The organism is Grimontia indica (assembly GCF_000333895.2).
GTDB classification, from domain to species: domain Bacteria; phylum Pseudomonadota; class Gammaproteobacteria; order Enterobacterales; family Vibrionaceae; genus Enterovibrio; species Enterovibrio indicus.
Genome location: NZ_ANFM02000006.1, coordinates 57,672 through 114,307, shown reverse-complemented (window position 1 = coordinate 114,307; position 56,636 = coordinate 57,672). Strand labels below are relative to the sequence as shown.

General features: G+C 46.6%; 63 protein-coding genes (2 of these 63 cut by a window edge). 24 read left to right on the top strand and 39 right to left on the bottom strand.

What is annotated here, in order from left to right; genetic code table 11:
• Positions 1-215, bottom strand: the beginning of a protein-coding gene (locus D515_RS02885) for a glycoside hydrolase family 1 protein (protein WP_039849582.1). Its footprint begins 1,180 nt before the window's first position; 215 of the gene's 1,395 nt are visible here — the first part of the coding sequence; the start codon lies at positions 213-215; its stop codon lies beyond the left edge, outside the window.
• A 49-nt stretch (positions 216-264) separates the two neighbouring features.
• Between D515_RS02885 and D515_RS26410 the strand changes: the two genes are divergently transcribed.
• Positions 265-726 (top strand): GDCCVxC domain-containing (seleno)protein, encoded by a 462-nt coding sequence (locus D515_RS26410; protein ID WP_338035027.1) that lies wholly within the window; start codon positions 265-267, stop codon positions 724-726.
• Here D515_RS26410 and D515_RS02880 read toward each other — a convergent pair whose 3' ends face one another.
• Positions 727-1,080 carry a cupin domain-containing protein gene (locus D515_RS02880; protein WP_002535860.1) on the bottom strand — a complete coding sequence of 118 codons (354 nt, stop codon included), beginning with the start codon at positions 1,078-1,080 and terminating at the stop codon, positions 727-729.
• Positions 1,081-1,299: 219 nt separating this feature from the next.
• On the opposite strand from D515_RS02880, the gene D515_RS02875 reads away from it, so the two are divergent.
• From D515_RS02875 to D515_RS26140, 3 genes are all read left to right on the top strand, one after another.
• Positions 1,300-1,521 carry a hypothetical protein gene (locus D515_RS02875; RefSeq protein ID WP_002535858.1) on the top strand — a complete coding sequence of 74 codons (222 nt, stop codon included), beginning with the start codon at positions 1,300-1,302 and terminating at the stop codon, positions 1,519-1,521.
• Between the two features lie 373 nt (positions 1,522-1,894).
• Positions 1,895-2,521 (top strand): YiaD family glycine zipper/OmpA-like lipoprotein, encoded by a 627-nt coding sequence (locus tag D515_RS02870; RefSeq protein ID WP_002535857.1) that lies wholly within the window; start codon positions 1,895-1,897, stop codon positions 2,519-2,521.
• Between the two features lie 223 nt (positions 2,522-2,744).
• Positions 2,745-2,948, top strand: coding sequence for a hypothetical protein (locus D515_RS26140; RefSeq protein ID WP_083939820.1), 204 nt, complete (start codon positions 2,745-2,747; stop codon positions 2,946-2,948).
• A 69-nt stretch (positions 2,949-3,017) separates the two neighbouring features.
• Here D515_RS26140 and D515_RS02865 read toward each other — a convergent pair whose 3' ends face one another.
• A complete protein-coding gene (locus D515_RS02865; RefSeq protein WP_002535856.1) occupies positions 3,018-3,281 on the bottom strand; it encodes a hypothetical protein in 264 nt (87 codons plus the stop codon).
• Positions 3,282-3,583: 302 nt separating this feature from the next.
• Between D515_RS02865 and D515_RS02860 the strand changes: the two genes are divergently transcribed.
• From D515_RS02860 to D515_RS02850, 3 genes are all read left to right on the top strand, one after another.
• Positions 3,584-4,072, top strand: coding sequence for a hypothetical protein (locus tag D515_RS02860; protein WP_002535855.1), 489 nt, complete (start codon positions 3,584-3,586; stop codon positions 4,070-4,072).
• 175 nt (positions 4,073-4,247) lie between these two features.
• Positions 4,248-4,559 (top strand): hypothetical protein, encoded by a 312-nt coding sequence (locus D515_RS02855; protein WP_039849546.1) that lies wholly within the window; start codon positions 4,248-4,250, stop codon positions 4,557-4,559.
• Between the two features lie 151 nt (positions 4,560-4,710).
• Positions 4,711-5,532 carry a hypothetical protein gene (locus D515_RS02850; protein WP_002535853.1) on the top strand — a complete coding sequence of 274 codons (822 nt, stop codon included), beginning with the start codon at positions 4,711-4,713 and terminating at the stop codon, positions 5,530-5,532.
• A 52-nt stretch (positions 5,533-5,584) separates the two neighbouring features.
• Here D515_RS02850 and D515_RS02845 read toward each other — a convergent pair whose 3' ends face one another.
• Positions 5,585-5,980 (bottom strand): ACT domain-containing protein, encoded by a 396-nt coding sequence (locus D515_RS02845; protein WP_002535852.1) that lies wholly within the window; start codon positions 5,978-5,980, stop codon positions 5,585-5,587.
• Positions 5,981-6,407: 427 nt separating this feature from the next.
• On the opposite strand from D515_RS02845, the gene D515_RS02840 reads away from it, so the two are divergent.
• Positions 6,408-6,626 carry a DUF6500 family protein gene (locus D515_RS02840; RefSeq protein ID WP_002535851.1) on the top strand — a complete coding sequence of 73 codons (219 nt, stop codon included), beginning with the start codon at positions 6,408-6,410 and terminating at the stop codon, positions 6,624-6,626.
• A 44-nt stretch (positions 6,627-6,670) separates the two neighbouring features.
• Positions 6,671-7,057: a VOC family protein gene (locus D515_RS02835; protein ID WP_002535850.1), complete on the top strand. Its 387-nt coding sequence runs from the start codon at positions 6,671-6,673 to the stop codon at positions 7,055-7,057.
• A 103-nt stretch (positions 7,058-7,160) separates the two neighbouring features.
• Here D515_RS02835 and D515_RS02830 read toward each other — a convergent pair whose 3' ends face one another.
• From D515_RS02830 to parS, 3 genes are all read right to left on the bottom strand, one after another.
• Complete coding sequence (locus D515_RS02830) at positions 7,161-7,982, bottom strand: delta-class carbonic anhydrase (protein ID WP_369700089.1); 822 nt, start codon at positions 7,980-7,982, stop codon at positions 7,161-7,163.
• Between the two features lie 678 nt (positions 7,983-8,660).
• The gene (locus D515_RS02825; RefSeq protein ID WP_039849545.1) at positions 8,661-9,122 is read right to left on the bottom strand and encodes an RES family NAD+ phosphorylase; all 462 of its coding nucleotides are present in this window, start codon (positions 9,120-9,122) and stop codon (positions 8,661-8,663) included.
• Positions 9,122-9,544, bottom strand: a complete 423-nt coding sequence (gene parS, locus D515_RS02820; protein WP_002535846.1) for a type II RES/Xre toxin-antitoxin system antitoxin — start codon at positions 9,542-9,544, stop codon at positions 9,122-9,124. Before parS ends, D515_RS02825 begins: the two co-directional genes overlap by 1 nt.
• Before the next feature lie 424 nt (positions 9,545-9,968).
• Between parS and D515_RS02815 the strand changes: the two genes are divergently transcribed.
• Positions 9,969-10,868, top strand: coding sequence for a LysR family transcriptional regulator (locus D515_RS02815; protein WP_039849544.1), 900 nt, complete (start codon positions 9,969-9,971; stop codon positions 10,866-10,868).
• Here D515_RS02815 and D515_RS02810 read toward each other — a convergent pair.
• Positions 10,857-11,321 (bottom strand): Lrp/AsnC family transcriptional regulator, encoded by a 465-nt coding sequence (locus D515_RS02810; RefSeq protein WP_002535844.1) that lies wholly within the window; start codon positions 11,319-11,321, stop codon positions 10,857-10,859. The genes D515_RS02815 and D515_RS02810 overlap by 12 nt on opposite strands.
• 160 nt (positions 11,322-11,481) lie before the next feature.
• On the opposite strand from D515_RS02810, the gene D515_RS02805 reads away from it, so the two are divergent.
• Positions 11,482-13,293 (top strand): trans-sulfuration enzyme family protein, encoded by a 1,812-nt coding sequence (locus D515_RS02805; protein ID WP_002535843.1) that lies wholly within the window; start codon positions 11,482-11,484, stop codon positions 13,291-13,293.
• A 32-nt stretch (positions 13,294-13,325) separates the two neighbouring features.
• On the opposite strand, the gene D515_RS02800 is transcribed toward D515_RS02805, so the two are convergent.
• Positions 13,326-13,865, bottom strand: coding sequence for a hypothetical protein (locus D515_RS02800; RefSeq protein ID WP_002535842.1), 540 nt, complete (start codon positions 13,863-13,865; stop codon positions 13,326-13,328).
• Between the two features lie 675 nt (positions 13,866-14,540).
• On the opposite strand from D515_RS02800, the gene D515_RS02795 reads away from it, so the two are divergent.
• Positions 14,541-16,052, top strand: coding sequence for an alanine/glycine:cation symporter family protein (locus D515_RS02795; protein ID WP_002535841.1), 1,512 nt, complete (start codon positions 14,541-14,543; stop codon positions 16,050-16,052).
• Positions 16,053-16,128: 76 nt separating this feature from the next.
• Here D515_RS02795 and yciH read toward each other — a convergent pair whose 3' ends face one another.
• The 3 genes from yciH to D515_RS02780 form a co-directional block, all read right to left on the bottom strand.
• Positions 16,129-16,455 carry a stress response translation initiation inhibitor YciH gene (gene yciH, locus D515_RS02790; RefSeq protein WP_002535840.1) on the bottom strand — a complete coding sequence of 109 codons (327 nt, stop codon included), beginning with the start codon at positions 16,453-16,455 and terminating at the stop codon, positions 16,129-16,131.
• A gap of 75 nt (positions 16,456-16,530) precedes the next feature.
• On the bottom strand, positions 16,531-16,869 hold the full coding sequence (locus tag D515_RS26325; protein ID WP_039849543.1) for a DUF3319 domain-containing protein: 339 nt from the start codon (positions 16,867-16,869) through the stop codon (positions 16,531-16,533).
• Between the two features lie 194 nt (positions 16,870-17,063).
• Positions 17,064-17,417: a DUF3319 domain-containing protein gene (locus D515_RS02780; RefSeq protein WP_002535838.1), complete on the bottom strand. Its 354-nt coding sequence runs from the start codon at positions 17,415-17,417 to the stop codon at positions 17,064-17,066.
• Between the two features lie 264 nt (positions 17,418-17,681).
• On the opposite strand from D515_RS02780, the gene D515_RS02775 reads away from it, so the two are divergent.
• The gene (locus D515_RS02775; RefSeq protein ID WP_002535837.1) at positions 17,682-18,644 is read left to right on the top strand and encodes a tyrosine-type recombinase/integrase; all 963 of its coding nucleotides are present in this window, start codon (positions 17,682-17,684) and stop codon (positions 18,642-18,644) included.
• Between the two features lie 12 nt (positions 18,645-18,656).
• Here the strand turns inward: D515_RS02775 and D515_RS02770 are convergent, their stop codons facing one another.
• Positions 18,657-19,658, bottom strand: a complete 1,002-nt coding sequence (locus D515_RS02770) for a D-alanine--D-alanine ligase (protein WP_002535836.1) — start codon at positions 19,656-19,658, stop codon at positions 18,657-18,659.
• A 259-nt stretch (positions 19,659-19,917) separates the two neighbouring features.
• Entirely contained in the window at positions 19,918-20,466 is a 549-nt protein-coding gene (locus D515_RS26320; protein ID WP_002535834.1) for an SPOR domain-containing protein, read from the bottom strand.
• Here D515_RS26320 and D515_RS02760 point away from each other — a divergent pair.
• Both D515_RS02760 and D515_RS02755 read left to right on the top strand, forming a co-directional pair.
• Entirely contained in the window at positions 20,465-20,722 is a 258-nt protein-coding gene (locus D515_RS02760; protein WP_039849542.1) for a hypothetical protein, read from the top strand. The two genes, D515_RS26320 and D515_RS02760, sit on opposite strands and share 2 nt — an antisense overlap.
• Positions 20,697-23,378, top strand: coding sequence for a bifunctional acetate--CoA ligase family protein/GNAT family N-acetyltransferase (locus D515_RS02755; protein WP_002535833.1), 2,682 nt, complete (start codon positions 20,697-20,699; stop codon positions 23,376-23,378). The genes D515_RS02760 and D515_RS02755 overlap by 26 nt, the downstream gene beginning before the upstream one ends.
• A 73-nt stretch (positions 23,379-23,451) precedes the next feature.
• On the opposite strand, the gene D515_RS02750 is transcribed toward D515_RS02755, so the two are convergent.
• Together D515_RS02750 and D515_RS02745 are read right to left on the bottom strand one after the other, a co-directional pair.
• Complete coding sequence (locus D515_RS02750; RefSeq protein WP_002535832.1) at positions 23,452-23,754, bottom strand: Dabb family protein; 303 nt, start codon at positions 23,752-23,754, stop codon at positions 23,452-23,454.
• A gap of 65 nt (positions 23,755-23,819) precedes the next feature.
• Entirely contained in the window at positions 23,820-24,725 is a 906-nt protein-coding gene (locus D515_RS02745) for a LysR family transcriptional regulator (RefSeq protein WP_002535831.1), read from the bottom strand.
• A gap of 242 nt (positions 24,726-24,967) precedes the next feature.
• On the opposite strand from D515_RS02745, the gene D515_RS02740 reads away from it, so the two are divergent.
• The gene (locus D515_RS02740; RefSeq protein ID WP_002535830.1) at positions 24,968-26,599 is read left to right on the top strand and encodes a DUF2813 domain-containing protein; all 1,632 of its coding nucleotides are present in this window, start codon (positions 24,968-24,970) and stop codon (positions 26,597-26,599) included.
• Here D515_RS02740 and D515_RS02735 read toward each other — a convergent pair.
• From D515_RS02735 to D515_RS02675, 13 genes are all read right to left on the bottom strand, one after another.
• A complete protein-coding gene (locus D515_RS02735) occupies positions 26,596-27,120 on the bottom strand; it encodes a DUF3833 domain-containing protein (protein WP_002535829.1) in 525 nt (174 codons plus the stop codon). The two genes, D515_RS02740 and D515_RS02735, sit on opposite strands and share 4 nt — an antisense overlap.
• Entirely contained in the window at positions 27,117-27,713 is a 597-nt protein-coding gene (locus D515_RS02730) for a chalcone isomerase family protein (RefSeq protein WP_039849541.1), read from the bottom strand. Before D515_RS02730 ends, D515_RS02735 begins: the two co-directional genes overlap by 4 nt.
• The gene (locus D515_RS02725; protein WP_002535827.1) at positions 27,659-28,195 is read right to left on the bottom strand and encodes a DUF2878 domain-containing protein; all 537 of its coding nucleotides are present in this window, start codon (positions 28,193-28,195) and stop codon (positions 27,659-27,661) included. Before D515_RS02725 ends, D515_RS02730 begins: the two co-directional genes overlap by 55 nt.
• Positions 28,196-28,219: 24 nt before the next feature.
• Positions 28,220-29,458 carry an SAM-dependent methyltransferase gene (locus D515_RS02720; protein WP_002535826.1) on the bottom strand — a complete coding sequence of 413 codons (1,239 nt, stop codon included), beginning with the start codon at positions 29,456-29,458 and terminating at the stop codon, positions 28,220-28,222.
• 2 nt (positions 29,459-29,460) lie between these two features.
• Positions 29,461-30,198, bottom strand: a complete 738-nt coding sequence (locus D515_RS02715; RefSeq protein ID WP_002535825.1) for a DUF1365 domain-containing protein — start codon at positions 30,196-30,198, stop codon at positions 29,461-29,463.
• Positions 30,195-31,487: an NAD(P)/FAD-dependent oxidoreductase gene (locus tag D515_RS02710; protein WP_002535824.1), complete on the bottom strand. Its 1,293-nt coding sequence runs from the start codon at positions 31,485-31,487 to the stop codon at positions 30,195-30,197. Before D515_RS02710 ends, D515_RS02715 begins: the two co-directional genes overlap by 4 nt.
• Complete coding sequence (locus tag D515_RS02705; protein WP_002535822.1) at positions 31,487-32,215, bottom strand: SDR family NAD(P)-dependent oxidoreductase; 729 nt, start codon at positions 32,213-32,215, stop codon at positions 31,487-31,489. Before D515_RS02705 ends, D515_RS02710 begins: the two co-directional genes overlap by 1 nt.
• On the bottom strand, positions 32,212-32,661 hold the full coding sequence (locus D515_RS02700) for a nuclear transport factor 2 family protein (protein ID WP_002535821.1): 450 nt from the start codon (positions 32,659-32,661) through the stop codon (positions 32,212-32,214). Before D515_RS02700 ends, D515_RS02705 begins: the two co-directional genes overlap by 4 nt.
• Positions 32,658-34,109 (bottom strand): deoxyribodipyrimidine photo-lyase, encoded by a 1,452-nt coding sequence (gene phrB / locus D515_RS02695; RefSeq protein ID WP_002535820.1) that lies wholly within the window; start codon positions 34,107-34,109, stop codon positions 32,658-32,660. The genes D515_RS02700 and phrB overlap by 4 nt, the downstream gene beginning before the upstream one ends.
• Before the next feature lie 13 nt (positions 34,110-34,122).
• On the bottom strand, positions 34,123-34,962 hold the full coding sequence (locus D515_RS02690; protein WP_002535819.1) for a MerR family transcriptional regulator: 840 nt from the start codon (positions 34,960-34,962) through the stop codon (positions 34,123-34,125).
• Positions 34,952-35,911, bottom strand: a complete 960-nt coding sequence (locus tag D515_RS02685) for a YbgA family protein (RefSeq protein ID WP_002535818.1) — start codon at positions 35,909-35,911, stop codon at positions 34,952-34,954. Before D515_RS02685 ends, D515_RS02690 begins: the two co-directional genes overlap by 11 nt.
• Before the next feature lie 169 nt (positions 35,912-36,080).
• Entirely contained in the window at positions 36,081-37,085 is a 1,005-nt protein-coding gene (sbmA, locus tag D515_RS02680; RefSeq protein ID WP_002535816.1) for a peptide antibiotic transporter SbmA, read from the bottom strand.
• Between the two features lie 290 nt (positions 37,086-37,375).
• On the bottom strand, positions 37,376-38,899 hold the full coding sequence (locus tag D515_RS02675) for an EAL domain-containing protein (RefSeq protein ID WP_002535815.1): 1,524 nt from the start codon (positions 38,897-38,899) through the stop codon (positions 37,376-37,378).
• A gap of 680 nt (positions 38,900-39,579) precedes the next feature.
• Between D515_RS02675 and D515_RS02670 the strand changes: the two genes are divergently transcribed.
• On the top strand, positions 39,580-41,661 hold the full coding sequence (locus tag D515_RS02670; protein WP_002535814.1) for a putative bifunctional diguanylate cyclase/phosphodiesterase: 2,082 nt from the start codon (positions 39,580-39,582) through the stop codon (positions 41,659-41,661).
• A gap of 35 nt (positions 41,662-41,696) precedes the next feature.
• On the opposite strand, the gene D515_RS02665 is transcribed toward D515_RS02670, so the two are convergent.
• From D515_RS02665 to D515_RS02655, 3 genes are read right to left on the bottom strand one after another with little or no spacing between them, the layout of a single operon-like run.
• The gene (locus D515_RS02665; RefSeq protein ID WP_002535813.1) at positions 41,697-42,245 is read right to left on the bottom strand and encodes a YaeQ family protein; all 549 of its coding nucleotides are present in this window, start codon (positions 42,243-42,245) and stop codon (positions 41,697-41,699) included.
• Positions 42,246-42,258: 13 nt separating this feature from the next.
• On the bottom strand, positions 42,259-42,570 hold the full coding sequence (locus tag D515_RS02660) for a GIY-YIG nuclease family protein (protein ID WP_039849540.1): 312 nt from the start codon (positions 42,568-42,570) through the stop codon (positions 42,259-42,261).
• A gap of 14 nt (positions 42,571-42,584) precedes the next feature.
• Positions 42,585-43,223 carry a YceH family protein gene (locus tag D515_RS02655; protein WP_002535811.1) on the bottom strand — a complete coding sequence of 213 codons (639 nt, stop codon included), beginning with the start codon at positions 43,221-43,223 and terminating at the stop codon, positions 42,585-42,587.
• 270 nt (positions 43,224-43,493) lie between these two features.
• Between D515_RS02655 and D515_RS02650 the strand changes: the two genes are divergently transcribed.
• Positions 43,494-43,922: a bactofilin family protein gene (locus D515_RS02650; protein WP_002535809.1), complete on the top strand. Its 429-nt coding sequence runs from the start codon at positions 43,494-43,496 to the stop codon at positions 43,920-43,922.
• 114 nt (positions 43,923-44,036) lie between these two features.
• Entirely contained in the window at positions 44,037-44,471 is a 435-nt protein-coding gene (locus D515_RS02645) for a DUF3069 domain-containing protein (RefSeq protein ID WP_002535806.1), read from the top strand.
• Between the two features lie 72 nt (positions 44,472-44,543).
• Here D515_RS02645 and ppiC read toward each other — a convergent pair whose 3' ends face one another.
• The 3 genes from ppiC to nhaD all read right to left on the bottom strand — a co-directional run bounded on the left by ppiC (position 44,544) and on the right by nhaD (position 46,875).
• Positions 44,544-44,822: a peptidylprolyl isomerase PpiC gene (ppiC, locus tag D515_RS02640; RefSeq protein ID WP_002535804.1), complete on the bottom strand. Its 279-nt coding sequence runs from the start codon at positions 44,820-44,822 to the stop codon at positions 44,544-44,546.
• A 56-nt stretch (positions 44,823-44,878) separates the two neighbouring features.
• Positions 44,879-45,337, bottom strand: a complete 459-nt coding sequence (locus tag D515_RS02635; RefSeq protein ID WP_002535802.1) for a dCMP deaminase family protein — start codon at positions 45,335-45,337, stop codon at positions 44,879-44,881.
• 113 nt (positions 45,338-45,450) lie between these two features.
• Positions 45,451-46,875 (bottom strand): sodium:proton antiporter NhaD, encoded by a 1,425-nt coding sequence (nhaD, locus tag D515_RS02630; RefSeq protein ID WP_002535800.1) that lies wholly within the window; start codon positions 46,873-46,875, stop codon positions 45,451-45,453.
• 751 nt (positions 46,876-47,626) lie between these two features.
• Between nhaD and D515_RS02625 the strand changes: the two genes are divergently transcribed.
• From D515_RS02625 to D515_RS02610, 4 genes are all read left to right on the top strand, one after another.
• Complete coding sequence (locus D515_RS02625; protein ID WP_002535799.1) at positions 47,627-48,595, top strand: ABC transporter substrate binding protein; 969 nt, start codon at positions 47,627-47,629, stop codon at positions 48,593-48,595.
• Positions 48,596-48,613: 18 nt separating this feature from the next.
• Positions 48,614-49,525 (top strand): ABC transporter permease, encoded by a 912-nt coding sequence (locus tag D515_RS02620; RefSeq protein ID WP_002535798.1) that lies wholly within the window; start codon positions 48,614-48,616, stop codon positions 49,523-49,525.
• Positions 49,522-50,316: an ABC transporter ATP-binding protein gene (locus tag D515_RS02615; protein ID WP_002535797.1), complete on the top strand. Its 795-nt coding sequence runs from the start codon at positions 49,522-49,524 to the stop codon at positions 50,314-50,316. Before D515_RS02620 ends, D515_RS02615 begins: the two co-directional genes overlap by 4 nt.
• A 146-nt stretch (positions 50,317-50,462) precedes the next feature.
• Entirely contained in the window at positions 50,463-51,086 is a 624-nt protein-coding gene (locus tag D515_RS02610) for a LysE family translocator (protein ID WP_239643925.1), read from the top strand.
• 73 nt (positions 51,087-51,159) lie between these two features.
• On the opposite strand, the gene viaA is transcribed toward D515_RS02610, so the two are convergent.
• The 3 genes from viaA to D515_RS02595 form a co-directional block, all read right to left on the bottom strand.
• On the bottom strand, positions 51,160-52,608 hold the full coding sequence (gene viaA, locus D515_RS02605) for an ATPase RavA stimulator ViaA (RefSeq protein WP_002535794.1): 1,449 nt from the start codon (positions 52,606-52,608) through the stop codon (positions 51,160-51,162).
• A gap of 9 nt (positions 52,609-52,617) precedes the next feature.
• On the bottom strand, positions 52,618-54,252 hold the full coding sequence (locus tag D515_RS02600) for an AAA family ATPase (protein WP_192815487.1): 1,635 nt from the start codon (positions 54,250-54,252) through the stop codon (positions 52,618-52,620).
• Positions 54,253-54,546: 294 nt separating this feature from the next.
• Positions 54,547-55,395, bottom strand: coding sequence for a sulfurtransferase (locus D515_RS02595; protein WP_002535791.1), 849 nt, complete (start codon positions 55,393-55,395; stop codon positions 54,547-54,549).
• Positions 55,396-55,482: 87 nt separating this feature from the next.
• On the opposite strand from D515_RS02595, the gene D515_RS02590 reads away from it, so the two are divergent.
• Positions 55,483-56,385: a lipid A-modifier LpxR family protein gene (locus tag D515_RS02590; RefSeq protein WP_039849538.1), complete on the top strand. Its 903-nt coding sequence runs from the start codon at positions 55,483-55,485 to the stop codon at positions 56,383-56,385.
• A gap of 48 nt (positions 56,386-56,433) precedes the next feature.
• Here the strand turns inward: D515_RS02590 and D515_RS02585 are convergent, their stop codons facing one another.
• Positions 56,434-56,636, bottom strand: partial view of an NUDIX domain-containing protein gene (locus D515_RS02585; protein ID WP_039849537.1) — the 3' portion only. It continues 319 nt past the right edge of the window; only the last 203 of its 522 coding nucleotides appear in the window; its start codon lies beyond the right edge, outside the window — the gene reads right to left on this strand; the stop codon is at positions 56,434-56,436.

The following is a 56,636-nucleotide window of genomic DNA, read 5'->3' as shown; positions in this document are numbered from 1 at the left end:
AACAGGGCAATGTCCTCTGGGTATCTGTTATAGAAATCTATGGCCACATCTTTAATACCCGGCGTGCGTTCTTGGCGGGTTTGGTGTGGGCTTAGAATCCCAGAGGGGAGCATGTCGGACGTCGAAAGGCCTTTGCCTTCGAGAGCATAAGAACCTTCAACCTGGTTGGCCGCAATGGCGCCGCCCCATAGAAAATCTTTCGGAAATAACGTCATGTGAACCTCTGATTTCACGGTTTCAACGATAGTGTGGACAGGCATCAGTATGGACAACTCTATGGGACGGAAAAAGAGAGTTTTTGAACCTAAAACGATTCCTCATTTGAATAACATGAATCCACAAATTGTCTGTTTAAAGTGTCAAAAAATGAAAAGAGGAAGGCATTTGTATCTGGAATTACATCTTTTAATGGTTGAATCTAACGCAATTGGCGTCTGGTGCTGGCAAGTGTCTTCAAGGTGTTCCACGCTTACTGATGAACATCTCAATAGAAGGGCATTTTCTCCAATGAAAGTACTGCTGAAATCAAACATAACCTGCCCAAAATGCGGACACGTAAAGTCAGAACTCATGCCGATCGACACACCTCTACAGCATTACGAGTGCGAGAGTTGTGGTGAGGTTTTGATAGTTCAGGATGGTATGTGCTGTGTGTTTTGCGCTTATGGTGATGCCTCATGTCCGCAGTCACAAGTTAAAGGGCGTTGTACTGACCAACTCCATTGATTACTCAGCATCGACAGATGGGTAGAATACTGCCAGCCAAACAGTTTCTTTTTCGGGTTCTGTCCAGCTCACCTTGTGTTTGGTGCGGGCCGGAATATTGACATGATCACCAGCCTGCAAAGGCATGACTTCGCCACTTTCAAACGTTAATTCAGCGCTGCCTTGTAACACGACAACCCATTCATTTTCGTCTTGATCGTACCAACCTGTCTCAGGAGAAGTTTGTCCTCGCGACACTATTCTCTCAATCCTGACAAACGGGTGTTTGACTAAATCTTCAAAAACCTCGTTAATTCTGGCATTTGGCAAGCTTTTAAAGAGGTTTCCTTGTTTGAACATCTTTTCTGACCCCATGGAGAGCAACCTGTTGAACATAAAGCATTAACGCAACGTGTAAACACATTGGGAACTGCCTAGAAACACCTACGTCATGCTGACTACTTTGCTAAAAAGTGGCCGGAAAAAGTCTATTTCCGACTAATTGCTCCATGTCTCAATATTGCATCACAAACTGGAGGTTATATGAAATTACACTCACCGCGACGGAGCAAGATTTAAAGCAAGGAGATAACGATGAGTGTACACACTTGGTACTGCGCGAGCTGCAAAAAAGAAACTGGACATGAAGTACGTGAGCAAGCTCACCATGATCCAGCTATTCGTGCACTGACAACACCACCAACCGGTGGCGATTATAAAGACTATACTGAGTGCACTTGTACTGTGTGTGGTACGGTTGAGTGGGTTGATCCAGTCGACATCTACCAGCTCGCAGTCCACGACTTCGGTGATTAAGTCGCCGTTGTAAGAGGAGCAGGGACGTCAACTGCTCCTTATTTTAATACAGTTAACGCACTATAACTTATATAGTTTTCGATATTTCAGTCGTAACTACATAAGATTAAACGCTTTTCGCTAACCCTCACAAATTCGCGGTCAAAATAAGTCAGTCATTTTCCTCTAGCTCGTTGAATCAATCTTGAATTCCGTAGTCATACACAATGTGGTTATAAAACAGTGTTCAATTGTAAATTAAGTTTGCAATGTGCTGACAATCAGGACCTTACAGATATCTATGATTGGCGGCCTTATCAATACGCATACTCTTGGCCCAGCTGGCTGAGTAGAGCCCCTCGAAGTATGAGGGTGGAAAGAAGGAGATATTGTTATGCGTAAATCTATTCCTGTTGTGACTTTAATTGCAGCTTCTCTGGCGCTTGGAGGCTGTGCCTCAAACACAGGGACAGGCGCAGCCATAGGTGCCGCTACTGGCGCGGTATTAGGTAAAGCTACCGGCAACCATAAAGACAAACGTATCTTTATCGGTGCTGCGATTGGCGCATTGGCAGGTGCTGCTGTCGGCCAGTATATGGACCAACAGGAAGCCGCGTTTCGTGAAGAGTTGTCAGGATCTGGAATCGAAGTTGTACGCGAAGGTGACAATATCCGTCTGGTGATGCCTTCTAATATTACATTCGGCACCAACCAAAGTGGCATCACGCCGGGTTTCTACCAATCTCTTGATGCAGTAGCCCGGGTCATGAACGAATATGATAAAACCTTCCTGAGAATAGAAGGACACACGGACAGCACAGGTGATGCTACATATAACATCACTTTGTCCGAAAAACGTGCTGAGAGTGTGAAAGGGTATCTGCTTCGCTCGGCGGTCAACGCACAGCGTTTGTATGTGACGGGGTATGGCGAAACCCAACCCATCGCTTCCAATGAAACCTCATCAGGTAGAGCAAAGAATCGACGTGTCGAGGTCCAAATCGTACCAAACCAAGCCTGATCCCTTATCAAGGGGAAGCTACCCGGTTTCCCCTTCACGCCATTCCCGTCAGAAAGTATGTGTTTTTCATGAATTTTCTCAGGAACTTGATCGTTTCAGTGATTTCTACGCGAACTATCTAGTTAGGTGAAGCGACTCGTAATAATATGTATCACCTAACGTCCCACGAATTGATATCGCGGACGATCATTATAAAAGAGTCAAAAAGGAATAAGAGGTTTACATGCCATTAGTAGCTTGCCCGGTTTGTGAAAAACAGGTATCCAAACGAGCGTTATCTTGCCCAGGGTGCGGAGAACCGGATCCAGCCCGCTATCACTCACGAAATACATGGCTCTCACGCTTGTTTTGGTTACTGGTTTGGGTGGGTATCGGCGCCGCGGTTTGGTATAAAGTCGTTCCAATGGTGATGGAAGTATTTAAGTAGTAATAGACTTCACTGCCTCTGTATACCGAATCGAATAAAGAGGATGGGGCAAGCCCATCCTCTTTTGCTTTACATTTTTTCTAGCAGTTCATGCTCTGGTGTTGGTGACCAATCGGACAAGCTTAAGTGTGTCAGTAACATGCCAGGCGAACTTTCCCCCAAGGCAATCGAATAGAAAAGCTCAGCTATCTCTTCATCACCGCCAAAACACCGCAATATCGAGCCAATGATTTCCGATCTTTCTGTGCCTTCTTCAACCTGTCGTCTGATCCAGTCATACTCCAGGGAGCTTTCGTTGATAATGGTCTTTCGGCCCAGTGCAAACGTTGTCATGATGCCTCCCGACACCTTTACTTTCTCTGTGACAAGTACGTTACCTAAGCTATTAAATCGCATCTAATCTGTTGTTAACTAGACAAAGATCCCAAGTATAACCAACCAGTAGCATATTGGTGTGTATGCTTCTTAAGCATGCATGTTTCAGATCACATCAATTTGAGAGCAATTATTTATACTCGATGTGCTTATTCATTAAAAAATGGCGCTCAAAGCGCAAAATTTTTTCATAGATCTAACCAATACGCATGGAACAGTGGTAGGTTAGCGCCGTTAACAGACCCAAGACTATAAAGCCTATGAAATGGATTCTGACGAATTGGATTCGCAAGAAGAAGTTTGAGAAGTTTTTTACCCGTGTGGAAGAAGACTTCTTCGATAAAAAAAAGTATGCGCCATACCTTGAAGCTAGGATTCTTGAATCATTGAAAGAATCTGGCGAGACAAAGCCTAAGCGAGCTTCACGTATTGTATTGGCCTGTATCAGGCAAGCACTACTGGACAAATACCTCACTGAAAACCGCTATATCCGCTTTTTGGAAGACAACAAGAGAGAGTTCTTCTTGGATAGAGTGTCAGGGAGTGATGTAGACGTTGATTACGAGCATATTATTCGTAACTTTATCCACAACAAACACTGTGAATGTTCTGATTACATCCTTTCTCATGTTCCAAAATACTTCCAAAAGTTTGCGAAAGAGTTAGAAGTCGACATGAGTTACCCCATGAACAAGCAGGGTGAGCAAGAGATGTTAGACGACATCATCATGCTGCTGAATCACAAATAGAAGTTTTCACATCTAGGCGGGTGACTATCCGCCACTCTCACCAGTCTTCACTACAAGTCCATATACCCGAACGCTGAAATTGAGACCGTTACCGTTAACCGTCTAATCAAAGCCGCTTGCCGTTCTTCATAAACAGAGTAGAATTATACTGTATATATAAACAGTATTTATTGTTATGCCTGCAATCCGATACCGACACAATTATAAAGCCGTTGTGATGAGCGGCTCTGACGAGCACCAAAAAGGTCAGATGATCCCTGCCTACTTGAGAGACGGCAGTTTGATTTACTATCCATTTGGTGGCTTCGTGAAGCGCGAAGTACTGACCTATGAGCAATACGTTAAGTTGATGTTCATCGACGCATTTTCACAATCTGATGATGGTGCAGCCTGGGAAGACATCAGCAGCAATAAAGTGTTAGGGGTATTTATGCGAGGAGAGTACTTTGTTGTACTTTCTGAAGGTAAACCCATCATGGTCCAGTAGTCCAGTGCTTCAGGCACCACCTATGTATTTGCTTATTAATGCTTTTTAGTCACTAGAAAAATAGTGACGTCCTTCCAGAGCCTTTGCATCGCGATCGACTACGCCTGTTCAAGCCTCATAATGAAGACTCAACAGGACAAGGACAGTCGGTATGTCGAACAATAAAGAACAAGATTTCAATTCACTATTGAACCAAGGGTGGCAAATACATGAGTCAGAGCCAAACTCGGTTTTTGATTCAATGGCCTCTATGTTAGGTAGCTTGGAACCAGAGCAAACCGAATCTGCGATGACCTTATTACTCCATACAGCAATAGGACACCTGAACGCTCCTGACAAGCTATTACACCTACTGTCATCCTTGCCACCTAACCGAGCAAATCTTCCTTCAAGCCTTCGTGCGCAAGTCGTGGCAGATTACTTTCATACCAAAAAGCTTTCTGACATGAGCCATTTGGCGATCGATGATCAGCACCGAGTGTCTGCGCAAATTGCCAATGAGTACGCCGCATTAGAAAACACAGCTCAAGCCTCTCAATGGTTAACGATGGCAACGGAAGGCGTTAGCACGAGTTCAGTATCAAAACCCCTTGCGCGTGCTCTTGCTATCACTGGTAATAACTTAGCGTGTCAGTTTGAGGGGTTGGAAGAACGCTCGATAGAGCAAGACCAACAAATGATAAAAGCAGCGCAACTGGCTTTACAGTTTTGGCGAGTTGCAGGAGGCTGGATGCAAGAAGAGCGTGCTGAATACCGACTGGCTATGAGCTTCATTAAAGCAGGCCGATATGAGGAAGCGCGAACACATGCACAGCGCTGTGAAGCAATATGCATTGAAAATGACGCAGATGATTTCGAGAGATATTTCGCCAGTGATCTGTTGATGCTAGTGCACTTCCATTTAGCACAAAGCCACAAGTTTAAGGTCAGTGAAGATCTCCGCAAATATTGCGAAACGAGTTCGCTAAATTGACCTTCGGGCTTTCATAGTAAAACTGGCATCTTCTCACTAGAAGCCAGTTTATTCAGACGGAAAACTCCAGCAATGCCGCCAGCGCTGCTTCCGCTTTTTCTGCCTGCACAAAGATATGATCGTGGTAGTAGGCGGCAAGCACGTTGGCACTGATGCCTTTCTCTGCCAACTTCGTCGATACTGCGGCCGTTAAACCCACAGCATCGAGGCTTGAATGCACCGTCAGGGTTATCTGACGGTAGACACCTTCAAATACCATGTTTGCAGAATCGGCCACTGATTTCTCCAGCAATAAGGTCAACCCTTCGGTTTCCTGAAACGTAGCCAGTGGGGCTAGCTCAACAAAATCTGCAAGCTCGCCCGAAACGGTGCAAAACACAAACTCATCTTGCATCAGCTCTGGCTTCATCGAAGCTAAAAGGGCATTTAAATCAACAATTCCCGCCATACAATTCTCACTATCAACATCCTATCAATACCACTCAATGTATCGCGTCCCTAGGGGCTGTTGACCTTTGGTGGTTAAATTTTGTTCTCGCTATAAGCGTTTTAGGCGCGGCGAGGTGTGTGCCGCCTAGTCATTCTAAGCAAATACACCTCAACAAAGCATAAAACGCTTAGAGCAGAACCCTTCGGGCAGCGTTTGTGGGGAAGTTCTGCTGCGTTATCGACTTCTCATGTAGGCGAGCTACACATCGAAGCCTCTGCCTTGCATAAAATCCCCACAAACTGCTGCAAAAATCATCACCAAAAGTCAACAGCCCCTAGATTCAAAAGAAGTGTAGGGTGGTTCAAATTCTCACAAGTGCCACTTTTAACATGGGCTGTATTTATATACAGTATTGCGATTCGAATAGCCCTAATTCAGGTAAAACATGAGAGATTCATTGCGCACAAAAGTTATTGAGGTCTGTAAAAAGAAAATCCTGACGAAAGGAGATAACGTAAACGTCTCCTTTTATGCATTCTTTGCGAACAAAAATGATGACCCAGAACTACTCATGGAAGCGGCGACTTGGTGGATAAAAACTCACGAACTAGACCATTTTGTTAAAGCTCGGGACGTTATCACCCTGGTCGAAAACGACAGATAAATCAGGCTCAGCGGTACCGAGCGAAAGAAAATAAGGATTCAGACATGTCTATCATCAGCCACATCACACTGGGTACTAATGACTATGAAAGAGCGTCAGCTTTCTACGATTCGGTATTAAAGCCGTTGGGAATGACACGTGTACCCAAACCACCCGGTAAACCACCGCTTTACGCCAAAGATGACCAAATGCCGTTCCTGTATCTCTGCAAGCCGTTTGATGGCAGGCCTGCAACATGGGGCAACGGTACACACGTCGCCTTTAAAGCGGCAAGCCGTGAAGCGGTCGATGAGTTTTACGTTGAAGCATTGGCCAATGGTGGCGCGGATGAAGGGGCTCCGGGTTTAAGGGAGCACTATGGGCCGAATTACTACGCTGCTTACGTTAGAGATCCAGACGGAAATAAGCTCCAAGCGGTTTGTTACGAATAGAAAAATGGCGCGAAAGCGCCATTTCTTTTTGTCTTACTAAGGCAAACAAAACAGTAAGAAGAATAGGGCGCATAACACTGTCTACGCCCTTGTTCAGAGAACCTTAGTTCACAATCTCAGACAACAGATCTTTGTTCACCACAAGGTTACGCACGCCGTGTGCATGGTCTTCATCGAAGACATTGCCTTCACACCATTCACCAACGGATTCGATATTCACTTTCGCCACTTTCGGACGAACGCTCCAGGTGACCTGGAATGGCGATCCTTTCTCGTTGTAGCCAGGACCAGTGGTTGAACCCATGTATTGAATTGGCTTGCCCGTGTTAGTAGGAATCGCAACCGCCTGATGCACGCCATCCTGAACTTCATGCTCTGTCAGTTCTTCAAAGTCGTAAGCATTTTTATCGTTCACCAGCACGTAAACCTGCGTTTCTACACGAAGCTGCGGGTTTTTGTTGGCATCACTCAAACACGCACCAAGCGTCGGGCCGGGTTCAACCTGCGCCGTTGAGTGAACATAGTGAACTTCAATGGTATCACCAGGTTTCAGGTCGCCATGCTTACTCGGGCAAACCTTGTTTTTTACTGGTGCGAGTTCAGCATCTGACAACTTACCAGAGTAGCGGTAACCGGTGTGGTAGCCTTCACCATCGCCATTTCCTGCATAAAGCGTAAATTCGCCGCCTTTGTGCTCAGCATTTTTGTGGAAGTGGATGTTACACAGGTTCATTTCTGTGTAAGACGGTGCCGTGCTGAACAAAGTGGTGTTATTGCCTGCTTTAGAATCAATATCACGCGGTGATTGAGGACCAAATCCTTCATCTTCTGTGTTTTCAGCCAGCTCTTGACGTTGCTCAGAAATAACAGCGTCTGATACCGGCGCGTTTGCGTCTTTTGCCAACACACCGAACGACGTTGTCATAGCCAATGTAATGATGCAAAGGTTGCTTGCTTTCATTGGTTTATCCCTTATTAATTGAAATAGTTCGATAGGTGTTCCCATGGAATTCATTGTGAAAAAACAACCTGATAGTTTCACATGTCCTTAGGGCAGTTTTCCGTTTACTGAGAACACATGACGAGAGTAACGAAAGTCAGCTCAGATGTTCATAGTGGAAGCTGGCCAGTCTCAAATCTTTACGAGTAATTCTCTGAACTGAAGCAATTCGATGTATCAAACTGCTATGCGTCTGTGGGAGGAGTCATGTTTGGTTGAGTGCGCGAGTATAGATTTGTTTTGGTTGTATTTATTAACTCAGACTCAGAGTATCCAAACTTCAAAGACCAATTCGTGTAAACTCTGCCGAAATCTAGCGGCTAACTAGCGATGCCCAAGTGCGCATTATCTATCTTATGTTAAATAAGATATGCAGCTACGCCAAATCTGACTCTCCTACGTCTGTCGTTACCCACTTTCTTCAAAGATTTCAGTCTATTAAACGCAATTATCTATTTACCATAAAATAGATAATTACCCATTCTCTAAGACGCTCATGTTGGATCATTCTGTTCCAACTGAGCTCTTCGCGTCTCTGCAATTATCTTTGAAGAAGCGCTGACCGTTGCTGCGTCATCAGCGCTTTTGTTTGGAATGACTTTCCTAACGCATCATTCGCTTCAGACGACTGTCGTAATAGAAATCACGTTGGTCGATGATTTTGACTTTGTGACTGGCAGGATGCGCGGGATTGATCAGGAAGTTGTATTCGCTGGCGATGATCGCTGATGGTAACTGAATGATTGGTGTCGTCATTTCTCGAAGCCAGGCGGTTCCGTAGTTACGTGACGTATCGGCATCTGGCACAGCGTCCCAACCATTTGGGAGTTCTTGCTCTGAGACTCGTTTGATTGGTAGATCGTCTGGTATGTAGATGGTCATCATAACTAAAGGAGGCATTTGAACTGGGCTTTCATGAACAAAGCGTTCAAGCGCAGCCAGAGAGCGTGAGCCTGCAGTGTAGAGAATGGGTTGGCCTTTCTGATGCCAACGGCCAGATCCAAACATACCCCCCATCCCACTGAGATCGGCAAACCGCTTTACGGAGAGTCGAAATACTTCCATTAAGCGGTCATGCCATGCATCAGGCGGTTAAGCACGTTTTCTACATATTGAATGCCGGTGTTGGTATCCAGATAATCAACAGCGGCTTTCCCACCAAAAGCTACTTGTGGTGTTTTCAGCCAATCCAGCGCTGTTGCACGGTCTTCGTAATATTCGACGGCCAGATCAACAACACGACGAATAGCGAGTGTCTTTTCTGATTGCGAAGGTGTCAAAAGGTCTGAATCGCTTTTACGCTGGAGGCTTCTTGGGCTTAGGCCAATCAAAGTGACCCACTCGCCACTGCTCATGGCCATTTCTTTCATGACCTTGCGCGCATGTTTAACTTTCAGTCCGTGGCGGATGATATCCAGTTCCATATCCTGATTGATGACTTGGCCCTCTTTTACGATACCAAGCGACATTAACTGCTCTGCGTACATACCAACCTCCCATAAGCTTTGGTTAAATTATGTGCGCCATTTGTCGTATTGTAAAGCGCCACTTGTCGTAGAGAAAGGCAAAAGAATATATGGAGTCCAAAAGACGACAGCCTAAGGTAATTGAATTTAAGTATATTTTTCTGTGCAAGCGCTTGCTTGAAAAAGAGTGCGGCTTACATTTTATAAGCCGCAAATTGGCAAAAAAAGGTACTTATTTGATTAGCTACATGAGCAAGAGGGGTAGCTATGTAGCGGAGTTATGCAGTTGCATTGAACTAACCTTAACATTGCTGCGGGAATATATAATAACCACAATTAATACAAGGCATATTCACATTGCGCTTATAGTGTGCTCACTCAAGTTGACATCGTAAACAGTGATATTTGTATAAATCATTACGGATTCTGGAAAGTTAGGTGAAGCATGACGTCTTTTAAGAAATCTCTGTCAATGATAAAGCCCATCTCCCACTTTTTAGCAGTCGTGTCGAACCAATCTGTCACGCATGCTGGAGAAGCGTTGGGAATTGCGCCGTCAAGGATTAGTGAATCTCTCAAATATTTAGAAGAGATTTGGAATGTTCAGCTGTTCCACCGCGAAAGCAGACAAATGAAACTCACTAATGCTGGTCAACGTGCTTATGAACGCTATCACCACTTGGTTTACACCTTACTCGACACTGTGAGCGAGGATATCGATCCAGACGCCATTCCTTCGGTGTTGTCTATTACCACGCCCGTCGATATTGGCACCCACCTGATGCCGAGTGTTATATCAAGCTTCAATAAGCAATACCCGAATGTGGAAGTGAAATTGTTTGCTTCTGATCAGGTAATGGATATGTCTGAAGCAGACATCGATTTGGCTATTCGTGTGGGCAAACTTCAAGGCCAAGCAGAAAGTCATGAAGATGTGATCATGAAAACTCGTCCTTTCCTGGCTGCTTCTCCTGAGATCATTCAGAACATCCACGACGGTATGTATCCAGAAGGCGCTCCTTTTATTCGCTTGCTTCGTTTGCCGGAAACTAAAGAGATGAAGCTAAGAAGCACGGACACGATGCTTAAGCTAAAATCGGTTGCAGCGGCTGACAATGCCATAGCCGCACAGCAAATGGCATATGACGGACTAGGAGCCACTCTATTCACTGGCCTTCCCACAAAACCCTATCTGGAAAAAGGCCGATTAGAGAAAATTGATCATGTTGTCATGCCTGATATCTATATTTTTGCCAGCTGGCCAGGAAGGCGTCTGACACAAGGAGCTAAAGCCCTTCTCGATTTGTTCAAAAAGGAATTAAAACGACAACAGTTAGATGGGTAAACGGGAACGCTTTTTGACCTGCCCGAAAGCAAAACTGGATTCAATGGCTGCAATATTGGGAAGACGGGTCAACTCTCTGCGAATAAACCGCTCATATGTTTTGAGTGATTCACTGACAACATGAAGTAGGTAGTCGTGAGTGCCTGTCATCAGAAAGCACTCCAATACCTCATCCATTTGTTCGATCAACGACTCAAATTTGATCATATTATCTTCGGTCGGTTTTTCGAGTTTAACCAATACAAAGACATTAATGGGTAGCCCACATTTTTCTTGATCAATATGGGCATGATAGCCAGTAATGATCCCTTTTTTCTCCAGTGTCCTAACACGGCGTAAACAAGGTGATGGAGACAAAGAAACACGGTCTGATAGCTCTTGGTTGGTCAGGCGCCCTTCTCTCTGGAGTTCGTCCAAAATCTTCTTGTCGATGCTGTCAAGATTATGCTCCATACCCTGTTATAACCTCCATAACTAGCGCTAAAAACTCTAGTATTGGCAGGATCTGCCATTTTTTAACAATTATAGGGGGTATTTCGCAATCATCCTTATCGCTGCTTTGGCTAATGTGATCCTTATATACCAGAACGACCATTAGTTAAGGGAATTAGCGATGAATAAAGCCACTCAACTCAGTCCTTTACGGAATACAACAAAGCTGGAAGATGCGGCATCTCTAGCCACCGAACAGGCAAAACACTTCGGCATAGATACGAAGTCAGATTTCGGTCAAGCGCTGGTCTCACTTGCCACCACCTTATACACAGCGAATCATCATACACACGATCTTTGGGCCATTACGTTGGATGGGCTGAATGATTTAGACAGAAACGATCGTATTGCATGGTTTAACGCTAAACGGTTTCTGTCTTTTCAGTTAGCAAAAATTCTCGACAACCTACAGAACCCAATGCGCGCAACCTACAAGTCCATCGCAACCAAAAACGGGCATTTCGCTGCTAAAGGCGCTTACCCTATTTTTGATAATGTGGCGGCGATTTTTTCTGCAGCACCTGTAATCACACGTACTGCGACTTATTTATTTGCCTGTACTGAATGGGTAGAAGATGCCTTTAATGGCAGGGAGCCCCTGCACGAAATCTATTCCCGATTGCTGAACCCAACATCGATAGCGCTGGCGAATCACATCGTCGATATCGAAGCCGGTGACATGGCAGACCAATATCTCGCTTGGAACTTTAACTCAGGGATGGCAGCAATTGATGGTTTGTTAAGTCACCTGCTTGGACGCGAAGATATCGTGCTGGCCTCGCGAAATATTTATGGCGGCAGTTACCAACTACTCCAAGACTGGTATCGCAAGTCCTCTAATCTGGACGTGGCGATAGAATGGGTGGATGGCTACGATGAAGTGACCTTCGCTAAAGCCATGGATGCAGCAGAAAAGAAATATGCGGACAGAATAAAAGCTGGCCGTAAGATCTATGTGTATCTCGAGAGTCCTTGCAACCCTCACGGTTTCGTTCTCGATGTTGCTGGCGTCAGCCGAGCGGCCCATGAACGTGATTGGACCATCATGGTGGACACCACAGTGGGCACGCCCTTCCTCCACCCTGTGTTAAAAAGAAGTGATCCGATGGAACGTCCGGACTTCGTCATTCATTCATACACGAAGGAATTGGCGGGTTCTGGAAGCACAACAGCAGGTGTTGTGATTGGCCGGAATGAGGATATGTTTATCCCGAAAGGTGACAGCGTCACATGCAAGACACCAAGTGGAAAGGAGCGTGAAGTTAACTGGAATAACACTCTGTTCTGGAACGTTTATTACATCAAAGGCGCGTTCCTCGATGCTGACAAAGCATTTGAGGTTCTTAATGGGATGAAGACGTTTGAATTACGTGTACTGCAGAAAGCCATCAACACCCTGTCTCTGGCGCGCATATTCGCACTTCACCCCGATATCAACGTGTCATGCCCTGCTCTGCCTGACAGCCCAAACTATGCGTTAATGCAATCTCAAATGCGCCTGGGATTACCAGCTTCCTTATTCACTATCGACATGGAAGGCAAAGCTAACCGCAAAGCCATTGAACAAACCGCATTTAAGCAATTCTTTGACATGCTTGAACCTGCCATTGGTATGCAGGTCAGCCTTGGACAGACCAACACAGTTGCATTGTGCCCTGCGATGACAACACATTCAGAACTTTCCAAAGAAGCTCTGAATGAAGCAGGTATCAAACCGACAACACTGCGTATTGCAGTGGGTTTAGAAGACCCGCGAGTTTTTATTGCTCATATGCAGCGGGCGGCGGAAATGACGATAGACCTGAAGCACCCGGGATTCTCGGCTCTCTTCCCAGCCGCAGATAAGATTGATGATATCTATAGAAAAACGTATTTGGATGTGCAGCAGCGCTTTGTTGAGCACCTTCCAAATTACTCAACATTGATTCAATGAGAATAGGCAGCATGGTCAAATACGACAGGCTGCTATGGCTCCAGCTCTTCACTTGCGCTCAAGTCTAAGGATGAAGCACTGGACATCATGGTTGTACCATCACTGTTAAGATAACAAAGGGTAACCTGATACTGAGGTCTAAGTGTCAGTGGTTCAAGCTTAGCAATTTGATTGACTAATTGGGTATTTGGTTCACAGCCATCATCACCAATACGGTGAAGCTCTCTTTCATACTCATCGCTGGTCATTCGGCTGGCGCGAAGGATCTCAATTTTCATGGCGAGTCTTCGTTGTTCGAAAGTTGAGTATTGGCTAGTGAGCAACTTGGCGAGCGTATCTTCAAGCATATTCACTTGTTGGGGAACGAGTACTGTGCCATCAGATGCTTCCAGTGCACTTTGTGCTTTAACCATTTCCAAAGAAATAGACGGCAGCACTTCCAGGTACTTTGTTAAAAGCACCCGACTCGACTCGGATTGTCTCTGCATCACCACATCAGACGCTATCGTACCCACGACAATCGACAGGAAGATCAGCGTTGGTGAAGCAGTGAACTTAGCTAACCACAGCATGACTGAATAGGATAATAAAATGACTAATTATGCTTAAAAAACCAACTTAATCGGATAGATATTCTTAATGTGATTACCATCACTAATTATCAGATTCGAACGATTAAAAACCATCCAATCTCACCATCCTATTTTACTTCGCATAAACATTTACTAGGAATTTAGTTTGTTTCATACATAAGAATGACCAGAATATTTGCGGCTTAATACTTTTCTAATTCCAGTGTTAATTTCTTACCAATTTAATTGGTTCTCAATATTGCTTCACATGCCATATTTAAGGATTGATGAAATAGTTATTTAAATTCATCTGTTAACAACAACCTTTATCAGCTTGCTTTACAGCGGTGCAATGAATGCCCCACGAGAAAGCGCTTGCAGGCATCTGAATGAATTAAAGAAAGCAAAAACTATATTTGCACAGTTATTTATACACCACCTGTCGGCATTATTTTCTATCGAACAAAATTCGCGGAATAAATTATCAAAGGGGAGTGAAGTTAGAAAAGTGTGAGCGCTTTATCTTGTTATAAAAAATGCAAAACCGAGGGGTCGAAATATATTGCAAATATGTTTATACGTGAAATAATCCGCAGCGCAATGTTTGTTAACAATCATGTAACACAGCATATTGCGGTAAGTATGAAGCTATATAAAAAAGAAAAGGACTCGGTAATGAAACGTATAATGACGACTGCTGGACTTTCGTTGTTTGCGAGCTCAGCCTCTGCGGCAGGGATCGATGAAGCAATCAATGAAATAGTCGCTCCAATTGTAAACCCATTCGTGGGTATGATCTTCTCCTCTGTTCCACTCCCCTTTCTAGATGCTGAAGCGCCATGGATCGTAATGTGGCTGGTTGTTGCCGCTGTCATCTTTACGCTGTATCTGGGCTTTATTAACGTTCGTGGATTCACCCATGCAATCCGCCTTGTTAAAGGTGACTACACAGACCCTAAAGAGCCAGGTGAGGTCTCGCACTTTCAGGCCCTTGCAACAGCACTCTCCGGTACGGTTGGTCTTGGTAACATCGCTGGTGTTGCTGTGGCAATCTCTATCGGTGGTGCAGGTGCAACCTTCTGGATGATCCTTGCGGGTCTGCTCGGTATGTCTACCAAGTTTGTAGAGTGTGCGCTTGGTGTAAAATACCGTAACACTAACCCAGATGGTTCTGTTTCCGGTGGTCCTATGTACTACCTGAGCAAAGGTCTGGCTAACAAAGGTAACCCAGCATTTGGTCGTACCCTCGCCGTTTTATTCTCAGTTTGTGCGGTCGGCGGTGCTTTGGGTGGCGGTAACATGTTCCAGGCTAACCAGGCGTTCAAACAAGTTGTTGGCGTTACCGGTGGCGACATGTCTTTCTTCGCGGATAAAGGCTGGTTGTTTGGTCTTATCATGGCGGTTATCGTTGGTGTAGTAATCATCGGTGGTATCAAGTCAATCGCGAAAGTGACTGAGAAAGTCGTTCCTTTCATGGCGATTGTTTACGTTGGTGCAGCTCTGATTATCATCCTGATGCACATCGACCAAGTAGGTGCAGCATTCGGCGCAATCTTCAACGGTGCATTCACTGGTGAAGGTGTCGCAGGTGGTGTTATCGGTGCCATGATTCAGGGCTTCAAACGAGCCGCGTTCTCGAACGAAGCGGGTGTTGGTTCTGCGGCAATCGCTCACTCAGCAGTAAAAACCAAAGAACACATGTCTGAAGGTTTCGTATCTCTGCTGGAACCGTTCATCGATACCGTTGTTATCTGTACCATGACTGCTCTGGTTATTATCATTACCGGCCAGTTGTATGAAGGTCAGGAGCTGAGCGGTGTTGCACTGACTTCAGCAGCATTTGAAGCATCAATCTCATGGTTCCCATACATTCTGGCTATCGCAGTAGTATTGTTTGCGTTCTCTACCATGATTTCTTGGTCTTACTACGGCCTGAAAGCTTGGACTTACCTGTTCGGCGAGAGCAAGCGTGCTGAAATGATTTTCAAGGTCATGTTCTGCGTCTTCGTTGTTATCGGTGCATCGATGAACCTGGGTCCAGTTATCGACTTCTCTGATGCAATGATCTTCGCAATGGCTCTGGTTAACATCGTCGGTCTGTACCGTCTGGTTCCAGAAATCAAAGCGGACATGAACGATTACCTGGCGCGTCTGGAAAGCGGTGCTATCCAACGCTACAAAGGCTAATCGAACAACCCCTCTTGCATAACAAAAAAGAGATGCCATTTGGCATCTCTTTTTTTATGTCTTTCTGGAAGGAAAATTAACCGCCAGCCAGTTTGACTGTGTGACCTTTCTTCTCAAGATACGCTTTGATTTGGTCACGCTTATCACCTTGAATTTCAATCACGCCATCTTTTACGGCACCGCCACAACCACAAACTTTCTTTAGCTCAGCGGCGACCAATTTCAGTGCGGCATCATCAATCTCCAACCCCGTCACCAGACAAACCCCTTTGCCCTTGCGGCCTTTGGTTTGACGCTGAATCCGAACGATACCGTCGCCTTTTTCACGAACTGGCGCCTGCTTTTCTTCCTTAATACGCCCGGAATCGGTTGAATACACCAGGCGGCTGTTATCGTCTCTCATATTTCACTCTTTGACGCTTGTTGATAGCGCCAATGCTATCAAAACTGGCGCTATCAGAATACGTTAACGACGGAATTAGCGTGAAAGCGCATTTTGGTCGATAAACTGTTTAATCTTCGGTAAAGGGCCTTTGAGAAGCTGCCCACGAACCAGTATGTACCAAAGCCCTGGTTGTTTATCGTCACTCATAATCTGAATGCCTTTGTACATTTCCGTTGAAGGCCCCTGAGCAGAGCGAAAAGTCTGTCGCCCAAATTCAGAGGGTTTTCGGAAAATCCTCGTGTCGCACCACCAGTCAATGCACTGTTTTACGCCCAGCATCGTTCCGGATACCGTTCTTCCTGCGACAATTGACGTATAAACATCGTCCTTACATTCAATAGTATGACCACGATGAGAATATCGCTTTTTCATTCGCTACCTGTTCTATGGATTGCTTACCCATTGACTTAACCGCCAAGGATCAGGCAGTTAGAAGAAAATTGAGTATAAATTTGTTATCGGGGCGATTTTAATGAAAAAGAATGGATAGTTCGACAATTAACGTGATATCTGCCTAAGATTTATCGTCTTAAACACGATTCGATAAATGGTTGGCAACAAAAGCATTAAGTCTTGGTAACGAGCTTTTTGTCGATAAAATTTTTCAACGCAGGAAGAGACCCTTTCAAGAGTTTTCCCCTGACCATCATGTACCAGCCCTTTTCATCTTCTGGGCTGTCAATCATGATTTGAATGCCTTTGTACTCTTCCGTCTTCTTCTCTTTAGGCGCATTGAATTCTTGTTTTTCGAATTCATCCGGCATACAAACAACGTTGGTTTCACACCACCAATCAATAGACTGTTTAACACCCAGCAAAGTACCGGTCACACGCTTACCACCTAAACGGGCACTGTATTGTTGTGTCTTTTCATCAGCCAGCTCGATGTTGTATCCACGATGATATAAGCGCTTTCTCATCGACTCTCTCCTCTTGGAGCAAAATCCAAGCGCTTGCTACCTCCTTGTAGAACCCGTCTTGGATACAAATTAAAGAATGATATGAAACAAACCACGTATCACTATGTAAATTAGACCAAAATAGCATTAACAACCAAATTTCTGACCTTTGTTAGACTAGAAATACTGACAATTCTTAATGAGTTTATGTGATCAGTCGCGCTTTCCATATCGCCTTACGAATGGAATAATCGAATTAACAAATTTAAGTTATAGTGCATTAAAGTGAAAAAAATAGACCCTATTTCTGACCCGGTAACAGCCAAAAACAGCATCTCCCTATTTAAACAAGGAGATGTGCCTTTAGAAGCTTGGCAAGCTTTGACACTCGGGTTGTATAGAAAGAATTCACTACTCAGTTTTCAAAACGATTGGCAGGTATTTATTGAATATTGCCGAGAGGTAAATGTTTCCCCCCTGCCCGCTGCCGTCACTGCAGTTCGTCGCTTTGTGGAGAGCAAAGCCACAACGCGTAAAGCATCCAGCATTAAGCGCTATATCATTACGATTTCGATGTTGCATCGTATCCATGCGCTTTCTGATCCAACTCGTCATAGAGAAGTGCGCTTCACACTCAATAAACTTTACCGAGAGAAAGCAGACGAAGCCGGTCAAGCCAACGCTTTTCATTACCATCATCTTCAATCACTACATTCAAGACTTAGCAATAGTGATCGGCTCAAAGATATCCGGGACTTACTCATTTGGACTCTATGCTTCGAATGCATGTTAAAACGGAGCGAACTGGCTGCTATCCAATACGACGACATTGAGAAAACCGACCTCGGTTATACGCTCCGCATTTCAGATAACGTCATGGAGCTTTCTTCGGAAGCTTCGGCTTTGATTGAACAATGGTTTGAAATGACAGCCATGTCGGAAGGCCCATTGCTGCGCCGAATCAATAAACACCAACAGCTTGGTGATGCACCCATGGATCACTCATCGATTTACCGTGTTTTCAGGCGTGCAGCCGAAGAGTTAGGTGTTCAAAGTACATTGACGTTTTCGGGTCAATCGCCGCGTGTAGGTGCCAGTCAGGATTTGTCAGACTCTGGTTTGACTATAAAAGAAATTCAACAACAGGGAAGATGGAAAAGCCCCGCCATGCCAGCTCAATATGTTGGAAATAAGCAGGCTCGTGACGAGGCAATGGATAAGTTTAAACGTAAGCTGGATAAAGATTAGGAGCCATTGGCTTTAGCCGACGTTAACTCCCGAGCGAATGCAGCTAGCCAAATACTCAGAGAACGTATGACCATTGTGCTCAACGAGTTTTGGGAACATGGAAATCGGCGTCATACCAGGGAAGGTGTTGATTTCGTTCAGTAGCACCTCACCCTCAGGCGTCAGGAAGAAATCGATACGCGACAAATCTTTGAGCTTCAGGTGAACAAACGCTTTCTCAGCGTACTCGCGCATTTTCTCAACCTGGTCTTCCGTCAGATTTTCTGGCTCTACGGTCGTTTGGCTGTGGCTTCCCGCACTGTATTTCTCGTCATAGGTATAGAAAGTGTCTTCAGGACAAGCAATCTCACCTGGACGCGTGACAACGACTTCACCGTTAAAATGGTACGCCGCGATTTCCAATTCTCGTGGACGAACGGCCTTCTCAACCAGTACCTGATTGGAGTAGCCAAATGCGCCTTCGACAGATTCTCGCACGGCTTTTTTATCCGTCACTTTATAGCAACCAACAGAAGAGCCCTGACACGCAGCTTTAACGAATATCGCACCCCAACGCTCAAAAGCCTCTTCTGCTTTTTCAATACTTTCTTCGTTGTTGTCTGTCAGGAAAACATAGGGAGTATTGGGTATGCCAATCGCATCAAACCACAACTTTGAAGTGATCTTATTGAAGCAGACGTTGCTGGCTGACGAATCGCAGCCCATGTATGGCACACCTGCAAGCTCAAACAAGGACTGGATATCTCCTGTTTCGCCAGGAAAGCCGTGAATACAAGGGACGGCATAATCAATATTAATGATCTCATCACCCACTTTGAGGGTTTTATCAAGATTCAGTCGGCAATCTTGTCCTTGGCCGTCTTTCCAGCCTTCCTCTTTGGTGATTTCAACGCGGATAACTGAAACGGATGGCAGCTTTTTTAATTCAGATTCCAGATAGTTTGCTGACACCATCGATACTTCATGTTCAGCGCTACCGCCACCACACAGCAACAATACTTGAGTTGGTTTCATGACCATTCCTACTTCGCCCTGATAATTCGTTCAGGGATAACAAATCCAATCGCACAATCCGTGAGGCAACTACAATACCCAAACACATTCGCGCTTTCACTCAATCAAACGCAAATAACTGACAATTTTTGCGTGATCGCGCAAAAACCCGTCGACCACTGGCTGAGAAGCCAACGTTTTGTCTCGATTGCTTTTTAAAGGCGACAAAAAAGAGAGCATTAGCTCTCTTTTTTGTGAATCACTATTCCGATACCGCCATTCAGTTCAAACGCTTAACTTCAGGGTTCGCAGACGATTTAATCGAAGCAAATGAACGGATAAACGGCCCATATTGCTTGATATCATTCGGCAGTGCCTTTAACGCATTTTGTGCCTCAGATTTCGAATTAAATTCGCCATAAAGCAAGGTGTACCACGGTAAGCCATCAACCATCTTTTTATTTGACCAGACCGGCTTATCGGAAGGCAATTTGTTCATGTACTCACTAAAGCCTTTGTTATGACTCAGTGCAATCACTTGAATGGTGTACGTGGTTGACGCTGCAGCAGGTTTTTTCACCGGCTTTGGAGCCGGTTTAGGTTTCTTCTGAGCCGTCATAACAGGTTTTGGCGCTGGCGCTTTAGGTTTCTCAGCTGCAACCGGTTTTGGCATAGGTTTCGTCATTTCTGGTTTTGAAGCCGGTGCCATGGTGTCAGTCACTGGCATAACTTCTTCTTCCGAAGACTGGGTCAAAATCTGTGTGGTACTGGTTCCACCAGCACAACCAGCAAGCACAAGTGTGAAAGCGATCGAAAGGATTTTCTTCATGAATATTCTACTTTTAGGAGCCACTGCCTTTATTCTGTACCCACCCCGCCATTCATTCAACTTAAACCAAGCGCACTCTGATAAGTATCTGCCACATGTCACACATCATTTTGCCTTTGTGGGCAATCACGCGATGCTTTTAGTTACGGATCACAGCCACGCTAACCGATTGAATCATCGTGCCGTGAAAAACAGTAAACTGTCTACGGGTTACCAAGTCGGAGAGCGAAATGACCAGCCTGGATACGCTGTTTAAACCAAAATCAATTGCCGTTATCGGCGCTTCTGACACACAGGGACGCGCAGGTAACGTGATTATTCGCAACTTACAATCTGGCGCTTTCCAAGGGCCAATCATGCCAGTTACCCCCAAATATCAGGCTGTGGCGGGGATCCTTGCTTATCCAACCATTGAAGCTCTGCCTCTGGTCCCTGATCTCGCCATTCTCTGCACACAGGCTTCTCGCAACAGCGAACTCATTCGCCAGTTAGGCGAAAAAGGCGTGAAGGTGGCTATTATTCTGGCTGCCGGCATGAAAAAGACCAAAGCAGAAGACGGTCGTAGCGAATTTGAAGTGATGAGAGACATCGCCTCTCAATACGCGATGCGGGTGATTGGCCCGAATAGCCTCGGATTGATCCTGCCTTGGTTGAATCTGAACGCGTCATTCTCTCCCATCCCCGCTAACCGCGGGAATATCGCGTTTGTTTCACAGTCAGCGGCGGTATGCACCACCATTTTGGATTGGGCGCGCAACCGCCGGATTGGCTTTTCTACGTTTATTTCTTTAGGGGAAGCCAGTGACATCGACTTTCCCGAACTGCTCGATTATCTGAGCCGCGAAAGTAAAACTGACGCCATTCTTTTGTATATCGACAATATTCAAGATGCCCGCGCCTTTATCTCCGCTGCAAGAGCGGCTTCCCGTAACCGTCGTGTTTTGGTTCTAAAGAGTGGGCGTACGCCGGAAGGTGCATCGCTTCTTCCTCACTTGCAGGAAAATGAAATTGGGCTCGATGGCGCATATGATGCTGCGATTCGACGTTCCGGTATGCTGCGTGTGCGCACGACGCACGAATTGTTTGCGGCAGTAGAAACCCTTTCGCACTCTGTACCACTGCGTGGTGAGCGATTAGCGATTATTTCCAACGGAGGCGGCCCTGCGGTGATGGCCGTTGATACCTTGTTGGAAATGGGTGGCAAACTGGCTGTACTGAGTGAAGAAACCAAAGCCAAATTGGATGCCATCCTTCCTGCAAGTTGGTCTCAGTGTAACCCTGTCGATATCGTGGGTGATGCCGACACAGAACGCTACAAGAAAGTCACTGAGATTCTATTAGAGAGTGATGAAGCCGATGCACTGCTGATTCTTCATTCTCCCTCTGTGACTGCGCCGGGCTTAAAAACAGCAAAAACACTGGCAGACATGCTGAAAAAGTCTCAACGTGCTAAGCGTTTCAATATTCTCACTAACTGGCAAGGTGAAAGTGATGATGCCACCGTAGCCAGACTCGCTTTCGCCCACGCAGGCTTTCCGGCTTACCGCACTCCAGAAAGTGCTGTTACCGCATTCATGCACTTGGTTGAGTACAGAAGAAACCAGAAGCAATTAATGGAAACACCAACCTCTATCGGCCAAATTGATTATGACGTTGAAGGTGGAAAAGCGCTTATTGAGCAGGCACTGGAAGAAAATCTGCGCACCTTAACCACCCATGAAGCCCGTCCTTTCCTTTCAAAATACGGTATTAACGTGATGGCAACCTGGTTGGCATCTGATGCTGCTGAAGCCGCGCAAATCACGGAACAGGTCGGTTATCCTGTCGCGGTTAAACTTCGTTCACCTGACATCGCTCATAAGTCCGATGTAAATGGCGTGATGCTGGATTTAAACAACGCCACCGAAGTGGCTAATGCAGCACAGCTAATGTTGAACCGAGTCAGCATGACCTATCCAACGGCAAGGATTGAAGGTCTGCAAATCCAAAGCATGGCTAACCGCGCGGGCTCACAGGAACTTCGCGTTTGCGTTCGTCATGACCCTGTTTTTGGCCCAGTGATTCTATTGGGTGAAGGCGGTTCCGAGTGGGATGTAAACCGAGATGCTGCAGTAGCCATTCCACCACTCAACATGGCGCTTGCAAGGTATTTGGTTATTGGTGCCATTAAGAGTGGAAAGCTACGCCAACGCGGCCATCCGTACAATTTAGATGTGAATGCGCTTTGTCATTTTCTCGTGACACTGTCACAGGTTTTGATTGATTTTCCTGAAATCACAGAACTGGATATCCACCCATTACTCGTGACCGGCGACAGTTTCACTGTGTTGGATGCCTCTATCAAGCTGAGCCCTTTTGATGGCGACGGCAGCACCCGACTGGCGATTCGCCCATACCCGAAAGAACTGGAAGAACGTGCTGAACTGAAAGATGGCCGAGCCATACTGCTACGTCCTATTCTTCCCGAAGACGAACCTAACCATAAGTCTTTTATCGAGCATGTCTCCGTTGAAGATCTCTACAAGCGTTTTTTCTCTGATGTTGGCGAGTTGAACCACGAAGCCTTGGCGAATCTGACGCAAATTGATTACGACCGCGAGATGGCCTTTGTCGCCGTTCACCGTTTGGATGATGGAAGCGATGAAATTCTGGGCGTTGTCCGGGCGCTCGCTAACCCAGACCATACAGATGCTGAGTTTGCCGTGTTGGTTCGTTCTGATCTTAAAGGAATGGGCCTAGGCCGTATTTTGATGGAGAAGGTGATCACCTATGGTCGGGTGAGTGGCATCAAACGTTTCAACGGTATGACCATGCCATCAAACTCCGGGATGATCGCACTGGCTCAGAAAGTGGGCTTTGAGATTGACGTGCAATTGCAAGACGGCATCGTCGAGATGGACATGGCGCTGTAAGCAATTCCGGAACAAGCAATCAAAACCCAAAAAAGCCGCATAATGCGGCTTTTCGTTATCTCAATCGTCGATCTCAGGCAGGTAAGGTGTAATCCACCACAATGATGTCTTCAATGTGCGGAACAAACACTTCTTTCAACGCCTCGTGCTCAGGGTGAAACAAATAATTCTGTCGCCCTTCTTCATTAGCAAAGGTCATGAAGACAACATGGGTGTAACCTTCGTTTTTCCCTTCTGGGCTGTCATTCTCCCCCCACTCAACAGAGACGACGCCTTCAACACGTTCGGGCATAGACATAAACTCTTCCCGGATTTCTTCGTGATCGGCTTCATTAGAAGTCGGTTTGAATTTTACCAACAGCAAGTGTCTGATCATGAGGTGCTCCATGCAGTGATTTAAAGGCGATTTCCATTGATGTGAAAGAAAACCGCGAGTCCTGTTTATCCTACTTTCTCTGACGGGATTGGCTGAATCACTTTTAGTAATCGCGGAATTTCGCGGATCATCCAGCTCTTCGCATTCCCCATACGGTTGCGCTTCCAAGCCATTACCCAATAGAGCTTGTAAGGCTCGCTGCCTTTGATGACTTTTAAGCGCCCTTCTTCAATATCTTTATTCACCCACCAGTCTGGCATGGTTCCGATACCATAACCGTCCAGAATAGCGTGGTATTTCTCTGTCATCGAAGAAACCGTTAGGCGTGGTTGTTCATCCAGAATATTGAAGGTATACGTCTTGGCATTTCGCGCAGAATCAGCAACCGAAATGCTGCGATAAAGACGACGAACATCCGCATCATACGGATTGGAATGACGGTGAATAGGATGATTCGCTGCCGCTACCCAATAGCCATCTGAAAAGCCGATTTCCTGCATTTTAATACCTGGAGGCGCAGCAGGCGGTTTTGGGCTAATGAGAATATCCGTGCGGTCCTCTTCCAGAGATTCCCAGGCGCCAGCGAGGATTTCTTCCTGCAAACGAACACGCGTGCTGGCCTCTCTACCCAACTTATCCACCAGCGGGAAAAAGTGTCTCGCAGTGAGCAAACCATCAAAAGCAATGGTGATATCCAACTCCCAACCATGAGCCAGAGACTTAGCATCCGCCACCAATTCATCGGCGGCATTCATCAGGATCCTGCCTCTTTCAAGCAGCAATTTCCCTGCATCGGTGAAAATCGCTTTGTGACCGGAGCGGTCGAAAATCACCAAATCCAGCTCCTGTTCGAGCTTTTGAACCTGATAACTTAAAGAGGAAGGCGCGCGATTAAGAGAGTCAGCTGCAGCCGCAAAGCTTCCCTTGCGGTCGATTGCATCCAGTACTTGAAGAGCTTCGAAAGATAGCATGGGTTAATTCGTTCCTTGTTCTAGTTCCAAAGCCATTTTTGATGTTGTTTCGGGCTTAGGTCTTTATATGACCCGATAAGAGCCATTTTGTATTCGTTTCGGGATACACCAAAAATTATGACTATTTCAAATGTGTCACAATCAGCTGATAGAAAACAGAAAAATCTTCTACATCAGTAAAACCGTGAAATACACACCTCCACTCGCTCGTTATGTGTCTTAGGCTTAATAAAGAGGTGATTATGAAGTTAGACCGCATTGAGATTTCTGGTTTCAGAGGCATTCGCCGCCTGTCTTTAAGTCTTGATGAGCTTACCGTGCTCATCGGCGAAAATGCTTGGGGTAAAAGTTCACTCTTAGACGCTCTTTCCCTTTGTTTACCCTCATCAGGTGAGCATTACGAATTTGTCCGCTCTGATTTCCATATTGACCATACGCTTGGCAACGCGCAAACCAACCAAATCCAGATCATTTTTCGTTGGATTGAGACCTTTTCCGGTGAACATAGAGCACGCCGCTACCGCCAGTTCAATGAAGTATGGAACGGTAGTGACGACAACGGACTTCGGCGGCTAGACTTCCACATCAATGCGCTTCACGTTGACGGCAAGATCACCATTTCCCGCGACTTTCTCGACGAGCAAGGAAAGGTCATTGAGACCCCAAACAGTGAAGCACTCGCCCGTAAGCTGATTCTTTTGCATCCTATTATCCGTATTCAGGATGCACGTCGTTTACGCGACAGCGACCTTGATTTGAATGGCAACAAAACCAGGCTGGAAAAACGGCTGGAAAATACGGTTAAACGACTGCAGCAGAAACCCGGTCACGTGAATAAAGGCGAAGTCCGCAGCGGATTGAAGGCCATGAGAACTTTGCTCGACCATTACTTTGCGTTTGACAGCCACAACCGTTCACCTGCGGAAATCGAACCTTCCAGACACCTGAACATGCGTGCAAATTACGTGCATCCACTCGAGATGGTGGCGAATAACACCTCTAATCACAGCCGTCTTTTGTTGATGGGCTTGCTAAGTACTTTTGTTCGTGCCCGTGGGCCCAAACAACTCAAAGCCAACGCCCGTCCTATTGTGATCTTCGAAGATCCGGAAAGCCGACTACATCCAACCCTGCTTAATCAGGCGTGGCGACTTATCAGCATCATGCCAATGCAGAAAATCCTGACCACCAACAGTGGTGATTTACTGTCTGCAGTGCCACTTAACAGTATTCGACGTTTGGAACGTGGCGCGACACAAACAGAATCCCATCAAGTACCACCGAATCGTTTAAGCAAAGACGAAGAACGTAGAGTGTCTTTTCATGTCCGGTTTCACCGCCCAAGCGCACTATTCGCTCGATGTTGGCTTCTGGTAGAAGGTGAAACAGAAGTTTGGCTGTTCAATGAGATGGCACGCATTCAAGGCTACGACTTAGCGGCGGAAGGTGTCCAACTGATAGAGTTTGCACAGAGTGGCTTGAAACCCCTTATCAAACTTGCGATTGCTTTGGGCATGGAATGGCATGTGATTGCAGACGGTGACATGGCAGGCCAAAAATATGCCCACACCGCGCGGAGCAAACTAGACGGGGAAAAGGAAAAGCACCGACTGACTGTGCTTCCAGACAGAGACATCGAACATTACCTGTTTAACCACGGATACGAACCGCTGTTCCGGGAAATGGCGCACATTGAGGGTAATACCTACATTGCTCCTAAGAAAATCATTGCGCGTGCATTGAAAAAGTACGCCAAACCCGATGCTGCATTAGCCATCATCGAATATACGGAGGAACATTTGGAAGATGATATCCCGCTGCTTCTGAGATGGATTGTGCAGCGGGTGGTGAGTATGGCGCGGGGAGCAGGTTAATCCTGCTTCTCGAAGAAAATGGAGATCCTTCCTACCTCAATACCAAACTTCTTCATTGAGGTTAGGTTGAAAGCTCGCTTTTCGTCCTGACGGTAAAGCCAGTCGTCGAGTGTCAGCACATAAGTACTGTCGCCGACTTCCACACTGAGATCGTAAACCCAGTTCAGGGCATTGCCAGATTCACTTCCCGTGGCGATTCCCACAACATCACCCGCCGTGCCTTCGTAGCTGCCGTCTTCGAGCCGAGTGATAGCCCATATCCGTTTTTGTTTTTCACCATCATCAAAAATAAAGTCTTCATCCAAGGTGATCTTGTTGCCTTCAACGGTGCCGACAATGCTGACTTCAAAACGACGGGTTTGCTTGCCGGTATAATCCTGCACCATTCCCCAAGCCAAGGTCTCTCCTTCAAAATACTCAAACAGGTTAAAGGCAGGACTCGTCGCTTTGTAATCTTCTAAAGACGCGGAACAACCAACCAATGCGGTGATCAATGCAAAAGCAGCGATGAGTTTTTTCACTCAGTGTTTCCTCCAATTAAAGCAAGACGAAGTGATGGGTAGGCAGTGGCTGGTGATAGCCAAATGGCGGAAAATGCGTTGGCGAGATTGGCATTGTTCAAGGTGCCTGTTGGCTCAGCTTTTCCTTGTTTGGGTTGATAGAAAAACTGGCCTTTGTCCTGAGAAAGCACATAGATCAGTCTGTCCCCCTCTTTGACGTTCGGCCAGACGCCCTCCATGTTCGGCAACCATGCTTCAATCTGCTGTTGACTGAATCCAAGGTGTTCCCACTGTTCTACTGTTGCTTCGAGAAGATCGTCCGCATCGATGTCGCGGCTATATGTAATAACAAGCGCTAGCGGATCACCATTGGCGGGTTCGAACCGACCACTTGGCGTGCGGAGTTCGCTGTCATAGATTTTCCAGAATCCCCAAGTCAGAGATGCCGCGCCAACAGGTTTCCACCAAGCCCAATCTTCTGAGGTTTGCATACCAGTGGGGCTGGCTGTGATTGGTGCAGACAGCGTGAACGCTATGACGAACGCAGAAAAAAGTGCCGCTATTCTTTTTCGGCCAGCGACTTTTCCGCCATGGAAAGATGTGATTTTGAACATGCCTCCCCCTTCCCTGAAAGACGTTTTAAGATGACAAGGAAAACAACACTGTAGATGAACCAAGCAGCAGCAAGGACAAGGGCAGTGTTTACAAGCGTCATAGAGAACTCAACCGCGCCAAGGCGCTCTCCTCCTAAGTAGCTCCCTGCACCGCCGACAGCACCAACAATGGCTAGTAGCCAGAGCGGCTTTTCCATCAGCCAATCACGAACCAGCCAGATGTACGTTCCAAATCCTGCCCAGAGGAACCCAAGCCATAAAGGCATGTAGGAGGTGTCGAAATTCAACACTTGTAAGTGGGTTAATACGCTGTCGCCTGCCACACCGATCAGCGTAAAAAGCGGTGTCGCAAACAACACGCCTCTATCGAGCAACACAGCACCGATAAGGGCAAGCACTAGGAAAGGAAGCATGCTGTTTTGACCCAGCACAGCAGCGAACCAGTAAGCATTGAACGCCAGTGATATCAAGACAACTCGCATACTTCCTCCTTACTTACATCAGAACTACTCGCGCCAATCAGGACGGCTTAGCACCAGCTGGACAGTGCTGATGGTACGCTCTCTGAATCCGCCTTCGCAGTAACAGAAGTAATAACGCCACAAACGGGCGAAACGCTCGTCATAGCCCAATTCGGCGAGCTCCGTCAGGTTGTCATTGAAGCGCTGGTGCCACTCTTCAAGGGTCTTGGCATAATCCAGGCCAATGTCCTTCAGGTCACGCACCACAAGGTCACTCTGACGGGTAAATTGGTCCAGCAACACGCTAACGGAAGGCAGGAACCCACCAGGGAAAATGTGTTTTTGAATAAAGTCCACATTGCTGCTGTAGTGCTCGTAACGTTGGTCAGCAATGGTGATAGCCTGAATGGCCATCAGGCCGTTTGGCTTTAACAGAGATTCACACTTCTTGATGTAGGTCGTCAGGAACTGTTTGCCTACCGCTTCGATCATTTCAATAGAAACAAGCTTGTCGTACTGTCCTTCCAAATCACGATAATCTTCTTTTAGAAGCGTGATCCTATCGCTTAGGCCTTCTTGCTCGACGCGACTTTTCGCCCAATCATATTGCTCGTTGGAAATCGTCGTTGTCGTCACGCGGCAACCGTAGTGTTTAGCCGCGTGAATGGCCATACCGCCCCAGCCGGTGCCAATTTCTAAAAGGTGGTCAGAAGGCGTCAGTTTAAGCTGTCGGCACAAACGATCCATTTTGAGGAACTGCGCACGTTCGAGCGTATCGGTGTCGCTTTCATAAATACCGCTGGAATAAAGCATTTCCTGATCAAGGAAACGTTCATATAGATCGTTGCCCAAATCGTAATGCGCAGAGATATTGGAGCGCGAATTCTCTTTTGTATTGCGGTTTTTCCAGTGCGCAAATTTGGTTGCAATGTTGGCAATCCAACCCACTTTGCTTTCGAGTCGATCCAATGCCGGCAGGTTTCTGCACACAGCACGGATGACAGCAGTTAAATCGGGAGAATCCCACCAACCGTCGATATATGCCTCAGCCGCGCCAATGCTGCCGCCTGTCAGCACACGACGGTAAAATCCTGGGTGGCGGATAATCACTTCAGCATGAAGATCAGCATTAGGATCACCCAGCTTTTGAGTCTGCCCGTCGAAATCGACCAGTGTCAATGAAGCGCCTTCAAGGTAGCCAAACGTGGAAACCAACATGCTTCTTGCGAAGGTATCCTTCTTCGTGACTGGCCAGGCTGATGATTCGATATTGCTTGAATACATAATTACTCCTTTGCCTGTTCAGGATGTCCGTAAAACGGCGCGCCTTTTATCCAGAGTTTTAGCGCTTGCCAATAGATCGAAAACACGACCTTTATCGTCATCACGGGCGTTTTTGCGATAAGTTTGGTGAGCTCAGACGAAGTGAATGGCTTCTTCGACATGGCAAGTGTGGCGTCAAACTCCCGTCCTTCCCGATGTGTTTCGAGATGAACAAAGGCTGTTTTACCAACAGGACGCAGCTTCCAAACGTACTTTTGATCTATCGGGTTAAAGGGAGAGACGTGAAATGCCTTATTGTTCTCCCAATGTCTACCCGCAGGCACCGCGTAGTAATGACGCTGGTTCCACGGCGTATTGCTGACTTCAGCTAGCATATAAGTCCAGCGATCTTCCTCGTCATAGACGTAATAGAAATTCACTGGGCTGAAATACAAGCCGAAGTATCGTAGATGGCAAAGCGCTAATACCTTACCGTTGTAGCGTTTCCCCGTCAGCGTGTAGATTTTGTCTTGAACCGCTTTCTTCGTATCCTCCCGACCTTCCATGTAGTCAGGCCTGTGAAACGACGCCATTCCCCATTTTTTGGTTGTGAACCCTCTGACCGATTTAGTGAGCGAGTCGACTTCATCCAAATCAATCATGGGCATAAACATCGGGTACGAAAATACATGCTCTACCGGCGTAAATCGGCGGTGACGAACACTGCCGACGAATAGGCCGCTGAGAGAATCACCACTCATGACGCACTCCGAAGTGGCATTGGCTCAACATTGATGTTAATGCCTGCCACAACGTCGAGTGCACTTCGAACGCCATCTTCATGGAATCCGTTGTACCAGTATGCGCCGCAGAACCAGGTGTTATTTACACCGGAAACTAATTCGCGTTTTTTCTGTGCCGCGATACATTTCTGGTCAAACACCGGATGAGCGTATACGAACTTTCTCAGGATCTTGGATTCGTCGATGTGATCGGTTTGGTTGAGCGTCACGCAGAAGGTTTCAGGAGACTTGATGCCCTGAAGGATATTCATGTTGTAGGTCAGCGCAGCGGCTCGGGATTCGCGTCCGTCATTCTTGCCGAGATGATAGTTCCAGCTCGCCCATGCAGCTTTACGCTCTGGCAGCATTTTTTCATCGGTATGCAGAACAACATCATTGTCCTGGTAATCGATGTCTCCAAGCACCTCTTTTTCGTATTTGCTTGGGTCAGCCAGAAGTGCAAGCGCCTGATCACTGTGGCAGGCGAAAATGACTTTATCGAAGTACTCTTCGCCCTTTTCTGACTCAACAACGACATGATCAGGGTATCGAATAACCTGTTTTACGCGGGCATTGAGACGAATGCTTTCTTCAAAAGCAGGTACCATCTTACGAACGTACTCGCGCGAGCCACCTGGGATGACATACCACTGCGGACGGTTTGCCACTTCCAGCAAGCCGTGGTTGGCAAAAAAACGAAGGAAAAACTTCAGTGGGAAAGCTCGCATGTCAGACAGCGTCGATGACCAGATCGCCGCACCCATTGGCAGGATGTAATTCTGGCAAAAGTACTCACTGAATTTGCGACGGGTCAGAAAGTCTCCCAGCGTCTGCTCAATCAGCGGATCACCATGGGTCGATACCGCATAGGCTTCACGCGCCTCTCTGTTGAACCGTAGAATTTCAGAGATGAACTTGTAGAACTGCGGGTTAAAAAGATTACGTTTCTGAGCAAATAGTGAAGCGACACTATGGCCGTTGTATTCGAGGCCATTATCGTCATTGTGGACGCTGAAGCTCATTTCGGTTTCTTGCGCACCAACGCCGATATCGGCCATCAGGCGCTGAAAATTTGGGTAGGTACGATCGTTAAAAACGATAAAGCCGGTATCAATAGCGTACTGACCGCTGGCGACTTCGACATCTACTGTTGCGGTGTGCCCGCCAATGTAGTCGTTGTATTCAAACAGCGTGACGTCATGTTCTTTATGCAGGTAGTGCGCACACGTCAGGCCAGAAATGCCTGAGCCGATAATTGCAATTTTCATTATGCTTTCCTTGTTATTTTTCTTACCAGCGCGAGTTGCATTGCCATTGGCAGTGAAGATAGAAATTTTAGGAAGTAGCTGAACTTCTTAGGAAAGTGCACTTCTACTTTCTTTTTAGCCAGCCCATGACGAATGGATTCTGATGCTTCTTCAGGCGTCACCAGCATCGGCATAGCGAAGTCGTTTTTATCGGTGAGCGGTGTTTTCACAAAACCCGGAGAGATAAGTGACACCGTCACCCCTTTATTCTCTAAGTCCACAGATAAAGAGCGAGCCAAATAGGAAATTGCCGCTTTAGATGCGCCGTATGCTTCCGCTCTGGGAAGACCAAGATACGCAGCGGTTGAGCCCATCAGAGCTAAATGGGTACCTTGTTGAAACCTACTCTGAAGCGCTTCTATACAGTTCAACACGCCAAATAGGTTGATATCGAAAACGCGTCTAAACAGCGTCACGTCAATTTCGCCGTGGTCAATGTACTCGCAGGTTCCGGCATTCAGAATAATGAGGTCAAAAGGCGTTTCGTTTTGCATTAACGCCTGTTTAGTGGCCTCGGAGTCTGTGGCGTCAAAACTCAAAACAGTGACGTTGTCACACCCTTTCGACCAGGAAAGCAAAGCAATCACGTTTCTGCCACATGCTGTTACATCCCAGCCATCAGCGGAGTAATCTTTCGCGAGTTGCAAACCAATGCCTGATGTTGCCCCTGTAATGAGTACACGTTTCATTGGCCCAGTCTCTTTTTGATCATTTTGACAGCAGAGCCAAGTACAGGTAGCGCTTCGTAAAGCATTTCACCCAAATCGAAATAGTCGCGGTGCACAACCACACGCCCTTCTTTCAATACCAGCCGCGTGCATCCTTTCACTGCGCGCTCAGCACCGCCTTCCAGCTTTGGGTGAGATAACGTCATAGTCCAGCTGATGAAAGCGACGTCACCATTTACGGCATGGTCATGAATATCAAATCGACAGTCAGTGACATTGGTGTACATGGATTCGAAATACCGTGAAAGATTGCCGTACCCCTCGATGCGGTGAGCGGGGTCTTCAAACACAACATCTTCGCTATAAATCTCATCCAAAGAGTTCAGATTGTCCTTGCGCAACGATGTGTAGACAGAGATGAATCTGTCTAACGTGTCGCTTTGTGATGTGGCTGCTGTTTGCATCATGATTCTGCCCTGTGCGTGTTCTGATAGCTCTTCGCCATCTCGAACATTTGTATGGCTCTCTCTCTTGCCAATTTGTGGTCAACGACCGGCTTCGGATAGGAGAGCTCAATACCATTTTTCTCTGCCCAAACATGGGGTTCGTGAAGCGACTTGTCTGGAACAGACTCTAGTTCTTTCAACCATCTACGTATGAAACGCACATTAGGATCAAATTTCTTGCTTTGAGCAGTGGGATTAAACACACGAAAATAAGGTTGGGCATCGGTGCCTACTGATGCAGACCACTGCCAACCGCCGTTATTTGCGGCAAAATCGCCATCAATCAGCTTGGACATGAAATACTGCTCACCCCAACGCCAATCTATATGAAGATCTTTAACCAGGAAGCTCGCCACGATCATACGAAGGCGGTTATGCATCCATCCTGTGTCTTTGAGTTGGCGCATAGCGGCATCCACAATAGGGAAACCCGTGCGGCCTTGTTTCCATCGTTCAAACAGCAGTTCATCGCGGTTCCATTCGATGGTTTCGGTCCAATCGAGGAACGCTTTGCCTTTACTGATATCGGTGTATGCAGCAATGATGTGCTGATAGAACTCCCGCCACACCAATTCTGACAGCCAAACATTGGCGCCCCCTGAGTCCTTATCAAAACAGCTCTGCTCTTCCACCAGCAATCGTGCTAAGCATTGACGTGGCGATAGTGCGCCAATCGCAAGGTATGGAGACAGCTGACTGGTAGCAGGAACAGCAGGGAAATCTCGTGTGGTGTCATACTGATCCACACGATAGCGGCAGAAGTCTCGTAAACGCTGAATGATGGCACTATCATCAATCGGCCAGCCTACAGAATCTCTTTGCGGATACCTGAAAGACACATTACAAGGCTGACGTAGAAGCGAGGACGTCAGCGCATTTGTTTGCACCGGTTCTGGCGCACTCAGTGGTGCTATGTTTTCCCCTCTTGCTTTAGCAATCCACGCCTTCTTGAACGGGGTAAATACACGATAGGTGTTGCCAGCACCGTTGGTGACCGTGCCAGGAGCAAAGATGCATTTATAATCGAAGCGGTGAAGCTGGGTTCCTGTCAGGCTGAGCATACCTGCAATAGAGTTGTCACGATCGACTTCGTCGGATTCGTAATCCCTCGTGCAATAGATATCGGCAATTTGATACTGCTGGCACAACTGCGCTAGGGAGTAATTGATGTCTTTATAGCTATCTACCGAACGCACTAACAAAGGGATATTCAGCGCTTCTAATTCCTGTTGAAGCACCACTAAACGCCGACGGATTAAATCTGCCTGGATAGGAGCCAGGCGATGCGAACGCCACTGAATTGGCGTTTCATAGTATATGGCAATCACAGGCTCACCACTGCGGCAGGCCTCGGTCAACGCGATGTTGTCCTTTATTCGGAGGTCTCTCCTAAACCAAACCAGCTTCATCCTTACGCTCCCTCTACATGCTGTTATGTGGTCTATTGGCCAAGCCCATGCTTGCCATTGCGAGTTCAGGGTGAATCTTGGTGCATTCACCGGATACTTCTACCTGGAGATCAGCCGACATCATTAATTCGGCAATTTCCCTTTTCATCGCGGGCGTAAAGGCCTGATCGGAATGAATAACAAACCGTGAAACCCCTTTATCCACCATGCTTTTTCCGAGAATGGACAACCCTGCACCCACACCACCAAGAGTAGTGACAGTGTAACCCTTAGACTGTAGCGTCAGCGCTTTCAGGTAAAAGCGGAAGCTTTGGTCCCGCGTAACACTGACAATCCAACACTTCTGTTTGCCCTTCACTTTCTTGTTCATATGCAAGCAGTGAACCAGTACGTTGTTCAGTTGCGCACGCCATATCTGTGCGCACAAGGCACCGGCTTCAGAGGTTTGTTTGTCAAACCAATCGGTTAACGGTTCGAACAACTTCGATTCCAATACCTGAATGGGGTAGTTTTTGGTGAGCTCATAAAGCCTGGCTTCCAACGCTTTCACTTCGAAATTGGTCACCAGATTTTTTAACGTATCCCATTCCGGCAAATTTTGGACGTTCTCGGCATGGTTCTGGTTTATCCCAAGTAACTCTTTCACTTGGCTGACTGGTACCCCTTTGTCTAACCAGGACAAAATCTCCTGAATGTGTTGAACATCCTGCTCAGAGTAAAGGCGATGCCCTTTTGGGGTGCGTTGCGGGGTGACCAAGCCATAGCGACGCTGCCAGGCACGAAGGGTGACGGAATTCACCCCGGTACGCTCAGACACTTCGCCGATAGACAACAATTTCTTTTTAGAGTCCATAACGTAATCTCAAGCTATCCGGATAGGGATTCAGGTAGCTCTGTTGAGCCAGATAAGGATCCGGATTTTGGTTCAAGTGGTGATTAATGAGAGTAAGAGGCGCCAGCAACGGCATGGTGCCTCTGCGGTACGCATGAATGAGATCCGCCAGTTCCGCTTTCTGTTGCTTGTCGAGTGCGCGTTTGAAATAACCTTGCAGGTGCATCAACACATTGGTGTTGTTCTTGCGCGTCGCACGTTGCGTAATAGCTTGCATAAAGCGGGTTCGGTATTCAGCGTAAAAATCATTAATATCGTGGTTGGCAATGTCTGCGACGAACTTGCCCAGTTCTTTGTAGGCGGATGGCGAGTGCGCCATCAAAACCAGTTTGTAGCGTGAATGGAATTCAACAATTGCTCGGCGGGAGAGTCCATCAGCCATCGAGTCGTAGAAGTCCCGAAGGGCAAAGATGCGGAAAACAAAGTTTTCACGAAGCACAGGGTCATTAAGTCGACCATCTTCCTCGATAGGCAACCAAGGCATGCGTTCTATCAATTGTTGGGTGTAAAGCCCTACCCCAATCTTTTCAGAAGCCACATAACCATTCTCACGGTATACCTTGACGCGTTCCATGCCACAGGTTGGGGATTTTGCACAAACAACGTAACCGCACAGCTCCATCCCCGCGAGGTGTTCGGCTTTTTTCTTGCTGAAATCTACCATCTTCGCTGTATGGTCAGCATCTGCATCTTTGGTTTCCACCAAGCGCACACCGATAGGTTCACCGCGATCCAACAGACGAATGGTAGGCCTTGGCACTGGCAGACCAATGCCAACTTCAGGGCAGACAGGAACAAACTCTACAAAGGGTTCGAGTTCGCTTGCCACAAAATGACTCCGCTTATGCCCACTGTCGAAACGAACTTGATCGCCAATAACACAAGCACTCACTCCCAGTTTGATCGTCATAACGCTGTTCCTTAGTTATACATATTTTTATGTTTGTACAACTTAAGGATAAGAAAGGATCACTCTTGTACAATTATTTTTTTATGTACAAGGTGATAAATTTGCGCCATGCAATAAAAAACGCCCCTCCTTGGTCAGGAGAGGCGTTTCAGTTCGCAGTTTTCAAAGGTTAATCGGTCGCAGCGGACTGTTCGGCTTCAATTGCTAAATCGATCTGCTCTTCAAAGCCTTTAAGGCGCTTGTAAATAGACATTAGCTCAACAATGGTTGACCAAGAGTTCACCAGGAACTGGAAAGAATCCTCAACCTTGCCAAATGCACGGATAATTTGCTGAAGAACCCCCAGAGTGACAGCACCTGACACAATGGTTGGCCCCAGTGCAATGTACGGAACAATCACGGTTCCCTGTAGATACGACCATTTAGCAATATCGAAGTAGAGGTAATGGCGGTAGAGATTGAAATAGTTTCGTCTCACGTTAAGAAACAGTTCTTTCAGCGATTCCGGCTCTGCACGATCTTCGTGGTCTTCGCCATAAACCAACTCCTTCCGGTAGGCCGCTTCGACTTTCTGGTTTTTAAACTCTAATCCCGGCAGCTTGATGCCCACAACGGCCAGAAGCACAGTACCGAACAGTGCAGAACAGATGGCGATATATACCAGCGAGCGGGACACTTCGCCAATCCAAGGCAGCTCAGTGATATTTTCACTTAACACCCAAAGAATCGGCAGGAAGGCAAACAGGGTCATCACAGAACGCATAAAGCTCACGCCCAGAGACTCCATGATGCGGGCAAATCGCATCGTGTCTTCCTGAATACGTTGAGATGCCCCTTCGATGTGGCGAATTTTGCTCCAGTGTGAAACGTAATAGTCATTCATCGCGGTTCGCCATCGAAAAACGTAGTGGCGAATAAAGAATTCAAGAATCACGGCTACAACAACGTAGATGGTCGCTATGGTCAAGAACTCGAGGCATGAGGAAAGGAATTCGTCAAACTCGACGGTATTTGGCTCAGAGAGCGCTTTTTGAATCAGGTTGTAGAAGGAACCGAACCATTCATTTATCTGAACATCCAACTCTACTTTGTACCAGGTCACGTAAAGAATGAGCGCGGAGCCTAAAATCGACCAGTGAAACCAGCGTCTATCCAGAAAAAAAGATTTAAACATATAAACACTTCCCAAAACTCTGTGTGACTCTTTGAGTGCATAAACCCTAAAGAGTTTCTCTCCCCTCAAACCAATCTGTCAGAGGTCAATAAAATGAACGTTTTTCTAAGAAGATCATTTCAAGTCTAGTCATTAGTGGACTGATTTACGAAAAGATAACAAATTGATCTAATTGATTATTCTATCACTAGGCAGGAAATATATTGATGGAGTTCACACCTTGCTAAATTGTGTGATCATTTACCCAAAAAACCTGATGGAAGAGAGGGTTCAGGCATTTTGGGTAATAGCTACTGAATGGCCATGTTTGAGGCGTCAAGGAGTTCGTCGCTATCTACCAGCTTTCGGAAAACCTCGAAAGGCACAGGGTCACCGAAATAAGAACCTTGAAGCATTTCGACCCCAGATTTAATCAGGTAGTCAGCCTGCACTTTGGTTTCCACACCCTCTGCGACTACGTGGAGCTTAGATTCACGTGCAAACGCGAGAATGGAATCAAGAATGGTGTTCTTAAAGTCTTCCATGCCAATACCATCGACGAACATACGATCAATCTTAATGGTGTCGATGTTAAGCACATGAAGGTAGGAAAAAGCGCCATAGCCCGTACCACAGTCATCCAGTTTGATAGAGATCCCTCTATCTGTCAGCGCTTCTATACAGACTGCAGCCTTGTTAAGATCGCCAAACTTTGTCCGCTCAGTAATTTCAAGCGATAGCAGATGAGGGTCCAAACCTGCTTCTTCAATTTTGCTAAGGATTTTGTCCGCAGTATCAAACTTCTCCAGATAACTTGGAGATACGTTAACACTGACAAAGAACCCTTCCGGCACTCGAATGTCATTGAGGTGGGCCAATACGTTATCAATCAGTTGGTCGGTAATCCTGTCTATTGCCCCGTTTTGTTCCGCAAGCGGGATAAAGGTATCCGGCGGAATAAATTCACCGTGGCTAGCCTGCCAGCGAACCAGCACTTCTGCTCCGACAATTCTATAGCCATTACCTTCCGGCATAACAATCGGCTGATAGAAAGGCTTGAGGGCATTTGACTCGATAGCTTCATTGAGAAGACCACTGAGTCCTTTGCGTTCTGATTGGTTGAGTTCCACACCCACAGCCACCAAAACCCCAAACAAAATCACCAGCGCGCCGAACAGAATCACAAGATCCCCGACCAGATATTCAACCCCATCTTCATTGATGTACAAACTGACATTGATGTCACCATCCAACTCTCCGCTGTAGACCTGACGATAAGGCAAATCGTTTCGTTGGTAGAGTGATATCTCCTGACCATTTACCCTTACCACCATATATAGGCAGCGGTTACAATTAGATAGGAAGTTTCTTGGCTGCTGAAAAATGAATCGTAGAAGACCTTGCTTGTTTTGAAGACGCATCTCTTCAAATTGATGATCACTCAAAATGAGTGACACACGGTCAAAGAAGATCTCTTCCTCGGAGGAAAAGGTCATCAACTCACGTCCGGCCTTGTCGACGTTGTAGATCGAACAAGAACGGCCACTGGGGAGGTGCAGATCAACATACTCTATGAAGAGATTTTGATTCTTTGACTCGCTCATCAACTCGACATCATCATTGTCACACTGATAGAGCAAGTTTTCTTCAAGCGTCCGCATCTGCTCAAAACTCTGACGATAGAGCTCAGAGTAGAGTTCAGAGAGCACGGAGATATCTTCCTTGATCTTTTTCTTCACTAACCAGTTAGAAACCGCAAACTGCGAGAAGTAAGCGAAAAGAACAGTCACAAAAATAACCGATAGCGCTTTAATGTGTTTTCTGAGCCAATCCACTGAGGCTCCTGTTGAATCCCAAATCATTGATAGTAAGGATAGGACAAATAGCAATACGATCTTTGTAAAAATACGAGACTAATTCAAAATTAATCCTTTCACGTTTAGTGTCTACCTTCACTACGCACCCACACTACTAATTCTCAAATTACTGGTCGTTTATCATGAAGATAGAGTCAAACCGATGTTTTAATCTGCAGTTTGATTACTTTTGAATGATTTCAAACCTATATAGTTATTCAGTCATAAATCAGCATTAAGCGTGATTAATCTTCTTTCTTCGACACTTTCCCAAGCTAGAAGACATCTATCGCTGAGTCTGCGCTAGCTGTCCTGTTTCCAAATTGAAGACCAGTCTGAAAAATCACATCCCAAACAATATGTGTTGGCGATGTAATGACACCGTTCTGCGACCTGCTGAATTTCTGGGATTTTTCTTCCACTTCGCATTGCGATCTGACGCATATGACATAGACTTTTTATAGAGACACATGACTCATATGTAAGGGTTTAACTTGCCTTCTGTGCCACCTCTTTCGGAAAACGTGACAACCTCTGACGCCAACGCCCCCAGGTTCCTTTCTTTGCTTGGGATTGTCGTAGTCTGCGTTGTAATCCTTATCTCTACCTTTACCTTGTATAAAAGCGCCCTTTCTAGGCAGATAGATCTCCAACACCAAATGTTGAGCGTGGAAGTCAACCGCGTACAACGTGCCATTGAAGTGAACCTACAAAAAGAAGCCTATTTTTTGGTGTGGTTAGCCAACAACCTTCAAAACAAAGGTCAGGTAAATGAGGATATCTGGCAGAGTGCGACCACAGGTATCGAGCGCACCTTTCCCTTCTTCTCGGGTGTTTACTGGCAAGATGAAAACCAAGAAGTCCTCTATACATCCCCGGCTTATTTCACACCGAAACGGATGGAAAGTGCCTGGCAGATAGCTCCTTCCGTCCGGTTCAATAGCATGCCCGTTTTATCAAAGCTTTCTACTTCAGAAGTTCAGGTTGCCCCCAACGGTGCCATTGCTATTGAAATGCTCCACCCCGTTTTCTTTGAGGGACGGGTAGCTGGTTATTTGGGCGCAAGCTACAACATTAAACAGATGATCGAAGCTATTGCTACGGAATTTCTCCGCCCTGAACAAGAACTCGTGTTGAGCGACGGCAACGCCCCGTTTGTTGGAAGTCTGCCAGATTTTAGCGGCGCAATGATGGATACGGTTGAACTCACAGCACTCAATGGGCAGTGGCAACTGACAGTTTGGCAACGACCACAATTCGACCAAGTCTATTTCTCGCTGCCTATGCTGATTTTCCTTGCCGGTATTATCGTGACATTGCTCGTCGCCATTTCTCTGTACCTTTTGGAAGTCAACATTATCGGGCGTCGTGCAGAGTCCAAAACCGTTTATAAATTGAAAAAAGAGATCATCCAAAGGCGTGAAGTCGAGGCTCAGTTGCAGTTCACAGCGAACCATGACCCACAAACCCATCTGCCAAATCGATTTGCACTGCAAACCTATCTCGACCGCGCACTTAGCTCAGAGCAGGATATCGTCTTAATGTGTCTTTCTCTCGACAAGTTAAGAGAGATCAATGATATGTACGGTCATCTGGTTGCAGACCAATTGGTGTTCGAGGCAGCTAAACGTTTTAAAACGGTGCTTCCCCCGCACGCGATCCTTGCGCGCACGGGCCACGATCAATTTATGATTGCCTGCGCAGGCATGTCCCAGCTGGAAGCGGAAATGCAGGCCAACCAGTTGAGAATGTGCCTGGAAGAAGAGTTCTACATTGAAGACAACGACATATTGACCAGTTGTGCCATTGGAATCGCCTATCGCTACAGTGATGATCTTCGTGCGGAAAACATGGTGCGTCATGCAGATACCGCCGCCAATAAAGCACGAGCTCTTGGAAACCGAAAAGTTGTCGCCTACAACCAAACCATGCAAGACCAGCTCAATCACAAGAAAGAGCTGGAACGTGCGATCCGCAAGGCAATCAATAACGACGAGCTTGAGCTCTATTTTCAGCCACAGGTCGATCTTCGCACGCGACAGATTGTCGGCGTTGAGGCTTTAGTGCGTTGGGAAGCCAAAAGTGGCGCGGCGATCAGCACCGACATCATCATCAAAACTGCCGAAGAAACTGGCCTGATGCAGCGGCTTGGTCATTGGGTCGTTGATACTGCGCTTAAACACTATTCGCACATGCTCGATGAGCGCTGTGCGCCAAAATGTATTGCTATCAATGTCTCTGGCCACGAGTTTCAGGATGGCTATCTGGCAGACTATGTCATTCGCTCCGTTACCCGATACGACATTCCACCTTCCCGCGTTCAGATTGAGCTGACAGAGCAAGTCTTCATTGAAAACCTTGAACGAAACCAACATATTCTCAACCGACTTACCACCTCGGGAATCAGTCTGGCAATTGACGATTTCGGTACCGGCTATTCCTCGCTGGCCTATTTGAAACATTTCCCTGTGAACACAGTGAAGATTGACCGTGGCTTTATCAAAGATTTGCCCGAATCCAAAGACGATTTGGTCATTTGTCAGGCAGTGGTCAGCATGGCGAACTTACTGCAATTGAAAGTGGTTGCGGAAGGTGTAGAAACACTCGATCAACAGGAACTACTGAGAAACATTGGTTGTAATTTTGCCCAGGGCCATTACTACTATGCGCCAATGACCGCAGAACAACTGATGACAGAGCTCAAGAAACAAAGAGCCGGGCGTTTATACCCGGCTTCTTGATTGACATTATTATCGCAAATTGCAAAGCATTCTGGTTATGCCACTGCAGTTTTCCAGACATCCGGTTGAATCGCGATGACCGAATCCCCTACTGAGAACCAAATCTGGCCATCTTCAATTGTCGCCTGAATGGCCATCGTGCGGCTACTTGCCGCAGCGGCTGCATCCAACACTTCATCAATCACGTTGATAATGGTCAGGTTCTTGAACGGGAACAGTTTGTTCAACATGTTCGCTTTCCAAACGGCGGCCGGATTGTCGTCATAAGTGAACAACACCACTTCTTTTGCCTGCGTACAGGCTTTCTTCAGGCGTTTTTCATCCGGCAAGCCAAGTTCAACCCAAAGTTCAATCTCGTCGCTGTAGTTTTTGATCCACAGCTCCGGCTCTGTGTCTTCGCACAATCCTTTTGTAAATTGCAGACGCTCATCGGCGTACATGGTCCATGCAAGCAGACGAAGCATCATGCGCTGTTCAGTTTCTGACGGGTGCTGCGCCAGCGTTACTGAATGATCGAGATACACATTTCTCGACATGTCAGCCACATTGATTGAGGCTTTATACACCGTTGCTTTAAGTGCCATGGTTATACCCACTCTAAAATTTGTCGTTCAATAAGACCTGTATACGGTCAGGTTCTTTGCAAAGTTGTTCTTTTTCACGTTTTGTCAGCCGCTTGATATACCACTCCAGCGACATCGCCTGTTGTTTCGTTCCTACCTCATACGACCAGGCTAGTGTAAGAGGCTGTTTGCCTCTCAAGTACTTTGCAGTTTTTGTGCCGTTTTGCTGGTGCTCATCAAATCGACGCATAACATCAGTGGTAACACCACAATACAAAGAGTTATCACGCGCACGAATGAGATAGACGTGCCAGAGCGGCACGTCGTTGGAAGGAGTCAAAGTCATGACGTAAAGATGTTCTAGCCTTGGTTGTCCATGAGTTGATTAACCAAAGCTTTGAGTTCAGCGACTTCTGCTTCTAATGCTTCGACACGCTCAGTGAGACCTTCTTGTTGCGGTTCTGATGAGAATGAAGGTGTCACCGTCTCGGTTGGAGCTTCTGTTCCAAAGAGATGTGCGTAGCGGCTTTCGCGTTTACCAGGCTCTCTTGGCAATTGAGCAACATAGCCCTTTTCAATCATGCCGCTTAACACTGATTCAACCTGACCCACATCGCTGAATTCGCACAAACGATTTGTTCGGGTACGAAGCTCACCTGGGGTTTGAGGACCACGCAGCAGCATCACACATACGATACCCTTCTCTTGCTCCGAAAACTGGAGCGATCCGAATTCTGTGTTACAGAATCTGTGTTGGTATTTGGTCACTCGGCTACCAAAACCTTCCAAATCACTGATCAGTCGTTTGGATTTGAGCGATTCCACGGCATCTAGTACTTCCGCTTCGCTAAGCGCATAAACTGGTTCGCGGTTACTTTTCTGGTTAGCGGCAGTGGTTAGGCTGTTGAGGGTCAATGGATAGAGATCCGGCGTAGTGACTTCTTTTTCCAATAAACATCCAATCACTCGCGCTTCATAAGGGTTGAGTTCAATCGCCATGAGAATACCTCAGTTAAATCCTATGCAGCGGTTTATAGCAATCTAGTGCTAGCACGGCAACCGCACATACGAGTATTTGCCATATTGGCGCGGTAACTGCCGGAACTTTGGTCAATTTATGGAATGTTGACCCGCAAAATTGTCTTATTCCTGTGATTTTGGCTCAACAGAGACAATTTTCTGTCACGTGATTTATCAGTTTTCAGATAAGATCGTTCGATTGTTGTTTTAGGTGAAAGATTTTGCCGACTTGGAGTACAGGAGAAAGTAATGGGTATGTTCGGAAAAAAGGCAACATCTAGCCCATGTTTGTCACTAATCGCTAAAGAGTGCCGTGTAGTCGGTGAATTTGACTTGGAAGGTGACATTCAGTTTGACGGCCAAGGTGAAGGCACCATTATCAACGCACGCAACGTCGTTATCTCTTCTACTGGCCACTTTAAAGGCGACATTCGTGCAGAGCACGTCACCATCAATGGTTATGTTGAAGGCACCTGTATTGCACGCGAAGTCAACATCCTGAGCTCGGGTAAAATGAAAGGCCAAATTCAAAGCGAGCAATTGACCATTGCCAAAGGCGGTTGCCTGATGGGCGAAAACAAACTGAAAGATGAGCCATCACTCAAAGTGGTCAACGAGGATAAAAACTCAGCAGAGAAATCAGCTTCAAATCAGGAAAAAGCGTCTGCTTCGGCTTAAATCCGCATTCTGATGCAATGATCAGCAGTTGACTGCCCTATTGTCTTTCAACTGTTGACTTCATTCGCCAACATTATACGATCCGCGAAATTATATTATTTCGGAAGTACCAAGATGTCTGAACAAGCAAATCAAACGCAAGAAACCGTCAAGCTGGAAGATCTGTCTGCGGAGCTGCAGCAAGTGATCAAATATGAACAAGTACCAGCCGAGCTGTTCACCATGCTGGCATCTATTCATGAAGCGTCTGAGAGTGTTGTTCGCGAAGCTTGGGATACAATGCCTGCAAGTGCACAAAATATTCTGGACAACTTCGAGCAGTTCCACGCGCTGGTTAGCCTGAGCCAAAGCTACGCGGGTCTGGATTTCATGCAAGAAACCCAAGACATGAAGTTCGATGACATGGACGAAGAGCAAACTGCAGAATACAAAGCCGTTTTGCTGGATAAACTACTACACAACTGTGTAAAAGACCTGGTTAAGCAACTGAAGCAAGCTCGCTTGAAACCAGCGATGAAACGCGAATTCCGCGAAATCTTCACCAAGTAATTTCAGACTTGCAGCAGAATAAAAAAGAGGTGACAGTGTCACCTCTTTTTTATTGCTCAATCAGTATATGACTTATGTTCTGTAAAGAACCTTCACCACGTGCCAACCGAAGCGGGTTTTCACAATGTGCGGCGTAAGCACTTCAGCGTTAAAGCACACTTTGTCGAACTGAGGCACCATTTGACCGCGTTTGAATTCGCCCAAATCGCCGCCCTTCTTACCTGACGGACAAGTAGAGTATTTCTTTGCCAACGTCTGAAATTTTGCGCCTTTCTTCAACTGGCTGACGATATCTTCTGCCTGATTTTGGTGTTTAACCAAAATGTGGAGTGCGTGTGCTGTTTTGGCCATGGTTGCGCCCTTATACTGCCTTTCTTTCATTGGCCGCGGATTATATCGCCGCAACCTTAGCTAGCGTTAGTGTTTTTCAATGCTTCGAGCGGTAGCCAAGTCACTTGTACACCCGCTTGTTTAAACATATCTGCGCTAACTTTAATTTTTTCTCCCCAACGGGAAAGAAAGTCTTCCGTTTGTTCCGGGCAGTGAACCTGCGTGATGCCAGTCTGGATAATCTTCGCAGCGCAATTCGGACAAGGGAAATGCGTTACCCAAATTTCGCAGTCAGCCAAATCCCGCTTTGCAAAGAGAATGGCATTTTCTTCTGCGTGCAGTGTTTTAAGAAGCTTCATTTCACGATCGTCAGTATCTGCACTATCAGAAATGCCATGCGGATAACCATTGAATCCGACAGAGACAATACGATTGCCTTTGGTAATGACTGCACCAACCTGCGTTGAGGGATCTTTACTCCAAGAGCCTACTAGCTCTGCCATTTGATAGAAACGTACAGCCCACTTCGAGATCATTGCCTTTCCAATAAGTTACCCATTCATAATGACGCTATTTTGCTTAATCCATGAGCTTAGCTCAACAAAAAAGCGGCCTTAAGGCCGCTTTCATTATGAAAAGCCAAAAATCGTTAAAATAACGACTCATTAAGCACTATATGACACATGATTGATGCTGCATAACCCAGCATAATCACGGGGCTCCACTTCAAATGGCCAAAGAAAGTGTACTTACCTCTAGCCTGCCCCATCAAAGCAACGCCAGCCGCTGATCCCAAGGATAACAGGCTACCACCTACACCGGCAGTTAGTGTCACCAACAACCAGTTACCCATAGACATATCCGGCTGCATCGTTAGGACAGCAAACATCACTGGGATGTTATCAACAATCGCCGATAGCAAACCAACAATAATATTCGCCCAGATGGGATCCCACTGCAGGTACATGACATTGGAAATCGTCGCCAAATACCCAATCAGACTCAAACCGCCTACACACATTACAACGCCATAGAAGAACAACAATGTATCCCACTCCGCATGGGAGACGCGGCGAAACACATCAAAAGGAATGACTGAGCCAAGACGTTTAAGTGCGGCTTCATCCTGTTTTGCCTGTGCAACGGCGCGTTTTCTCGCCAGCGAACGTGGCAGAGTTTTGCGAAGGTAGAATCCGAAGAATTGCAGGTATGCCAAACCCATCATCATGCCAATGACTGGCGGGAAATGTACCAGACCATGGAACCCTACTGCTGTCACTATGGTAAAGAGGAACAAAACGACAATACGCTTCGCACCGCGTTTGATTTCGACATACTCATTTACCACGTCTGGTTTATCTTTCGGTATAAACAAAGACATGATAAATGCTGGCAATACGTAGTTGACCACAGAAGGGATAAAGAGCACACCGAATTCAGAGAAACTCACTAATCCCGCTTGCCAAACCATCAGCGTGGTGATGTCGCCAAACGGGCTGAAAGCCCCACCAGCGTTAGCTGCTACAACGATATTAATACAGGCTAAGTTGATGAATCTTGGATTATCGCCACCAATCTTCAACACCACAGTACACATCAATAGTGCCGTGGTGAGGTTATCTGCAATCGGAGATATAAAGAAAGAAAGGATGCCGGTAATCCAGAAAAGCTGGCGAAGATCATAACCTTTCCCAACGATCCAGGCTTTCAGGCCATCAAACAATCGGCGCTCTTCCATCGCAGAGATATAGGTCATGGCCACTAGCAAGAACAGCATTAACTCGGCGTATTCGAGTAAGTTGTGCTCAATCGCGCCTTGTGCGACCTCAATTTCACCGGCATTTGAATAGACAAAGCCAATCATCAGCCAAATAAGGCCTGCTGCCAGTAATACTGGCTTGGATTTTCTTAAGTGGAGTTGCTCTTCGAGCATGACCAACGTATAAGCCGCGGCGAAAATGAGAAGAGAAAGGTAACCAACGGCTGATTGGGTTAAATCTAGGGGGTTGCCACTACCTGTGGCGGCGAATGCATTACCGGAGAACAGCAACACAAACGCTAATAAACACTTCATCCTTGTGCCTCCAAGCGAATTTAAATGAATTTCGCGAGGGGCACTGCCGGGCTACATGAGCTCGTTCAATACACTCACAGACGCAACGCCCCTAAATCATGACTCCCTGATATATATGAATTTATTGTTACCCTTAAGGTTATTAAAGGTCGGGAGCCTAATTGTCGCGCCACAATGATAGATCTTGTTACAGAATAATGCAGAGTAAATTGTTTACTTTTCAGGCATCACCCACAAACCTGATTTTTAAGGCGATAAGTGGCGTTTCACTGTTGGTAAATGAGAGCATGATCTGCCATTTCAAAACCGAAAAGTGCTAAAGCGCTGTGTCACAGAATCTCCGCATTCCTTTTAGGCCTTTCGATTTACAATGTAAAAAACCGAGAGACGATCAACGCAGATCAAACTTTTTTACAAAAAGCACAGGCAACTACTGTAAAGTGATTGTGACATATCATTCACTGCTTTATAACTTATCAATGAGATCTGTAGCTAACTTGAACAACAATAATCAGTTGATGAATAGGTGCGTACAATCTTTAAGCAGTGTTTACTTGGCGATTAAATTCCTATTTTATTCATAGACTTAACAACAAATATGCAAATAAGACCTCTGCAACCACTCAAACAGTCGTCTTAATCCACAACTTTAGTGCCTGATTTTGAATCAGATTTTGGATATAACAATGGATTAACACTGGCGGAAAAATTGGGTGTAACACTCAATCGCCATTTCATCACGGAGAATGATATGAACGTGTCCAAACTACTTCTTTCGGCATGCTGTGCCGCAACACTTTTATCTACCCCTTTCACAGCAATGGCCGACACTGCGAAAGTCGCAGTTTCTCAGATCGTTGAACACCCAGCACTCGATGCAACCCGCCAAGGCCTGTTGGATGGCCTAAAAGCCAAAGGCTATGAAGAAGGTAAGAATTTAGAATTTGCTTACCAAACCGCGCAGGGTAACCCTGCGATCGCTGTACAGATTGCCCGTCAATTTGTTGGTGAGAAGCCGGACGTGTTGGTTGGTATTGCGACTCCTTCTGCGCAAGCATTAGTTGCTGCAACCAAGTCTATTCCTGTCGTATTCACCGCTGTTACCGACCCTGTGGGTGCGAAACTCATCAAGGACATGGAAAAGCCAAATGCTAACGTAACTGGCCTTTCAGACCTTTCACCCGTTGCTCAACATGTAGCACTGGCAAAAGAGCTTCTTCCAAATATGACTTCTATTGGCGTGGTTTATAACCCAGGTGAAGCGAATGCAGTTGCATTGGTTGAGCTTCTGCGTGAAGCCGCCGATGCTCAAGGCCTGAAAGTGGTTGAAGGAACTGCGTTGAAGAGTGCTGACGTTCAGTCTGCTGCGCAAATTGTCGCTTCTCAGGCAGACGCTATCTACGCACCCACTGACAACACAGTAGCGAGTGCGATTGATGGTCTTGTTGGTGCAGCGAATCAAGCGAAAAAGCCTGTTATTGGTGGTGCAACCTCATATATCCCTAACGGCGCTGTAGCAGCACTGGGCTTTGATTACTACCAAATCGGTGTTCAAACTGCCGACTACGTTGCTGCTCTATTAAATGGCGAGCAAGTATCTGCACTGCCAGCAAAAGTAGCAGTAGGTTCTGACTTGGCGATTAACCTGAAAGCCGCGCAAAAACTGGGTCTGGAAGTGCCACAAGTATTGCTGGATCGTGCAACAACAGTAGAAAAATAATAACGTCAGGAGCAGTACATGACCTCAATTGCCTTTTTTGGCACGCTGGAAGTAGGTCTGGTTTATGGCCTGGTCGCTCTGGGCGTATATCTGACTTTCCGGGTTTTGGATTTTCCGGATTTGACTGTAGATGGCAGCTTCCCGATGGGAGCTGCTGTTGCAGCCACGCTTATCGTTTCGGGCGTTGATCCTTGGATTTCCACTTTTGCCGCTATCATCGCAAGTTCTATGACAGGCTTAATAACCGCATTTCTTACTGTGAAATGTGGCATCTTGAATCTGCTTGCCAGTATCCTGACGATGATCGCCGCGTTCTCTATCAACATCCGCATCATGGGACGCCCAAACATCGCCTTATTAGGCGTAGACACCATTCTTACACCGTTCGAAAACATGGGTATCGACCCTGTATATGCCCGACCACTGGTGGTCTTCGTACTGGTTGTTTTGAGTGCCTGGCTTGTTATTCGACTTCTCAATAGCGATTTTGGCTTGGGACTGAGGGCAACTGGTGTCAATGCTCGCATGGTAAAAGCACAAGGCGCTAGCACAGCGTTTTATACCTATTTTGGTCTTGCCTTATCTAACGGTTTTGTTGGCTTTTCAGGTGCGCTTTTTGCCCAAACCAATAGTTTTGCTGATGTCACCTCAGGTGTTGGTACCATCGTTGTAGGCCTCGCAGCCGTCATCCTCGGGCAAACCTTGCTACCAGGACGAAAAGTCTGGGTGGCAGTGGTTGCCGTTATTCTTGGTTCGGTTCTTTACCGTTTGGCCGTCGCATTTGCGCTCAGCTCCGGGATGTTCGGATTGGAAGCGTCCGACCTTAACCTGGTCACCGCAGTACTCGTGGCACTCGCTCTGGTCGCGCCTAAAGCCAAACAGCAGTACCAGAAGAACAAGAAGATGAAAGAAGCGGGAGCGGTGAAATGATCGAGCTAAAAGACATTCAAGTCACCTTCAACCCAGGTACCGTGCTGGAAAACCGCGCTCTGCGCAGTGTCTCCCTAACGGTTCCAGAGAACCAGTTTCTTACAATAATCGGTTCGAATGGTGCGGGTAAATCCACCCTGCTTGGTGCAGTTTCCGGTGAAACGCCTATGGTCGGCGGTCGCGTGATCATTGATGGTACTGATGTGACAAAGCAGCAGGTTCATCAACGCGCCGCCCTGGCTGCCCGTGTGTTTCAGGATCCACTGGCCGGTACTTGCGCATCTTTGACCATTGAAGAAAATCTGGCTTTGGCTTACAAGCGCGGAAGTATGCGTGGATGGAGTCTTGCCCTATCGGGCAAACGCCGAGAAATCTTCAAAGAGCGCATTTCCATTCTGGGATTAGGGCTGGAAGATCGTTTAAGCGACAGCATAGGCCTTCTTTCAGGTGGTCAACGTCAGGCTGTCAGTCTGGTGATGGCAACGTTGTCTGACAGTAAATTACTGTTATTGGACGAGCACACTGCGGCACTTGATCCTCGAATGGCAGCCTTTGTTATCGATCTGACCAAGAAAGTCATCACAGAGTTTGGTTTGACTGCGCTCATGGTGACGCACTCGATGAAAGATGCCCTAGCCTGCGGTGATCGCACCGTGATGCTTCACCAAGGTGAAATTGTTCTGGATGTCGAAGGTGAAGAACGTGCCAACATGGGTGTTCCTCAGTTATTGGAAATGTTCAGCAAAGTTCGCGGTGAAGAACTTGCAGACGATAGTTTGCTTCTGAGCTGACAGTTGAAACCCGACCCTATCATATTGGGCAGTTTCGACTGCCCTTTTGCTTTTAAATCGGAAGTATTGGTCAGGGTTTCAAATCTACGACTAATAAATTTAGTCAATTGATGACATAGTCAAATGGCGAAATGGAAAGGAAGGAAATGATGGTAAGCCTCGAGTTTCTAATAACCTCTTTAGTTGTTGTGCTAATTCCTGGAACTGGTGTGCTTTATACCGTTTCAACCGGACTGTTCCTCGGCTCGAGGGCAACCATCTGGGCGTCTTTAGGCTGCACTGTGGGTATTGTTCCTTCCATGCTTGCCAGTATCACGGGCCTCGCCATCATTCTACACACCAGTGCGCTAGCTTTTCAGGTAGTGAAATACATTGGAGTGGCTTATCTGCTTTACCTTGCCTGGACTATGTGGCGTTCGAGCAGTGCTTTGTCGCTTAGCAAAGAAAAAGAGCCGATGAGCATGTTGGGTGTGGCGATTAAAGGTTGCCTGATGAACATTCTCAACCCGAAGCTTACGATTTTCTTTATGGCATTCTTACCACAGTTTGTTCCCGCTCAAGCGGTGTCTTCAACCACCAACATGTTGGCATTGGGAAGCATCTTTATGGCAATGACATTTGTGGTTTTTCTGGTGTACGGCGCCCTCGCCGCTTTAGTTCGCGATTACATCATAAACTCTGAGCGACTAACGGTTGGATTACAGAGGCTATTCGCTGGCAGCTTTGCCGCTTTGGGGTTAAAGCTAGCGTTTTCTGAGAAATCCAACTGATATCCAAAAGAATCAAAAGAGAAAGCCCCGGATTTCCGGGGCTTTCTTTATGTGCTTTCGTTTGACAAGAACGCTAAAAGCGTTTGAGCAACCGCCCCATCAATGACGGATGGTAATCCCAAGTGTGATCGAACATTTCCATCAACTTAGGGTTTCCATATTTGGAAAGATTGATGGCGTGGAAGCGGTTGTGCTGCTGTTTCAGTGCGTCCACTTTATCCTGTACTTCTTTTGGCTGTACCGGGGCGATGAAATCCGAAATCACAACCAAATCAGCATTGCGATATTTATCTCTTCCCATCAGATCTATCGAATGATTTAAAACAGGTTCAAGATCCGTCCCACCGTGGAAAGAATAAGATAAGAAGTTCAGTGCCTCTTTCAGTCCATCTTCGCCCGTCAACTCATAGGTGATGTGGTCTGTTGAGAAAATCATCACTGAGCAATCTCGGTCTTCCTGAACCGCTATTTGCATCAGCGCATACGCCATGGCTTTTGCACACTGCTCAGGGAAGCCACTCATAGAACCGGAAGCATCCACACAAATCAGGAAAGGCCCCTTTTCTATCTCGACCTGTTTGCTTTCGGGTTTGAAGGATTTCACTTTTCGCAGGGTGCGTTGCATCCCTTGCATGCGATAAGTCAAAAGACGTTTATCCGCAAAGTGCTTGTAGAAAAGGATTTCGAGCGCGGGTTCAGCCAAATAAATGGTTTCGTTCGGGACGATTTTCTCTAAGTTATCGCTCTGGTGAATGCCGACAATATCATCAGCTACGCTGTCATCAGGTTCCTCCACCAGCTTCAGCTCTTCCGCCGGAGAACGGTGTAACGAAGGGTCATCAACGTCATTCGCCATACGACCAAGCTTTTCTGCGATCTCCTGAAGATCTTTATTCTCTTTTAGAAATGCGACAAAACGTTTGAGCAGTTCTACATCCGTTTGTGTCACCTTCGAAGATGCCAAATCCCAAAGGCGGCCAACTTTTTCAATGGTGCCATGCTCCTGAACGTTCTCCAGCGTTTTGTAGGTTTCGATGCGCTGGTAGAGCTCTTTCAGCAATTTATCCTTATGTGCTTCCAGCTCTTTTTGTTGTGCATCTTGAATAGCACTGGCCAGATGTTCATACCACTTATTGCAAAAATACGCCTGAAACATCGGTGTTTCTTTCGCGATGTTCTTCTCTAACATACGGCGCGCTTCGAGATAAAAGCTCGATTTACCCTCGAGCTTTTTAATCATAGATTTCGCATTCGTGGTGAAGTCTTGCTGAGAGAGAGAGACAGCATTCTGATAAAGCTGTATCTCTTGCTTCAGATCGTTGGTAATACAATCTGTGCTGAGACGACGTTTAACCGAGTGACGCCATTTGCGAATGTGCTGACGCACCGCGGATTTCGCAGACGGACTGGCTTCTGTCATCACCAGAAGTTGGGGCTTGGCCATCACCTCAGTGACAGCGTGCTCGAGCATGCCGGTTTCCGCCAGCATCATGCCAAGATGGAGGCTTTCTGGACTTACCACAGTTCCTCCTTACTCAAAGTACTCGGTTAACATGCGCGTTCGGAACGCGCCTTTCTCAAATTTGGTGGTTTGACGCTGCAGCGTTTCTTCCGCATCGGTAATGCTGCTTGCCAAAAGTTCGAGTAATTCAGAGTTGGCAAAGTGATGAGGTAAAGCAGCGTTAATTTGTGTTCGGGCAACCCGAATTAAGTGTTTGGCCTCTTCAATTTTAGCAATAGAAGCTTCATTGCGCGTTTGCCACTCAGTAAAGGTATTTGGGTCATTGTCGTCGATACCAGCAATGGCAACAGGAACAGGACGGTTTGCAATGTCTTTGATCACGAGACGATGCTCGCCGTCGACATCAAACTTCAACATGCAGAGATTAGGGTTTTTGTTAACGTAACCGTAAACGTCACACGCACCATTTTTAATTTTCTTTTCAAATTCATTGGCGTCGACATACACCCATCGGCTGTCACCCTTCTCTTTTTCAGACACAGAAGGATTAGAATCCAGCATCACGAACTTCACCAGATTGTTCGCCATGTTGACTGAATAGCGGCGCGCACCAGCTAAATCAATCCGATTCTTTTCCTTTCGCATTGAAAGTTCGGTTTCTGCCGTGTGGCCGAGTACATCTTTGATTTCTTCTGCCAATTCCCGGCTGTCTTCATTCGCCTCGTCAGCAATCGCCAACGCTTCTTGCTGGTTAAAGCAAATCTCTTGAGCGAAACGGCGCATCACTTGCGTGACCACATTGCGTGATTCTGGGCTGTGCCATAAGCACTCCTGCAGGAGTAAAAGATCGACGGGATTGACGTCATGTCGGCCGTTAAAAAATGCACTCGCTTTAAGCAAACGTACCGCTTTTTTCCAACGACGATCAGAAATATACAGTTCTTCTGGTGGGAAGTTATTTCCTTCTTCTTCCGCTTCTCTCTCTAGAAGCATTTTCAGGGCGTATATTTTCTCGAACACATCATCAGACAGCGAAACATTGTCGATCTGACGCTGCCATTGTTCATATTCATGGGCTTTGATGGAAATATCACTGCCGATGGAAATCTCAGTCTCGCCGCTGTCACCCGTCAGCAGACGCTTGAAGTTACTCTTTTCCTGAATACGGTTGACGAAAATGCGTACCAGCATACGGTCATAAAGCGCGTCTAAGCCACTATCTGGCTCAGGCAGCTCATTCGACGCGGTCACCAAAAGGCGCATCGGAACCGGCAGTACTTCACTACCGTTGCGGAAAACGCGTTCGTTAACGACCGTCAATAAGGTGTTAAGAATCGCGGGGCCTGCTTTCCAGATCTCATCCAGAAACACCACGTCTGCGGTGGGCAGATAGCCTTCTGTTAAACGGACATACTTACCGTTATCTTTGAGCTCCTGAATTGAAAGAGGACCAAACACCTCTTCAGGCGTTGAAAAGCGGGTCATCAGGTACTCAAAAAACTGGCTGTCATCAAATGCTTCAATCAAGCGTTTTGCGATGTAGCTTTTCGCAATCCCCGGAGGCCCCAGTAAAAAAACACTTTCACCACTGAGTGCTGCAAGCAGACAAAGACGAATAGTGTTCTCCCTCTCGTAAACGCCATTTGAAAGGGCATGTACAAGTTTCTGAATGCGCTCTGGGAGTAAAACATTGTTTGTCGTCATAGCCATTTGATTCGTCACGTTGCTGCTCCATTTATACTAATCAACAACATGACTCCACTCTTATCATATTGTTAACACTTTGTAACCATTAATATCTGCTTACATCTTGTATACCATTTCAAGTTTGATCCCTTCTACCTTTCAATCTTAGTTTTCATTTTTGTTGCATGGAAATTACGCAATACATGTCGAGTTTTACACCGTTTCATTTACACGCTGACAACAACCAAGACTTTCTTTATCTCAGACATAAAAAAGCCCCCGCATTGGCGAGGGCCGTCATCAAACATTGAGCTAGTCTTTCACAACGGGTAACGCAGTATGACTGCCCCACTCACTCCAGGAGCCATCGTAAACCGTGACTTTCCTTCCTAACGCCCATTCCGCTGCGAGCGCAAAGGTACAAGCGGTGACCCCCGAACCACAGGAAGACACATTGGGCAAATCGTCAGAAAGGACGGGTAATAGCAGTTCAGCCAGAACCTCTTTTGACTTGAACTTACCGTTCTCCGTCAAAGAGGGAAAAGGTAAGTTCTTAGCACCAGGCATGTGCCCACTTCGCACACCGGGTCTAGGTTCAGCGACGCTGCCAGAAAAGCGGTCTGCCGGCCGGACATCAATCACATTAAGCGTTCCTGCTTCAATACCAGATAGCAACGCGTTGGCATCAATCACGCCTTCTCTATCAAGACTCGCCCGATATACTTCTGGCTCCGGTGATGTAGGCGCATCTTTGACGATCTCGCCGCCAATGACCTCCCAGGCTGGCATGCCACCATCAAGCAATGCGACATGCTCATGTCCCATCACTTTAAACATCCACCATACGCGCGGGGCTGAGAAGATACCTGCAGTGTCATAAACAACGATGTGATCATCATTACTGATACCTAGCGCTCCCACTGCATTTTCAAATTGTTCTTCTGAAGGCAGCATATGCGGGAGTGAAGAAGACTTATCATAAATCTCGCCATCAAAGTCGAAATACACCGCGTCGGGAATACGCTTCGTGAACCATTCCGATTTGGCGTTTCTGTCTGTACCTGGCATGAACCAACTGGCATCCACCAGCTTTAACTGTGGTGAATTCAGGTTATCTCTTAACCACTCCGCACTCACCAGCACTTCATTTCTCTGTAGCAAGTCACTCTCCTTATATCTCACCGTCGTAAGACCCTAACGAATGGTATAGCATGAGCCAAGTCGCTATTAAATATTAAAAAGGACAATATGTTGTCACGCAGATTATTTGGCGCTGCAATTTTTGCTTTTCCACTATTATGCGCCCCCGTACAAGCTGCTTCCGTGTCTTTTTCTCTCGATAATGATGGTGCTCTGGGAACAGACAGAGATTACACCAGTGGTCTTTTCCTGCGTTGGTCATCTGACCCGGGTGTAATCGGATACAGTCTGGAAATTGGTTCCCAGATGTGGACGCCGTCAGATATCGAGCTCACTACCCCGCAACCAAATGAGCGCCCCTATGCAGGATTGGTTTACGGTATGGGACGTGTCTACCACCAAACCGATTTTTACGCGGTAAAAGGGAGTTTAATGTTAGGTACCGTTGGGCCAGACTCTTATGCTGAAGAAGCTCAGTCCATTGTTCACGAAATTGTGGGCTCTCCAGATCCTAAAGGCTGGGCATACCAAATTGATAACGAATTCGTTTATCAGGCAGGTCTCGAAGCGCACCAACTTATCGCCAGAGGACAAATTGGCGAATTTAGCGTATTTGGCCGGGGCCAGGGAGGCAACTTTCAAAGCGAAGTGGCTATTGGCGGCACATACAGGATCGGATTTGATCTACCGAACACCTTTGGCTCTACATCTCTGTTGCCGGGTAACGCCGTTGATGTCGGACTTTTAAGCCATAGCGACAACGGTATGTTCTTCTTTACCTCGGTCGAAGCCCGATACCGTTTTGATGACATTACGATTGAAGGTGACAAGCCGCCCGAAAATGATGATGTCCACGTTGAGCACGTGCAGGCCGGCGTAACCGGTGGCGTGACCTGGTATTCACGGCATTGGGGAGCAGTGGCATCCGTCACCGCCCACTCAAAACAGTATGAAGAAGCATCGCGCAACCATAGCGCCTACGCCAACTTCACACTTTTCTATCGCTACTGATTAAAGCAGTTCGAAGACAAAGGGCAGGATTTCCTGCCCTTTTGCTTGTTATAACCCTAACTCTTTAACGACCATTTCTAGCAAGTAGGTTTCTCGCTCAATCGACAAACCTTGCTTATCGCTGTTTGCGATTGTTTCCTTGTTGTGGGCAATCGCTTCATGGATATTTACCCAAAGCGGTCGCATGCCATTTTTTACTTCGTAATCTTCCAGCGAAACGTCGCCAAGCTCATCGTCAATGTCACACCAAA

Coding starts and splice junctions, on each gene's coding strand:
- D515_RS02740 (WP_002535830.1), top strand. CDS start 24,968: ATGAAGTTAGACCGCATTGAGATTTCTGGTTTCAGAGGCATTCGCCGC.
- D515_RS02705 (WP_002535822.1), bottom strand. CDS start 32,215: ATGAAACGTGTACTCATTACAGGGGCAACATCAGGCATTGGTTTGCAA.
- D515_RS02655 (WP_002535811.1), bottom strand. CDS start 43,223: ATGGCGATTGAACTCAACCCTTATGAAGCGCGAGTGATTGGATGTTTA.
- D515_RS02865 (WP_002535856.1), bottom strand. CDS start 3,281: ATGACAACGTTTGCACTGGGCCGAAAGACCATTATCAACGAAAGCTCC.
- D515_RS02850 (WP_002535853.1), top strand. CDS start 4,711: ATGTCGAACAATAAAGAACAAGATTTCAATTCACTATTGAACCAAGGG.
- D515_RS02615 (WP_002535797.1), top strand. CDS start 49,522: ATGATCGAGCTAAAAGACATTCAAGTCACCTTCAACCCAGGTACCGTG.
- D515_RS02835 (WP_002535850.1), top strand. CDS start 6,671: ATGTCTATCATCAGCCACATCACACTGGGTACTAATGACTATGAAAGA.
- D515_RS02660 (WP_039849540.1), bottom strand. CDS start 42,570: ATGACTTTGACTCCTTCCAACGACGTGCCGCTCTGGCACGTCTATCTC.
- parS (WP_002535846.1), bottom strand. CDS start 9,544: ATGTACGCAGAGCAGTTAATGTCGCTTGGTATCGTAAAAGAGGGCCAA.
- D515_RS02725 (WP_002535827.1), bottom strand. CDS start 28,195: ATGCGAGTTGTCTTGATATCACTGGCGTTCAATGCTTACTGGTTCGCT.
- yciH (WP_002535840.1), bottom strand. CDS start 16,455: ATGAGAGACGATAACAGCCGCCTGGTGTATTCAACCGATTCCGGGCGT.
- D515_RS02870 (WP_002535857.1), top strand. CDS start 1,895: ATGCGTAAATCTATTCCTGTTGTGACTTTAATTGCAGCTTCTCTGGCG.
- D515_RS02760 (WP_039849542.1), top strand. CDS start 20,465: ATGAATATTCTACTTTTAGGAGCCACTGCCTTTATTCTGTACCCACCC.
- D515_RS02840 (WP_002535851.1), top strand. CDS start 6,408: ATGAGAGATTCATTGCGCACAAAAGTTATTGAGGTCTGTAAAAAGAAA.
- ppiC (WP_002535804.1), bottom strand. CDS start 44,822: ATGGCCAAAACAGCACACGCACTCCACATTTTGGTTAAACACCAAAAT.
- D515_RS26410 (WP_338035027.1), top strand. CDS start 265: ATGGACAACTCTATGGGACGGAAAAAGAGAGTTTTTGAACCTAAAACG.
- D515_RS02875 (WP_002535858.1), top strand. CDS start 1,300: ATGAGTGTACACACTTGGTACTGCGCGAGCTGCAAAAAAGAAACTGGA.
- phrB (WP_002535820.1), bottom strand. CDS start 34,109: ATGAAGCTGGTTTGGTTTAGGAGAGACCTCCGAATAAAGGACAACATC.
- D515_RS02855 (WP_039849546.1), top strand. CDS start 4,248: ATGCCTGCAATCCGATACCGACACAATTATAAAGCCGTTGTGATGAGC.
- D515_RS26140 (WP_083939820.1), top strand. CDS start 2,745: ATGCCATTAGTAGCTTGCCCGGTTTGTGAAAAACAGGTATCCAAACGA.
- D515_RS02860 (WP_002535855.1), top strand. CDS start 3,584: ATGAAATGGATTCTGACGAATTGGATTCGCAAGAAGAAGTTTGAGAAG.
- D515_RS02645 (WP_002535806.1), top strand. CDS start 44,037: ATGTCTGAACAAGCAAATCAAACGCAAGAAACCGTCAAGCTGGAAGAT.
- D515_RS02650 (WP_002535809.1), top strand. CDS start 43,494: ATGGGTATGTTCGGAAAAAAGGCAACATCTAGCCCATGTTTGTCACTA.
- D515_RS02700 (WP_002535821.1), bottom strand. CDS start 32,661: ATGATGCAAACAGCAGCCACATCACAAAGCGACACGTTAGACAGATTC.
- D515_RS02590 (WP_039849538.1), top strand. CDS start 55,483: ATGTTGTCACGCAGATTATTTGGCGCTGCAATTTTTGCTTTTCCACTA.
- D515_RS02810 (WP_002535844.1), bottom strand. CDS start 11,321: ATGGAGCATAATCTTGACAGCATCGACAAGAAGATTTTGGACGAACTC.
- D515_RS02795 (WP_002535841.1), top strand. CDS start 14,541: ATGAAACGTATAATGACGACTGCTGGACTTTCGTTGTTTGCGAGCTCA.
- D515_RS02770 (WP_002535836.1), bottom strand. CDS start 19,658: ATGAAACCAACTCAAGTATTGTTGCTGTGTGGTGGCGGTAGCGCTGAA.
- D515_RS02635 (WP_002535802.1), bottom strand. CDS start 45,337: ATGATCTCGAAGTGGGCTGTACGTTTCTATCAAATGGCAGAGCTAGTA.
- D515_RS02690 (WP_002535819.1), bottom strand. CDS start 34,962: ATGGACTCTAAAAAGAAATTGTTGTCTATCGGCGAAGTGTCTGAGCGT.
- D515_RS02815 (WP_039849544.1), top strand. CDS start 9,969: ATGACGTCTTTTAAGAAATCTCTGTCAATGATAAAGCCCATCTCCCAC.
- D515_RS26325 (WP_039849543.1), bottom strand. CDS start 16,869: ATGAAAAAGCGATATTCTCATCGTGGTCATACTATTGAATGTAAGGAC.
- D515_RS02710 (WP_002535824.1), bottom strand. CDS start 31,487: ATGAAAATTGCAATTATCGGCTCAGGCATTTCTGGCCTGACGTGTGCG.
- D515_RS02600 (WP_192815487.1), bottom strand. CDS start 54,252: ATGACGACAAACAATGTTTTACTCCCAGAGCGCATTCAGAAACTTGTA.
- D515_RS02845 (WP_002535852.1), bottom strand. CDS start 5,980: ATGGCGGGAATTGTTGATTTAAATGCCCTTTTAGCTTCGATGAAGCCA.
- D515_RS02730 (WP_039849541.1), bottom strand. CDS start 27,713: ATGTTCAAAATCACATCTTTCCATGGCGGAAAAGTCGCTGGCCGAAAA.
- D515_RS02685 (WP_002535818.1), bottom strand. CDS start 35,911: ATGACGATCAAACTGGGAGTGAGTGCTTGTGTTATTGGCGATCAAGTT.
- D515_RS02805 (WP_002535843.1), top strand. CDS start 11,482: ATGAATAAAGCCACTCAACTCAGTCCTTTACGGAATACAACAAAGCTG.
- D515_RS02755 (WP_002535833.1), top strand. CDS start 20,697: ATGACCAGCCTGGATACGCTGTTTAAACCAAAATCAATTGCCGTTATC.
- D515_RS02825 (WP_039849545.1), bottom strand. CDS start 9,122: ATGGAAGTATTTCGACTCTCCGTAAAGCGGTTTGCCGATCTCAGTGGG.
- D515_RS02800 (WP_002535842.1), bottom strand. CDS start 13,865: ATGCTGTGGTTAGCTAAGTTCACTGCTTCACCAACGCTGATCTTCCTG.
- D515_RS26320 (WP_002535834.1), bottom strand. CDS start 20,466: ATGAAGAAAATCCTTTCGATCGCTTTCACACTTGTGCTTGCTGGTTGT.
- D515_RS02720 (WP_002535826.1), bottom strand. CDS start 29,458: ATGTATTCAAGCAATATCGAATCATCAGCCTGGCCAGTCACGAAGAAG.
- D515_RS02625 (WP_002535799.1), top strand. CDS start 47,627: ATGAACGTGTCCAAACTACTTCTTTCGGCATGCTGTGCCGCAACACTT.
- D515_RS02620 (WP_002535798.1), top strand. CDS start 48,614: ATGACCTCAATTGCCTTTTTTGGCACGCTGGAAGTAGGTCTGGTTTAT.
- D515_RS02745 (WP_002535831.1), bottom strand. CDS start 24,725: ATGCTATCTTTCGAAGCTCTTCAAGTACTGGATGCAATCGACCGCAAG.
- D515_RS02830 (WP_369700089.1), bottom strand. CDS start 7,982: ATGACAACGTCGTTCGGTGTGTTGGCAAAAGACGCAAACGCGCCGGTA.
- D515_RS02670 (WP_002535814.1), top strand. CDS start 39,580: ATGTTGAGCGTGGAAGTCAACCGCGTACAACGTGCCATTGAAGTGAAC.
- D515_RS02665 (WP_002535813.1), bottom strand. CDS start 42,245: ATGGCACTTAAAGCAACGGTGTATAAAGCCTCAATCAATGTGGCTGAC.
- D515_RS02715 (WP_002535825.1), bottom strand. CDS start 30,198: ATGAGTGGTGATTCTCTCAGCGGCCTATTCGTCGGCAGTGTTCGTCAC.
- D515_RS02610 (WP_239643925.1), top strand. CDS start 50,463: ATGATGGTAAGCCTCGAGTTTCTAATAACCTCTTTAGTTGTTGTGCTA.
- sbmA (WP_002535816.1), bottom strand. CDS start 37,085: ATGTTTAAATCTTTTTTTCTGGATAGACGCTGGTTTCACTGGTCGATT.
- nhaD (WP_002535800.1), bottom strand. CDS start 46,875: ATGAAGTGTTTATTAGCGTTTGTGTTGCTGTTCTCCGGTAATGCATTC.
- D515_RS02780 (WP_002535838.1), bottom strand. CDS start 17,417: ATGAGAAAGCGCTTATATCATCGTGGATACAACATCGAGCTGGCTGAT.
- D515_RS02750 (WP_002535832.1), bottom strand. CDS start 23,754: ATGATCAGACACTTGCTGTTGGTAAAATTCAAACCGACTTCTAATGAA.
- D515_RS02880 (WP_002535860.1), bottom strand. CDS start 1,080: ATGGGGTCAGAAAAGATGTTCAAACAAGGAAACCTCTTTAAAAGCTTG.